Source organism: Pseudomonas sp. C8002 (assembly GCF_013385765.1).
Classification (GTDB): domain Bacteria; phylum Pseudomonadota; class Gammaproteobacteria; order Pseudomonadales; family Pseudomonadaceae; genus Aquipseudomonas.
In genome coordinates this window covers 735,983-793,653 of the sequence record NZ_JACAPJ010000005.1, presented here as the reverse complement: position 1 = coordinate 793,653, position 57,671 = coordinate 735,983, and the positions used below count along the sequence as shown (strand labels likewise).

Annotated in this window: 48 protein-coding genes, 1 tRNA gene and 1 pseudogene (2 of these 50 running past the window's edge); 30 read left to right on the top strand and 20 right to left on the bottom strand. The window is 60.1% G+C overall.

Going from position 1 to position 57,671, the window contains the following annotated elements:
- The 10 genes from trpE to HX814_RS10255 all read right to left on the bottom strand — a co-directional run.
- Positions 1–832: the 5' portion of an anthranilate synthase component I gene (gene trpE / locus HX814_RS10300; RefSeq protein ID WP_003210962.1), read on the bottom strand. The gene continues 650 nt to the left of window position 1, outside the view; 832 of the gene's 1,482 nt are visible here — the first part of the coding sequence; its start codon is at positions 830–832; its stop codon lies off the left edge, out of view.
- A gap of 68 nt (positions 833–900) precedes the next feature.
- Entirely contained in the window at positions 901–1,719 is an 819-nt protein-coding gene (locus tag HX814_RS10295) for a phosphoglycolate phosphatase (RefSeq protein WP_063026787.1), read from the bottom strand.
- The gene (gene rpe, locus HX814_RS10290; RefSeq protein ID WP_003210966.1) at positions 1,716–2,390 is read right to left on the bottom strand and encodes a ribulose-phosphate 3-epimerase; all 675 of its coding nucleotides are present in this window, start codon (positions 2,388–2,390) and stop codon (positions 1,716–1,718) included. The genes HX814_RS10295 and rpe overlap by 4 nt, the downstream gene beginning before the upstream one ends.
- A gap of 83 nt (positions 2,391–2,473) precedes the next feature.
- Complete coding sequence (locus HX814_RS10285; protein WP_003210968.1) at positions 2,474–3,622, bottom strand: iron-containing alcohol dehydrogenase; 1,149 nt, start codon at positions 3,620–3,622, stop codon at positions 2,474–2,476.
- Positions 3,623–3,824: 202 nt separating this feature from the next.
- Positions 3,825–4,649 (bottom strand): ABC transporter permease, encoded by an 825-nt coding sequence (locus HX814_RS10280; RefSeq protein ID WP_003210970.1) that lies wholly within the window; start codon positions 4,647–4,649, stop codon positions 3,825–3,827.
- 13 nt (positions 4,650–4,662) lie between these two features.
- On the bottom strand, positions 4,663–5,895 hold the full coding sequence (locus HX814_RS10275; protein WP_003210972.1) for an ABC transporter permease: 1,233 nt from the start codon (positions 5,893–5,895) through the stop codon (positions 4,663–4,665).
- Positions 5,896–6,107: 212 nt separating this feature from the next.
- Entirely contained in the window at positions 6,108–7,148 is a 1,041-nt protein-coding gene (locus tag HX814_RS10270) for an ABC transporter substrate-binding protein (protein ID WP_003210973.1), read from the bottom strand.
- 43 nt (positions 7,149–7,191) lie between these two features.
- A complete protein-coding gene (locus HX814_RS10265) occupies positions 7,192–8,304 on the bottom strand; it encodes an ABC transporter ATP-binding protein (RefSeq protein WP_003210974.1) in 1,113 nt (370 codons plus the stop codon).
- A 226-nt stretch (positions 8,305–8,530) separates the two neighbouring features.
- A complete protein-coding gene (locus tag HX814_RS10260; RefSeq protein WP_003210977.1) occupies positions 8,531–9,160 on the bottom strand; it encodes a response regulator transcription factor in 630 nt (209 codons plus the stop codon).
- A 25-nt stretch (positions 9,161–9,185) separates the two neighbouring features.
- Complete coding sequence (locus HX814_RS10255; protein WP_008434435.1) at positions 9,186–11,573, bottom strand: PAS domain S-box protein; 2,388 nt, start codon at positions 11,571–11,573, stop codon at positions 9,186–9,188.
- A gap of 77 nt (positions 11,574–11,650) precedes the next feature.
- Here HX814_RS10255 and HX814_RS10250 point away from each other — a divergent pair, with 77 nt between their 5' ends.
- Positions 11,651–12,625, top strand: coding sequence for an alpha/beta hydrolase family protein (locus HX814_RS10250; RefSeq protein ID WP_003210980.1), 975 nt, complete (start codon positions 11,651–11,653; stop codon positions 12,623–12,625).
- 165 nt (positions 12,626–12,790) lie between these two features.
- On the opposite strand, the gene HX814_RS10245 is transcribed toward HX814_RS10250, so the two are convergent.
- The 3 genes from HX814_RS10245 to HX814_RS10235 are packed head-to-tail and all read right to left on the bottom strand — an operon-like array spanning position 12,791 to position 15,250.
- Positions 12,791–13,558: a TerB family tellurite resistance protein gene (locus HX814_RS10245; RefSeq protein ID WP_102370013.1), complete on the bottom strand. Its 768-nt coding sequence runs from the start codon at positions 13,556–13,558 to the stop codon at positions 12,791–12,793.
- A gap of 1 nt (position 13,559) precedes the next feature.
- Positions 13,560–14,234 carry an N-acetylmuramate alpha-1-phosphate uridylyltransferase MurU gene (murU, locus tag HX814_RS10240; protein WP_003210984.1) on the bottom strand — a complete coding sequence of 225 codons (675 nt, stop codon included), beginning with the start codon at positions 14,232–14,234 and terminating at the stop codon, positions 13,560–13,562.
- Entirely contained in the window at positions 14,231–15,250 is a 1,020-nt protein-coding gene (locus HX814_RS10235; RefSeq protein WP_177008794.1) for an aminoglycoside phosphotransferase family protein, read from the bottom strand. Before HX814_RS10235 ends, murU begins: the two co-directional genes overlap by 4 nt.
- A gap of 130 nt (positions 15,251–15,380) precedes the next feature.
- On the opposite strand from HX814_RS10235, the gene HX814_RS10230 reads away from it, so the two are divergent.
- The 11 genes from HX814_RS10230 to HX814_RS10180 all read left to right on the top strand — a co-directional run bounded on the left by HX814_RS10230 (position 15,381) and on the right by HX814_RS10180 (position 29,487).
- The gene (locus HX814_RS10230) at positions 15,381–18,191 is read left to right on the top strand and encodes an LPS-assembly protein LptD (protein WP_177008795.1); all 2,811 of its coding nucleotides are present in this window, start codon (positions 15,381–15,383) and stop codon (positions 18,189–18,191) included.
- On the top strand, positions 18,172–19,509 hold the full coding sequence (locus HX814_RS10225) for a peptidylprolyl isomerase (protein WP_003210991.1): 1,338 nt from the start codon (positions 18,172–18,174) through the stop codon (positions 19,507–19,509). The genes HX814_RS10230 and HX814_RS10225 overlap by 20 nt, the downstream gene beginning before the upstream one ends.
- Entirely contained in the window at positions 19,506–20,495 is a 990-nt protein-coding gene (pdxA, locus tag HX814_RS10220) for a 4-hydroxythreonine-4-phosphate dehydrogenase PdxA (RefSeq protein WP_177008796.1), read from the top strand. Before HX814_RS10225 ends, pdxA begins: the two co-directional genes overlap by 4 nt.
- A complete protein-coding gene (gene rsmA, locus HX814_RS10215; protein ID WP_003210994.1) occupies positions 20,492–21,304 on the top strand; it encodes a 16S rRNA (adenine(1518)-N(6)/adenine(1519)-N(6))-dimethyltransferase RsmA in 813 nt (270 codons plus the stop codon). Before pdxA ends, rsmA begins: the two co-directional genes overlap by 4 nt.
- A 124-nt stretch (positions 21,305–21,428) precedes the next feature.
- Positions 21,429–21,809 (top strand): Co2+/Mg2+ efflux protein ApaG, encoded by a 381-nt coding sequence (gene apaG, locus HX814_RS10210; RefSeq protein WP_003210996.1) that lies wholly within the window; start codon positions 21,429–21,431, stop codon positions 21,807–21,809.
- Positions 21,809–22,660, top strand: a complete 852-nt coding sequence (locus HX814_RS10205; RefSeq protein WP_003210997.1) for a symmetrical bis(5'-nucleosyl)-tetraphosphatase — start codon at positions 21,809–21,811, stop codon at positions 22,658–22,660. The genes apaG and HX814_RS10205 overlap by 1 nt, the downstream gene beginning before the upstream one ends.
- Positions 22,661–22,693: 33 nt before the next feature.
- Positions 22,694–23,023 (top strand): thiosulfate sulfurtransferase GlpE, encoded by a 330-nt coding sequence (gene glpE, locus HX814_RS10200; RefSeq protein ID WP_008434417.1) that lies wholly within the window; start codon positions 22,694–22,696, stop codon positions 23,021–23,023.
- Between the two features lie 285 nt (positions 23,024–23,308).
- The gene (locus tag HX814_RS10195) at positions 23,309–25,231 is read left to right on the top strand and encodes a PrkA family serine protein kinase (protein ID WP_003210999.1); all 1,923 of its coding nucleotides are present in this window, start codon (positions 23,309–23,311) and stop codon (positions 25,229–25,231) included.
- A 126-nt stretch (positions 25,232–25,357) separates the two neighbouring features.
- Positions 25,358–26,629 carry a YeaH/YhbH family protein gene (locus HX814_RS10190; protein ID WP_003211000.1) on the top strand — a complete coding sequence of 424 codons (1,272 nt, stop codon included), beginning with the start codon at positions 25,358–25,360 and terminating at the stop codon, positions 26,627–26,629.
- Positions 26,626–28,188, top strand: a complete 1,563-nt coding sequence (locus tag HX814_RS10185; protein WP_177008797.1) for a SpoVR family protein — start codon at positions 26,626–26,628, stop codon at positions 28,186–28,188. Before HX814_RS10190 ends, HX814_RS10185 begins: the two co-directional genes overlap by 4 nt.
- Before the next feature lie 63 nt (positions 28,189–28,251).
- The gene (locus tag HX814_RS10180; protein ID WP_177008798.1) at positions 28,252–29,487 is read left to right on the top strand and encodes a multifunctional CCA addition/repair protein; all 1,236 of its coding nucleotides are present in this window, start codon (positions 28,252–28,254) and stop codon (positions 29,485–29,487) included.
- On the opposite strand, the gene folK is transcribed toward HX814_RS10180, so the two are convergent.
- Both folK and folB read right to left on the bottom strand, forming a co-directional pair.
- On the bottom strand, positions 29,457–29,975 hold the full coding sequence (gene folK / locus HX814_RS10175) for a 2-amino-4-hydroxy-6-hydroxymethyldihydropteridine diphosphokinase (RefSeq protein WP_003211005.1): 519 nt from the start codon (positions 29,973–29,975) through the stop codon (positions 29,457–29,459). The two genes, HX814_RS10180 and folK, sit on opposite strands and share 31 nt — an antisense overlap.
- Positions 29,966–30,319, bottom strand: coding sequence for a dihydroneopterin aldolase (folB, locus tag HX814_RS10170; protein ID WP_177008799.1), 354 nt, complete (start codon positions 30,317–30,319; stop codon positions 29,966–29,968). The genes folK and folB overlap by 10 nt, the downstream gene beginning before the upstream one ends.
- Positions 30,320–30,393: 74 nt before the next feature.
- Here folB and plsY point away from each other — a divergent pair, with 74 nt between their 5' ends.
- Positions 30,394–30,963 carry a glycerol-3-phosphate 1-O-acyltransferase PlsY gene (gene plsY / locus HX814_RS10165; protein WP_087694725.1) on the top strand — a complete coding sequence of 190 codons (570 nt, stop codon included), beginning with the start codon at positions 30,394–30,396 and terminating at the stop codon, positions 30,961–30,963.
- A 33-nt stretch (positions 30,964–30,996) separates the two neighbouring features.
- Here plsY and tsaD read toward each other — a convergent pair whose 3' ends face one another.
- Positions 30,997–32,022, bottom strand: coding sequence for a tRNA (adenosine(37)-N6)-threonylcarbamoyltransferase complex transferase subunit TsaD (gene tsaD, locus HX814_RS10160; RefSeq protein ID WP_087694726.1), 1,026 nt, complete (start codon positions 32,020–32,022; stop codon positions 30,997–30,999).
- A 203-nt stretch (positions 32,023–32,225) separates the two neighbouring features.
- Between tsaD and rpsU the strand changes: the two genes are divergently transcribed.
- From rpsU to HX814_RS10115, 10 genes and pseudogenes are all read left to right on the top strand, one after another.
- Positions 32,226–32,441 carry a 30S ribosomal protein S21 gene (gene rpsU, locus HX814_RS10155; protein ID WP_002551877.1) on the top strand — a complete coding sequence of 72 codons (216 nt, stop codon included), beginning with the start codon at positions 32,226–32,228 and terminating at the stop codon, positions 32,439–32,441.
- Positions 32,442–32,886: 445 nt separating this feature from the next.
- A complete protein-coding gene (dnaG, locus tag HX814_RS10150) occupies positions 32,887–34,848 on the top strand; it encodes a DNA primase (RefSeq protein ID WP_003211012.1) in 1,962 nt (653 codons plus the stop codon).
- A gap of 67 nt (positions 34,849–34,915) precedes the next feature.
- Positions 34,916–36,766 carry an RNA polymerase sigma factor RpoD gene (gene rpoD, locus HX814_RS10145; protein WP_003211014.1) on the top strand — a complete coding sequence of 617 codons (1,851 nt, stop codon included), beginning with the start codon at positions 34,916–34,918 and terminating at the stop codon, positions 36,764–36,766.
- 120 nt (positions 36,767–36,886) lie between these two features.
- Positions 36,887–40,630, top strand: a complete 3,744-nt coding sequence (locus HX814_RS10140) for a bifunctional diguanylate cyclase/phosphodiesterase (protein WP_177008800.1) — start codon at positions 36,887–36,889, stop codon at positions 40,628–40,630.
- A gap of 15 nt (positions 40,631–40,645) precedes the next feature.
- Positions 40,646–40,722 (top strand) — tRNA-Ile (locus tag HX814_RS10135).
- 560 nt (positions 40,723–41,282) lie between these two features.
- Complete coding sequence (locus tag HX814_RS10130; protein WP_177008801.1) at positions 41,283–41,573, top strand: DUF3077 domain-containing protein; 291 nt, start codon at positions 41,283–41,285, stop codon at positions 41,571–41,573.
- A 362-nt stretch (positions 41,574–41,935) separates the two neighbouring features.
- A pseudogene (locus HX814_RS31480) lies at positions 41,936–42,402 on the top strand (hypothetical protein).
- 47 nt (positions 42,403–42,449) lie between these two features.
- On the top strand, positions 42,450–43,370 hold the full coding sequence (locus HX814_RS10125; RefSeq protein ID WP_177008802.1) for a restriction endonuclease: 921 nt from the start codon (positions 42,450–42,452) through the stop codon (positions 43,368–43,370).
- 51 nt (positions 43,371–43,421) lie between these two features.
- Positions 43,422–45,446 (top strand): PHP domain-containing protein, encoded by a 2,025-nt coding sequence (locus HX814_RS10120; protein WP_177008803.1) that lies wholly within the window; start codon positions 43,422–43,424, stop codon positions 45,444–45,446.
- Positions 45,427–45,720: a hypothetical protein gene (locus HX814_RS10115; protein WP_177008804.1), complete on the top strand. Its 294-nt coding sequence runs from the start codon at positions 45,427–45,429 to the stop codon at positions 45,718–45,720. The genes HX814_RS10120 and HX814_RS10115 overlap by 20 nt, the downstream gene beginning before the upstream one ends.
- A 208-nt stretch (positions 45,721–45,928) precedes the next feature.
- Here the strand turns inward: HX814_RS10115 and HX814_RS10110 are convergent, their stop codons facing one another.
- The 3 genes from HX814_RS10110 to HX814_RS10100 all read right to left on the bottom strand — a co-directional run bounded on the left by HX814_RS10110 (position 45,929) and on the right by HX814_RS10100 (position 48,089).
- Positions 45,929–46,330 carry a type II toxin-antitoxin system HicB family antitoxin gene (locus HX814_RS10110; protein ID WP_177008805.1) on the bottom strand — a complete coding sequence of 134 codons (402 nt, stop codon included), beginning with the start codon at positions 46,328–46,330 and terminating at the stop codon, positions 45,929–45,931.
- A gap of 69 nt (positions 46,331–46,399) precedes the next feature.
- Positions 46,400–47,653, bottom strand: a complete 1,254-nt coding sequence (locus HX814_RS10105; protein WP_177008806.1) for an amidase — start codon at positions 47,651–47,653, stop codon at positions 46,400–46,402.
- Positions 47,654–47,663: 10 nt separating this feature from the next.
- Positions 47,664–48,089, bottom strand: a complete 426-nt coding sequence (locus tag HX814_RS10100) for a VOC family protein (RefSeq protein WP_177008807.1) — start codon at positions 48,087–48,089, stop codon at positions 47,664–47,666.
- 113 nt (positions 48,090–48,202) lie between these two features.
- Between HX814_RS10100 and HX814_RS10095 the strand changes: the two genes are divergently transcribed.
- Entirely contained in the window at positions 48,203–49,069 is an 867-nt protein-coding gene (locus HX814_RS10095) for a LysR family transcriptional regulator (protein WP_003211026.1), read from the top strand.
- Between the two features lie 42 nt (positions 49,070–49,111).
- Here the strand turns inward: HX814_RS10095 and HX814_RS10090 are convergent, their stop codons facing one another.
- Positions 49,112–51,472: a glucose/quinate/shikimate family membrane-bound PQQ-dependent dehydrogenase gene (locus HX814_RS10090; protein ID WP_177008808.1), complete on the bottom strand. Its 2,361-nt coding sequence runs from the start codon at positions 51,470–51,472 to the stop codon at positions 49,112–49,114.
- A gap of 161 nt (positions 51,473–51,633) precedes the next feature.
- On the opposite strand from HX814_RS10090, the gene HX814_RS10085 reads away from it, so the two are divergent.
- From HX814_RS10085 to pqqB, 6 genes are all read left to right on the top strand, one after another.
- Positions 51,634–52,116, top strand: a complete 483-nt coding sequence (locus HX814_RS10085) for an Lrp/AsnC family transcriptional regulator (protein ID WP_050543199.1) — start codon at positions 51,634–51,636, stop codon at positions 52,114–52,116.
- 167 nt (positions 52,117–52,283) lie between these two features.
- Positions 52,284–53,966, top strand: a complete 1,683-nt coding sequence (locus HX814_RS10080) for an NAD(P)/FAD-dependent oxidoreductase (RefSeq protein WP_032899288.1) — start codon at positions 52,284–52,286, stop codon at positions 53,964–53,966.
- Positions 53,967–53,976: 10 nt separating this feature from the next.
- A complete protein-coding gene (locus tag HX814_RS10075; RefSeq protein WP_177008809.1) occupies positions 53,977–54,771 on the top strand; it encodes a carbon-nitrogen hydrolase family protein in 795 nt (264 codons plus the stop codon).
- 50 nt (positions 54,772–54,821) lie between these two features.
- Positions 54,822–57,194 (top strand): pyrroloquinoline quinone biosynthesis protein PqqF, encoded by a 2,373-nt coding sequence (pqqF, locus tag HX814_RS10070; protein WP_177008810.1) that lies wholly within the window; start codon positions 54,822–54,824, stop codon positions 57,192–57,194.
- Positions 57,195–57,353: 159 nt separating this feature from the next.
- Complete coding sequence (gene pqqA, locus HX814_RS10065) at positions 57,354–57,428, top strand: pyrroloquinoline quinone precursor peptide PqqA (protein ID WP_003194766.1); 75 nt, start codon at positions 57,354–57,356, stop codon at positions 57,426–57,428.
- 77 nt (positions 57,429–57,505) lie between these two features.
- Positions 57,506–57,671, top strand: the 5' portion of a protein-coding gene (gene pqqB, locus HX814_RS10060) for a pyrroloquinoline quinone biosynthesis protein PqqB (protein WP_003211040.1). It continues 746 nt past the right edge of the window; 166 of the gene's 912 nt are visible here — the first part of the coding sequence; its start codon is at positions 57,506–57,508; the stop codon falls past the right edge of the window.

Below are 57,671 nucleotides of genomic sequence, written 5' to 3'. Positions count from 1 at the left end.
AGAAGTACATGTACGGCGTCGGGTTGAAACAGCGCAGCGCCCGGTACAAATCAATCGGCGCGGCCTTGAAGTCGATGGACATGCGTTGCGACGGCACCACCTGCATGCAGTCACCGGCAAGGATATATTCCTTGATGGTATCGACCGCACGCTCGTAGTCATCCTGGGTAAAGCTGGAGCGGAACACCGGGTCAGCCGCCGGTGGACGGCTGAGGTCCAGGCCGCGACGCGGGGTGATCGGCTGGCGCAGTTTTTCCAGCAGCGCTTCCAGGCTCGCCTGGCCTTGCTCGAACGCATCGGCCTGGGAAGGATCGGCCAACACGATCGCGTGCATCTTGCCCGCGAGGTTGTCGAACACCACCACCGCGTCGGAAACCATCAGCAGAATGTCCGGCACGCCCAACGGATCGGGGTTCGGGGATTTGCCCAGGCGTTTTTCCACGTAGCGCACGCAGTCGTAGCCGAAGTAACCCACCAGGCCGCCGTTGAAGCGCGGCAGGCCGGCGATGGTCGGCACGTTGTAGCGCGCCTTGAATTCCTCGACGAAGGCCAGCGGGTCTTCCACATCGTGACTTTCGATCTCGACGCCGTCCAGGGTGATGCTCACATGGTGATCATGTACCCGCAGCACCGTGCGGCACGGCAGGCCGATGATCGAATAACGGCCCCATTTCTCGCCGCCCTGCACCGACTCCAGCAGATAGGAGTTGGGCTCGTCGGCCAGTTTCAGGTAGATCGACAGCGGGGTGTCGAAGTCGGCCAGGGTTTCGCAGGCCATGGGGATACGGTTGTAGCCGGCAGCGGCCAAACGCAGGAATTCTTCGCGGATCATGAGGTGCCTCGTGGCTTGAGGGTCTAACGGTCAGGTGTGCAAACGTGCCGCAGCGCGGCGAGGATCAGTCAGGCGCGCCAACGCCAGCGGGCCAGGGCCTTGATGACTTTCATCCAGAGTTTGCGAGTGACCACCACGATGGGATTTCCAGAAGGGGATGGAACAGCGTCGGGCAACGTTATCTCAGCGCCCGTTCCCAAGCAACCGGGGATTAACAGGCGCAGGTCATCAATCACCAGCGCCGGGGATTCTTCGGCAATCGGCCGGCCATGGTTGTAGCCGTAACTCAAGGCCACGCACTTGACCCCCGCCGCTTTCGCCGCCAGCACATCACTGCGCGAATCGCCGACAAACAGCGATTGGGACGCCGGGATATTGGCCATTTTCATCACGAAGAACAGCGCGGCCGGGTCGGGCTTCTTCTGCGGCAAGGTATCGCCGCCGATGATCCAGCGGAAATACCGGCCGATCTTCATCTGGTCCAACAGCGGCGCGACGAAACGCTCCGGCTTGTTGGTGATCAGGGCCATTTCCACGCCCTGCTTGTGCAGCCACTTCAGGGTGTCGCGCACGCCGGGATAAACCACGGTCAGTTCGTGGCCGTTTTCGTAGGCCACGTTGAACAGCTCAAGCGCATGCTCGGCTTCCACCTCATCGACACCCTCGGCCTCGATGTTGTTGGCCAAGGCCCGACGCACCAGCATCTGCGCGCCATTGCCGACCCACTCGCGCACCGACTCGATACCCGCCGGCTTGCGCCCCAGCTTGAGCAGCATCTGGTCCACCGCCGCGGCCAGGTCCGGCACTGAATCGATCAACGTACCGTCCAGATCGAACATCACCAGCCGTGGCAGCTTGCCGGGGAACAGTTGCTCAAAGCCACTCATGGACGCGCCAGCGCCAGTTCTGCACGCATCTTGGCGATCACTTCCTGATAGTCCGGGGCATTGAAGATTGCCGAACCGGCCACAAAGGTGTCGGCACCGGCCGCGGCGATTTCGCGGATGTTGTTGACGTTGACGCCACCGTCGATCTCCAGGCGGATATCACGGCCCGACGCATCGATCAGCGCCCGCGCTTCACGCAGTTTGTTGAGGGTGCCGGGGATGAACTTCTGCCCGCCGAAGCCCGGGTTGACGCTCATCAGCAACACCATGTCGACTTTGTCCATCACGTACTCAAGCACGCTCAGCGGAGTGGCCGGGTTGAACACTAGGCCCGCCTTGCAACCGCCCTCGCGGATCAGTTGCAGGGTGCGGTCCACGTGCAACGTGGCTTCCGGGTGGAAGGTGATGTAGGTCGCGCCGGCTTCGATGAAGTCACCGACGATGCGGTCCACCGGGCTGACCATCAAGTGCGCATCGATAGGCGCGGTCACGCCGTATTTACGCAGGGCGGCACAGACCATCGGACCAATGGTCAGGTTCGGCACATAGTGGTTGTCCATGACATCGAAGTGAACGAAGTCGGCACCGGCGGCCAACACCTTGTCCACTTCCTCGCCCAGGCGGGCGAAGTCGGCGGAGAGAATCGATGGAGCAATGACGAAGGGCTGCATGACGCACCTTTTTGAGCTAAATCACGATGGCGCGCATTGTATACCTCATGCTTTGCCGCGCGCACCGTGACCTCGCTCAATGGTTAATAAGCTGCCCGGTAGATTTTCTCGATATCAGCGGCGCTGAGCTTGCGCGGATTGTTGCGCATCAGCCGCTCGATCCCCGCCGCTTCTACCGCCATGGCCGGGATCGCATCTTCAGGCACACCGAAGCTGCGCAGGCCGGACGGAATCTCGACTGCGGCACACAGTCGCGTCATCGCATCGACGGCCTGGTCGGCGGCATCCACCGCACTCAAACCCGTGATATTCACGCCCATGGCCTCGGCTATCTCCTGCATGCGCTCCACACACGCCAGCTTGTTCCAGTGCATCACGTAGGGCAGCAGCAAGGCGTTGCTTACGCCGTGGGCGATGTTGAAACGCCCGCCCAACGGGTAGGCCAACGCATGCACCGCGCCCACGCCGGCATTCCCGAACGCCATCCCGGCCATCAGGCTGGCGGTGGCCATGTCGTCCCGGGCCTCAAGGTTGGCGGGGTTGGCGTAGGCCTTGGGCAGCGCCTTGGCAATCAGTTTGATCGCCCCGATGGCCAGTGCATCGGTGATCGGCGAGGCATTCAGCGACAGGTAGGATTCGATGGCGTGCACCAATGCGTCCACCCCACTGGCGGCGGTGACGCTGCGCGGGCAAGTCAGGGTCATCTGCGGGCTGATCAGGGCCACATCCGGCAGCAGGTAATCACTGACGATGCCTTTTTTCAGTTGCGCGACCTTGTCCGACAGAATCGCCACGTTGGTCACCTCCGAACCGGTGCCGGCGGTGGTGGGAATCGCGATCAGCGGCGGGCCTTTGCGCGGCACCTGGTCCACGCCGAACAGGTCGGCCAGGGCGCCGTGGTAACCGGCGTAGGCCGCCACGCTCTTGGCGATGTCGATGGCACTGCCGCCGCCGACGCCGATCAGGCCGTCATGCCCGCCTTCGCGGTAGACGCGCATGCAGTCCTCGACGATGGCGATTTCCGGGTCGGGCAGCACGCGGTCGAAAATCTCGTAGGTCCGTTCGCCCAGGTGTTCCAGCGCCAGCGCCACGGTGCCGGACTTGACCAGTGCCGCATCGGTGACAATCAGCGGGTTGTCGACATCCAGCCGCGTCAGCTCGGCGGCCAGTTGCTCGATGGCGCCTGGGCCGGTGAGCAGTTTGTGGGCGATCTTGAATGAGGAAGTACTCATGTGCGCGGCCTCTTATCAGTTATGGGCTGGCACAAGATTAGCTGACTTGGGCTGGTTGTCTTGCATTCAGCTGCTGAATAGACACAAACCCAATGTGGGAGCGGGCTTGCTCGCGAAGGCGGTAGGCCAGTCGATATCTCCGTTGACTGACACACCGCCTTCGCGAGCAAGCCCGCTCCCACATTTTGATCTCTGTTTGGCTTTAGACCTGGGCCGTACGCAGTTTCTCGCTGCGCCCGCGCAGCCATTCCAGGGTCAGCAACAGCACCACCGAGAAGGCGATCAGCAAGGTCGCCGCCGCCGCAATCGTCGGGCTGAGGTTTTCACGGATGCCGCTGAACATCTGTCGGGGCAACGTTGCCTGCTCGGGCCCGGCGAGGAACAGCGTCACCACCACTTCATCGAACGAGGTGGCAAAGGCGAACAGCGCCCCGGAGATCACCCCCGGGGCAATCAATGGCAAGGTCACCCGACGAAACGCCGTCAGCGGTGACGCGCCCAGGCTGGCCGCCGCCCGCACCAGGTTATGGTTGAACCCCTGCAAGGTCGCCGACACGGTGATGATCACAAACGGCACGCCCAGCACCGCGTGCACCACGATCAGCGAGAAGAAGCTGTTGCCCAGGCCCAGCGGCGCGAAGAACAGGTAACTGGCCACACCGATAATCACCACGGGCACTACCATCGGCGAAATCACCAGGGCCATCACCAGCGCCTTGCCGGGAAAGTGCCCCCGGGTCAGGCCAATCGCCGCCAGCGTGCCGAACACCATCGCCAGCACTGTAGCCGCCGGAGCCACGATGATGCTGTTCTTCAGGGCGCGCATCCATTCCGCCGAACCGAAGAAATCCTGGTACCAGTGCAGCGAGAAACCTTGCAGCGGGTAGACCAGGAAACTTCCACTGTTGAACGACAGCGGGATGATCACCAGCACCGGCAAGATCAGGAACAACAGGATCAGGCCGCAGAGGATCCGCAAGCTGTAGAACCAGACCCGTTCCACGGGCGACATATAAGGGCTCAGCATCGCAACGGTCTCCTTAGCTCAGGCGCAGGCGGCTGGCGCCCACCAGCCAGTTGTAGATCAGGTACAGCACCACGGTGGCCAGCAGCAACAAGCCGCCCAAGGCCGTGGCCATGCCCCAGTTGATGCTGGTGTTGGTGTAGAAGGCCACGAAGTAGCTGACCATCTGGTCGTTCGGGCTGCCCAGCAAGGCCGGGGTGATGTAGTAGCCAATCGCCAAAATGAACACCAACAAGCAGCCGGCACCAACGCCTGCGTAGGTCTGCGGGAAGTACACGCGCCAGAAGCTGGCGAATGGGTGGCAGCCCAGGGAAATCGCCGCCCGCATGTAGGTGGGCGAGATGCCCTTCATCACGCTGTAGATCGGCAAGATCATGAAGGGCAGCAGAATGTGCACCATGGAGATGTAGACGCCGAGCCGGTTGAACACCAGTTCCACCGGTTTATCGATCAGGCCCATGCCCATCAGCGCGCTGTTGATCAAGCCGCCGGACTGCAGCAACACGATCCAGGCCGCCACGCGCACCAGCACCGAGGTCCAGAACGGCAGCAGCACCAGGATCATCAGCAAATTGCTTTGCCGCGCCGGCAAGTTGGCCAGCAGGTAAGCCAACGGATAGGCCAGCAGCAGGCAGCACACGGTGATGACCAGGCCCATCCAGAACGTACGGGCGAAGATATCGAGGTAGATCGCCTGGTCCGGGGTGGCCGGGGCGATTTCGCCGAGGTCGTCGATGCGGTGATCGACGGCGGCCAGCAAGTAGTATGGCGTGAGGCTGCTGGTGTTGCGCCGGATCGCCTGCCAGTACGCCGGGTCGCCCCAGCGTTCGTCGAGGTTTTCCAGCGCTTCTTTATAGGAGGCAGGCGCTTCGGTGAACGGCAGCGCCCGCGCGGTTTTTGTCAGCAGGCTGCGATAGCCCGCCAGCTCCATGTTCAAGCGTTTGGAGAGGTCGCCCAGGGTCGAGTTTTTCCGGGCTTCGCCCAGGTCCTCGCTGATGGCTTGATACACCGGCTCGCCCGGCAAGCCACGACCGTCCCAGGCCGTCACCGCCACCACCGTGCGCGGCAGGCCGCCCACCACTTCCGGGTTGCCGACGCTTTTGTAGAGCAGCGCCACAATCGGTACCAGGAACACCAGCAGCAAAAACACCACCAATGGCGCGATCAGGGCCTGGGCCTTCCAGCGGTTGAGCCGCTCGGCACGCGCCAGGCGCTGTTTCAGGGTGGGGCTGGGAATGGCGAGGGCCATGGCGAACTCCGGATCGTAAAAAAGAATGCAGACCTGTGAAGGCCCACACCTGTGGCGAGGGGGCTTGTCCCCCGTTGGGCTGCGCAGCAGCCCCAGTAAAGCCACTGTGGTTTATTAGACTGACCGCGGTGGCTGGTTTTGGGGCCGCTTCGCAGCCCAACGGGGGACAAGCCCCCTCGCCACAAAAAGCCCATCCACCCTGGGTGCGGTGGTTACTTGGCAGCCCAGGAATTGAAGCGCTGCTCCAATTGCTCACCGTTATCCGCCCAGAAGCTCACGTCGATCTGCACCTGGTTGGCGATGTTTTCCGGGGTAGTCGGCATATCCTTCAGGATGTCCTTCGCCAGCAACGGTACCGCCTGGGTATTGGCCGGGCCGTAGGCGATGTTTTCCGAATAGGTCTTCTGCTGCTGCGGCTGCACCGAGAAGGCGATGAACTTCTTCGCCGCGTCAGCACGGTCTTTCGCCAGGCCTTTTGGAATGGCCCAGGCGTCGAAATCGTAGATCCCGCCGTTCCACACCACTTTCAAATTGCTTTCTTTCTGCACGGCAGCGATCCGGCCGTTGTAGGCAGAACTCATCACCACATCGCCAGAAGCGAGGTACTGCGGCGGTTGGGCGCCCGCTTCCCACCACTGGATATACGGCTTGAGCTCATCGAGCTTCTTGAACGCACGGTCCTGGCCATCTTTGCCGGCCAGCACCTTGTACACATCCTTCGGCGCCACACCGTCAGCCATCAAGGCGAATTCCAGGGTGTACTTGGCGCCCTTGCGCAGGCCGCGTTTGCCCGGGAATTTCTTGGTGTCCCAGAAATCGGCCCAGCCGCCTGGCGGTGCTTTCAGTTTGTCGGCGTTGTAGGCCAGCACCGTGGACCACACGAAGAAACCCACGCCGCACGGCTGGATCGCGCCCTTCACGTAGTCGCCCGGGTTGCCGAACAGTTTCGGGTCCAGGGGCTCGAACATGTCTTCGTCACAGCCACGGGACAGTTCCGGCGACTCCACTTCCACCAGGTCCCAGGACACGCTCTTGGTGTCGACCATGGCCTTGACCTTGGCCATTTCACCGTTGTATTCACCGGCGACGATCTTGCCGTTGCCCGCGCTTTCCCACGGTGCATAGAAGGCCTTGACCTGCGCCGCCTTGTTCGCGCCACCAAAGGACACCACCGTCAAATCAGGGCCTGCCATGGCCTGTGTCGCGCCCATCAAGCTCAGAGCCAGGGCGGAATATTTCAGGGATCTCAACATTGTTGTTCTCTCCACGTGCGAGGTTGGTGAAGCAAGGGGGCGATCAATTCGCCTCTAGAAGTGGGTCGAGTGCGCGAACGTGCTCGACTTGCCAGCCAATCGGTACCACGTCGCCGACCGCCAGGGCTGTATCCAGCTCGGCGATCGGTTGTTTCACAAAAAAATCGGTCTTGCCGCAGACTTCCAGGCGCACCCGCACGTGGTCGCCCAGGTAGATGAACTCGGCCACGCGCCCGGAGAATCGGTTGACGCAGCTTTCACTGGAGCCATTCAGGCTGACGCGCTCGGGGCGCACCGACAGGGTCACCGGGCCGCCGACCTGGCCGACGTTCACCGCCAGCGCCTCGACCTTTTCGCCGCGCGCCAGTTCGACCACGCAGCGGTCGCCGGTGTGGCTGTGCAGGCGGCCATTGAGGCGGTTGTTCTCGCCGATGAAGTTGGCGACGAAGGTGTTTTTCGGTTCTTCGTACAAGGTGCGCGGGGCAGCGATCTGCTGGATCTCGCCCTGATGGAACACCGCCACCCGGTCGGACATGGTCAGTGCTTCGCCCTGGTCGTGGGTCACGTACACCACCGTCACGCCGAGGCGCTGGTGCAGGTGCTTGATCTCCATCTGCATGTGTTCGCGCAGTTGCTTGTCGAGGGCGCCGAGGGGTTCGTCCATCAGCACCAGCTGTGGCTCGAACACCAGCGCCCGGGCCAGGGCCACCCGCTGCTGCTGGCCACCGGAGAGTTGCGCCGGGTAGCGCTGGGCGAAGGCATCGAGCTGGACCATGCTCAGTACACGCTTGACCCGCTCGCTGATGTCGGTCTTGCTCAGGCCGCGTACAGAGAGCGGAAACGCCAGGTTCTCGGAGACGGTCATGTGCGGGAACAGCGCGTAGTTCTGGAACACCATGCCGATGTCGCGCTTGTGGGGCGGCACGTTGTTGATGGAGCGGCCGGCCAGCTGGATCTCGCCGGCGGTGGGGGTTTCGAAACCGGCGAGCATCATCAGGCTGGTGGTCTTGCCAGACCCGGACGGCCCGAGCAGGGTCAGGAACTCGCCCTTGCGAATCTCCAGGTTGAGGTCTTTGACGATCAGGTTCTCGCCGTCGTAGCTCTTCTGCACGCCACGAAAGCTGACCAGCACATCATTTGAATCCACCTCGCTCATACCCGCACCTTTTTGTTTTGGACTGCCGTGGAACAAGCGTAGTCCCAGGGCAAGGCCGCGCAAATCGGGGGCCCGGAGAGATTGGCATCAGCAGGATGGAAGGTTTGGGGTAGGGATTGCCCTACACGGATGGCGGGGATAGAACAGAGCAGTTACAAACCCCACGCTACGAGCAGCAAGACCGGGCTGCGCGACGCTCGGCAGGTAGTCGCAAACAGGTATGCCGCTATAGGAGTTTGTGCTCCATGGCGTACTTCACCAGTTCCGCCAGGGAGGTGATATTGAGCTTTTGCATCAGGCGCGCCTTGTGGGTACTGATGGTTTTGCTGCTCAACGCCAACTGCTGGGCGATGTCGTTGACGTTGGCGCCCTGGGCCAGGCGCTCGAATACCGAGAACTCGCGCTCCGACAACAACGAGTGCAATGGGCGGGAATCGGTGAGGCCGACTTCGAAGACCATGCGGTCGGCCAGGTCCGGGTCGATGTACCGCCCGCCCGCCGCGACCTTGCGGATCGCGGTCAGCAGCAGCGCCGGGTCACTGTCCTTGGTGGCATAGCCGGCGGCACCGACCTTCAGCGCACGGGCGGCCATTTGCGCTTCGTCGTGCATCGACAGCACCAGGATCGCCGGGGGATTGTTCAGCGCACGGATCCGCGGGATGGCTTCCAGGCCGTTGACGCCAGGCATCGAGATGTCCAGCAACACCACCTCGCAGGGCACGTGGCGCAGGGTCTCCAGCAACTGCTCGCCATTGCTCGCCTCGCCCACCACCAGCAGGTCCTTGGCCAGGCCGATCAGTTGCTTGATGCCTTCGCGAACGATGGTGTGGTCTTCAGCTACCAGTACACGGATCACTGTGGATGTCCTCTTCTTTTGGTTATCAATCCAGCGGCACCGTCACACTCAGGGTGGTGCCTTCGCCCAATGCGCTGTCCAGGCTCAACTGCCCGCCCATGATCAGCACCCGCTCGCGCATGCCCACCAGGCCAAACGATACCGGGCGCCCGGGAGCCTGGACGAAACCTGCACCGTCGTCGCTGATGGTCAGGCGCAAGTGCGCGCCCTCCACCACCAGCGTCAGCTCGACAGTATGCGCCTGGGCATGGCGCATCACATTGGTCAGTGCCTCTTGCAGGATGCGGAACAGGCCGATGGCCTTGGCGTCGCTCAGCGCCGGCAGATTATCCGGCACCTGCACCAGGCACGGAATCTGCGTGCGGGCCTCGAAACGCCGGGCCTGCCATTCGATTGCCGAGGCAATCCCGGCGTCGAGAATCGGCGGGCGCAGGGCAGTAGCCACGTCGCGCACCAGTTGGAACAGTTGGGCGATCAGGCGCTTCATGCTGTTCAGCCGCTCGTGCAGGCCAGGATCCAGTTGGGCGTAGGTCAGCTCGCACATCGAGGTTTCCAGCTTGAGCACGGTGAGCATCTGTCCCAACTCGTCGTGCACTTCCCGGGCGATGCGGGCCTTCTCTTCCTCGCGCACGGTTTCCAGGTGGGCCGACAATTCCCGCAATTGCGCGCGGGAGGCGTCCAGCTCCAGCTCGATGCGTTTGCTCTCGCTGATGTCCCAGACAATTCCGTCCCAGACCACGGCGCCGTCTTCCAGGCGTCGGGTCACGGCCTTGATATCGGCCCAGCGCTGCTCGCCCAGGCGAGTCAGGATGCGGCCCTGCCAGGCCCAGTTGCTCTCGGTCTCGATGGCCTGGTCCTGGGTGCGGTGATAACTGGCGCGGTCGTCGGGATGCACCAGGCTGCGAATGCCCATGGCCGGATGGCTGAGCACTTCCGGCGCGTAACCCACCAGGCCCTCGCTGCCCTGGCTGATGTAGGCGAACTCGATCGCCTCGCTGCGCGGCAAGCGCTCCAGGCGAAACACCAGCCCCGGCACATTGGCGGCGATCCCTTGCAGCCGCGCCTCACTTTCCTGCAAGGCCGCGAGGGCCCGGCGACGCTCGGTGACATCGTTGAGGTAGACCACCAGGTATTCGCCGTCGGCAAAGCGCAGGAAACTCAGGGACACATCGGCTGGCAATACGCTGCCATCGGCGCGCAGGCAATTGGTGGCAAAACTCTGTGGCCCGTCTTCGCTGGCCCGGGCGCGCTTCCACAGGTTGAGCCAGCGGTCCATGGTCAGCGTCGGGTCGAATTCGATCAGCGGGCGTTCGATCAGGGCGCCGGGGGCGTAGCCGAGCATGGTTTCCGCCGCCTGATTGGCGTAGCGCACATGGCTGTCCCAATTGACCCAGAGGATACCGACGGTGCTTTGGTCGATGGAGAACTGGGTCAGGCGCAAGGCTTCGGCACCGGCGGCGCGGGCGGCGCTTTCTTCGCGGGCGGCCAGCAGATTATGCTCCAGGCCGCGTTGCTGGCGGCGCTGCCAGAACACCACGGCCAGGCTGGCGAGCAATAGCAGGCCCAGCAGCAACGTGAGGTTTTGCCAGAAGCCGGGGGACTCGGTCACCCGTGGGTATTTGGGCTGCAGCCAGCGGCTGTGCAATTGGTCCAGATCACGAGCGGGAATCGCGCGCAAGCCGCTTTGCATGATATCGGCCAGCTCGGGCCAGTCGCGCCGCGTGGCCACCCGCAGCAATTGCGGCAGGCCGATATCGCCGACCACGGCAAGGCCGGCGAACTCGGTTTCGCCCGACAACCGGCTCAATTGCGCCTCATCCACCACCGCATACCGCGCCTGCTGGCTCACCAGCAATTGCAGGGCCTGGCGCTCCATGGGCACGCCTTGCAGGTTGAGGCTCGGGTAGGTGCTGCGCAGGTAATCCGCCACTGCGCTGGGCATGCGCACGGCGACGCGGGATTGGTCGTCGAGTTTCTCCAGGTCGACTGCGGTGCTGCCATCACGAACCCCGACAATGTGCTGGGGCACCCGCATATACGGATCGGAGAACAACCACAGGCGCAGGCCGGCCGGGGTTTGCAGCAGGCCGGGGGCAAGGTCGACCTCGCCGTCACGCACCGCCGCCTCCAGTTGCTCCTGATTGGGAAAGTTGCGCCAGGTCAGTTCGATATTCAGCGCCTTGGCCAGCCACTGCATCAATTCGACGTTGGCCCCGGACAGCCGCTGCAAGCGCCGATCGTATTGGGCATAAGGCGCCTGTAACACCAGCCCGACCCGCAGGTCGGGATGCTGTTCGAGCCATTCGCGCTGGCCGGCATCGAGCTGCGCCTGGTGAGTGGCAGGCGCAGGCACGGCGCCCGCAATCAAGGGAAAGCATATACAGCCGATAACCAGCAGGTAGCGAAAACCCATGATCCACGTCTCATATCACTGACAAATACTGACCAACCCATTAGGCTGCCGGAATCACTTCTGGCCGGAAATCAACCATGCCACTTTCCCACCGCTCGGCACTGCCAGCATTGTGCCTGTCGCTGCTGTTTACCAGCGCCTTTTGTGTCGAGGCCGCCGACACTCCCGCTCCCGCCCCGGAAAAACCGGTGGTGCGCCAGCCCTTGCCGGAGCGCAGCCAGGAAGAAGCCAACGCCCTGGAACGACAAATCCCGCAGCAGGAACAACAACAGTTGCAGGCGGGCAGCGATTCTTTCCTGGCTTTGTGGAAGCCGGCCAACAGCGGTGAGCCTGAAGGCGTGGTGATTATCGTCCCGGGCAACGGCGAAAGTGCTGACTGGCCTCAAGCAATCGCGCCGTTGCGCAAGAAATTGCCGGACGCTTCCTGGGGCACCCTGAGCTTGTCGCTGCCGGACCTGACCCTGGACACCTTGCCACCCCGCGTCATCGAATCGCCCAAGGCGACCGTGGAGACCAGCAGCAAAGACGCCAGCACCGTCGCCAAACCCGTGGAGCAAGCCGCCAGCGCCGAAGCGGAAGGCACTGACCCGGCCGTGGTTCCCGGCACCGATGAACAAGACAAGACCGACGCCACGCGAATCTTCGCGCGCATTGACGCCGCCCTCGCCTTCGCCCAGACCCAGAATGCCCGCAGCGTCGTATTGCTCGGCCACGGCACCGGCGCCTGGTGGGCCGCGCGTTACCTGAGTGAAAAACAACCGGCGCAGGTGCAGAAATTTGTCATGGTGGCCGCGCAGACCCCGGCGGGCCGTGCCCCGGACCTGCAACAGCTGGCACCGAAACTGAAGCTGGCCACGGCAGACTTTTTCTACCAGGACAACGCCCAGGCACGCAAAGCGGCCCAGGAACGTTCCCAGGCCAGCAAGCGTTTGAAGAATGACAGCTACAAGCAGGTGTCGTTGAAGGCCTTCCCCGATAACAGCCAGGCCGGACAAGAGCAGCTGTACCGGCGGATTCGCGGGTGGCTGAGCCCGCAAAATCCCGGAGACTGATCGTAAATCTCAAAAACACTGGAGAACAAAATGTGGGAGCGGGCTTGCTCGCGAATGCGGTGAGTCAGTCACTGCATCTGTTACTGATCCACCGCATTCGCGAGCAAGTCCGCTCCCACAATTGATCCGGTTTACACCATAAAAAAGCAGCGCCTGATGATTCTGTTAGCGAAAGTCTCGTCTTTCGCGAATCAGCGCGTAGGCGTTGTGCAGCTCGCGGGTGCGCTCGGTCGCCTCGCGCACTTGTGCGGGGCTGGCGCCACTGCCGGCAATCTTGTCCGGGTGGTGCCGGCTCAGCAGGCGCCGGTAAGCGCGCTTGATCACCGAAGGTTCGGTGGTCGACGTCACCCCCAGAATCCGCAACGCCTCCTGATAAGCCCCGCCACGATTGGCCAACGGCTTGCGCTCCGGCTCATAGTCAGCCGCCAGCGCCTGGATCTGCTGGACCGTCCAACCCAGCCATTTGCCCCATTGTTCAATCAACTCGCGCTCGGCCGTACTGGCCTTGCCGTCCGCCCAGGCCATGCGCCAACAGGCACGCAGCACACCTTCCGCCGCATGGGGCTGGGCCTTGAGCACGCCCAGGTAACTGCGTACCCGGTCCGAGCCGGACTTGCCGCGATTGAACGCGGCAATCGCACGGCGCTGGGCCGGCTCGGCCATGTCCAGCGAGCGCATTTCCTGGCGCGCCTGCTGGATATGCCCGTCCACTACCCGGCCGTTGCTCTTGGCCAGGCGGCCGAGCAACACGAACAGCAACTCGTCATTGCGCAGCGCCGGCCGCCCGCCAAGGCGCTCGCGTAACTGGGCCCAGCTTTGCAGTTCCAGGCGCCGGTCCAGCGCCTGGCCCAGCAGTGCGCCCAACATGGCCCCCGGAATGCTGGCAATGGCAAAGCCCGCCCCGGCTCCAATCAGAGTCCCTGGCCACAACATCCTAGTGCCCCGCTGTCAGCAGGGTTTCGACTTGCGCCAGGCGCTCCAGCGTCCCGACATCGATCCAGCGTCCGTTCATGTGTTCCCCCGTCACCAACCCTTTCGCCATGGCGTCACGCAACAGCGGCGCCAGCTTGAAGGCACCCGCACTGCAACCCGCGAACAGCTGGGGGTGGAGTACGGAAATGCCACTGAAGGTCAGGTTATCGGCACCGGCGGCGGCATCATGAAGCGCGCCGTCCTTCAGGTAGAAATCACCACCGGACGGATGGTGCGGCGGGTTGTCGACCATCACCAGGTGGGCCAGCCCATCCAGCGGCTGGTGGAGGCTGGCGAAGTCGTAGTCGGTCCAGATGTCGCCATTGACCACCAGGAACGGTTCGTCCCCCAGCAGCGGCAAGGCCTTGAAGATCCCGCCGCCGGTTTCCAGCGGCTCGCCTTCGGCCGAGTACTGGATGCGTACGCCGTACTGCGAGCCATCGCCCAGATAGCCTTCGATCTGCTGGCCGAGCCACGCATGGTTGATGACGATATCGGTAAAGCCCGCTTTCGCCAGCGCCTCAAGGTGGTACTCGATCAGACGCTTGCCGCCGGCCTGGATCAGCGGCTTGGGCGTGTGCAAGGTCAGCGGGCGCATCCGCTCACCTTTGCCGGCGGCCAGGATCATGGCCTTCATACCCCCGCCTCGACGCGCAGGCTCGCCAACAGTTCACCCAGTTCGCTCAACTCTGGCCGGTCCGCGAGCACCGCCTCTATATAAGCAAAGAAGCGCGGCACGTCCGCGAGGTAGCGCGGCTTGCCATCGCGGTGGCAGATGCGCGCAAAGATGCCGATCACCTTGAGGTGACGCTGCACGCCCATCAGGTCGCTGGCCCGCAGGAACTCCTCGAAGTCCGCCTGCACCGGGATACCCAGCGCGCCGGCGCGCTGCCAGTAACCGCGCTGCCATTCCCGCACGCGGGCCTGCGGCCAACTGAGAAAGGCGTCCTTGAACAGGCACGTGATGTCGTAGGTCACCGGGCCGTAGACTGCGTCCTGGAAGTCCAGCACGCCGGGATTCGGCTCGCTGATCATCAGGTTGCGCGGCATATAGTCGCGATGCACCAGGACCTTGGGCTGGGCCAGGGCGCTGTCGATCAGGTGTTCGCTGACGCGTTGCCACAGGCCAAGCTGCCGGGCGTCGAACTCGATGCCCAGCTCCCGGCGAACGTACCATTCAGGAAACAATTCCAGCTCCCGACGCAACAGCGCGACGTCATAACTGGGCAACGGGGCTTCCATCGGCAATTGCTGGAAAGCCAGCAATGCGTCGATGGCATCGGCGAACAATTGATCGGCATTTTCAGCCGTAATCACGTCCAGATAAGTTTTTTTCCCCAGGTCGTTCAGCAAAAGAAAGCCGCGAAGCAGATCTTGCGCATAAATTTTCGGAACATTTATTCCCGATTGACCGAGTAAATGAGCGATATCGACGAAAGGTTTGCAGTTTTCCTGGGGGGGTGGAGCGTCCATCACGACAAAACTGCGACCTCCTCCCTCCCACCGGAAGTAACGCCTGAAACTCGCGTCACTGCTGGCCGCAGTCAACGTGGCCGGGGGTACGACACCCCAGCCCTGGGTGGTAAAGAGGCCTGGCAATTGCTCATCAAGCCAGACTTTCAGCTGTTGCAAACGTAGATCTTGGTCGGGCATTACAAGGGTCTCCGACGGCGCTAGCCGTCAAGCGGGTCATGCTTTATTATCACGCATCTTTTTCAGACCATCGAGAGGCGTGCGGCCCACACCGCGGGCAGATGGCACGCAGGAAGCCCGGACTAATAAGATGGCATTGAAATCCCCCGCGTTTCGTAGAAAATTTCCGTTGCTGGTAACCGGCAGTCTGCTGGCCATGCAACCTTTCGCCACCTCATTCGTGGTCGCCGCGGAACAGTATGACTGCTCAGTCTCTGCTTCGGGTGCCTGGGATTGCGCGCCGAAAACGGCCGCAGCCCCGCTGCCACCGCGCCCGGTGCATGACGGCAGTGCCGTCAGCTCTGCCAGTGGCACGCCGCAAGGCGAGTCTGGGGGCACCGCCGAGGCCGTGCCGCAGACTGCTCTGGTCACCGAAGCCAAGGGCCGCGGCCTGCGTTCGCGCAGCGCCGACTACAGCCACCTGGACTGGGTCCCTCGCGAGAAGCTCACCGCCGCACAACTGGCCGAAACCGGCCCGTACTGCTCCGGCGCGTACATCGAGCCGATCCGTCCTGGCATGAACGACAAGACGAACAAGAGCGACGCGCCGACCTTCATCGGCGCCAAGGTTTCTCGTTACGAGCAGGAACAACAAGTTGCTTCCCTGGCCGGTGACGTCGTCATGCGCCAGGGCAGCATGCAGGTCGAGGCCGACGAGGCCAACCTGTACCAGGCCGAGAACCGTGGCGAGCTGAACGGCAACGTCCGTCTGCGCGACAACGGTGCCCTGCTGGTGGGCGACCACGCTGAAGTCCAGCTGGACACCGGCGCCGCCAAGGTCGACAACGCCGAATACGTGATGCACAAATCGCGCATCCGCGGTAACGCCCTGTACGCCAAGCGTGCCGAAAACGCGATCATCCGTCTCAAGGACGGTACGTACACCACCTGCGAGCCGAACAGCAACGCCTGGCAGCTCAAGGGCAACAACATCACGCTCAACCCGGCCACCGGTTTCGGTACCGCGACCAACGTGACGTTGCGGGTCAAGGACATTCCGATCCTTTACACCCCGTATATCTATTTCCCGATCGACAACCGTCGTCAATCCGGCTTCCTGCCGCCGAGCTTCAGCACCGGTGGCGAGACTGGCTTCACGCTGGTTACGCCGTACTACTTCAACCTGGCGCCAAACTACGACGCCACGTTGTACCCGCAATACATGACCAAGCGCGGCCTGTTGATGGAAGGCGAATTCCGCTACCTCACCAAGTCCAGCGAAGGCCAGTTCGGCGGCGCGTACCTGAACGACGACAGCAGCGAGCGTAAAGGCCAGACCGACTACGAAAAAGATCGCTACATGATCAACTGGCAGCACAAGGGCGGGCTGGACTCGCGTGTACTGACCCAGGTCGACTACACCAACATCAGCGACCCTTATTACTTCCAGGATCTGAAGTCCTATCAGGAAGGGATCAAGAGCCAGGACTACGTGAACCAGCAAGGTTCGGTGACCTATCGCGGTGATACCTTCCAGGCGAAGCTGAACCTGCAGGCGTACCAGCTGGCAACGATCTCCCAGATCACGCCGTATGACCGCTTGCCACAGATCACCTTCAACGGCACGCTGCCGTACCATCCAGGCGGGGTGAACTTCACCTACGAGACCGAAGCCGTACGCTTTGATCGGGACTTGGAGAACGGAAGCTTCACGGATGAAAACGGGCTCGTATCGCCGCGGCTCGACACCTACGTAACCGGCCTGACCCGTGCAAACGGTACTCGCCTGAACGTTGCGCCGGCAGTCGACTACCCGATGAACTGGACCTACGGTTTTATTACGCCAAAGTTGAAGTACGTCTATACCAAGTACGATCTTGATTTGGACAGCATCGGCAAGAACCAGATTATCGCAGCGCAAGCCGCGTCAACTGCAGCCAACCCTTATGCCGGTGGCACCTTCAAAAGCTCGCAAGACCGTGCAATTCCGATTGCCAGCATCGACAGCGGCCTGTACTTCGACCGCAACACCAACTTGTTCGGCAAAGACTACCGCCAAACTCTGGAGCCTCGTGCGTACTACCTGTATGTACCGAACAAGGACCAGGGCGATATCCCGGTATTCGACAGCGGTGAGTACTCGTTCAGCTACGCGTCGCTGTTCCGTGACAACCGCTTCAGCGGTACTGACCGCATCGGCGACGAGAACAAACTGTCCCTGGGCGTGACAAGCCGCTGGATCGAAGAAAACGGCTTCGAACGCCAACGCGTCAGCATCGGCGAGGCCGTGTACTTCAAGAACCGCGAAGTTCAACTGCCGGGCATCCTGGCCTCGGACCGTGCGGACGCACAGTCTGATGTTTCGCCAATCGCCCTGGACTACGAGTTCCGCTTCAACCGTGACTGGCGCGCCACTGCCGATTACAACTGGGACCCGGAAAGCCACAGCCCACGCTCCGGCAGCGCGATGTTCCACTATCAGCCGGAAGACAACCCGAACAAGGTTATCAACGTCGGCTACCGCTATCGCAACGACCAGGTGGTGTACAACCAGCTGACCGGCAAATGGCAGTTTGGTGGCGACTACGGGCAGCCAGGCGACCCGAACTTCGTGAAGGATTACTACAAAATCCAGCAACACGACTTCTCGATGATGTGGCCGATCGTTCCGCAGTGGAACCTGATCACCCGCTGGCAGTATGACTATGCCCGCAACCGTACCCTGGAGGCCTTCGGTGGTTTCGAGTACGACAACTGCTGCTGGAAACTGCGCGTCATCAACCGTTACTGGGTTTCCAACGACGAATACAGCCAGATCGCCCCGCTGAACGAAAAGGGTGACCACGGGCTCTTCTTCCAAGTTGTCCTCAAAGGACTCGGCGGCCTGACCGGCGCCAAGGTAGAGAGCTTCCTCGACAAAGGCATTGAAGGTTATCGTGAACGTGAAGACCAAGCTTTCTGATTGTCTGCGCCCGCTGATGCTGGGCGCGCTGTTCCTGGGTACCGCCGCAGCTCACGCTGCGGTTCAACCGCTGGACAAGGTAGTGGCCATCGTCGATAACGACGTGATCATGCAGAGCCAACTGGACCAACGGGTCAAGGAAGTTCAGCAAACCATCGCCAAGCGTGGCGGCGGCGTACCGCCGACCAGCGTGCTGGACCAGCAGGTGCTCGAGCGCCTGATCGTTGAAAACCTGCAACTGCAGATCGGCGATCGCTCCGGTATCCGTATCAGCGACGAAGAATTGAACCAGGCTGTCGGCACCATCGCCCAGCGCAACAACATGAGTGTTGATCAGTTCCGCGCAGCCCTGGCTCACGACGGCCTGTCCTATGAGGACGCCCGTGACCAGATTCGCCGGGAAATGATCATCAGCCGTGTACGTCAGCGTCGCGTGGCCGAACGGATTCAGGTGTCCGAGCAGGAAGTGAAGAACTTCCTCGCCTCCGACCTTGGCAAGATGCAGCTTTCCGAAGAACTGCACCTGGCCAACATCCTGGTGCCTACGCCAGACAGCGCCAACGCTGAACAGCTCAATGCTGCCGCAGCGAAAACCCAGGCTATCTATGACCGTCTCAAGCAAGGTGCCGACTTTGCCCAGATGGCCATTGCCCAGTCCGGCAGCGACAACGCCCTCGAAGGCGGTGACATGGGCTGGCGTAAAGCCGCGCAACTGCCACCACCGTTCGACCGCGAGCTGAGTGCCATGGAAGTCGGTGGCATCACCCAGCCTGCCCGTACGCCTGGCGGTTTCATCATCCTCAAGTTGCTCGGCAAGCGCGGTGGCGAAGAAGCGCAGATGAAGGACGAAGTTCACGTTCGTCACATCCTGGTCAAGCCAAGCGAGATCCGTACCGAAGCCCAAACCAAGGAACTGGCCCAGAAGCTCTATGACCGCATCGAAGCGGGCGAAGACTTCGGCGAATTGGCGAAGAGCTATTCCGAAGACCCGGGTTCGGCGCTTAACGGCGGCGATCTGAACTGGATCGATCCGAAGGCACTGGTTCCAGAGTTCCAGGACGTCATGGCCAAGACCCCGCAAGGCGTTCTGTCCAAGCCGTTCAAGACCCAATACGGCTGGCATGTGCTGGAAGTCCTTGGCCGTCGCGCCACTGACAACACCACTCAGGCCCGCGAGCAGCAAGCCCTGACCGTACTGCGTAACCGCAAATACGACGAAGAGCTGCAAACCTGGTTGCGTCAGATCCGTGACGAAGCCTACGTAGAGAACAAGCTTCCTGGTGCCGACCAAACAGGCACCGACCAGGCAGCCCAGTGACACCCAAGCGTTTCGCACTGACACCCGGCGAGCCGGCCGGCATTGGTCCTGACCTGTGCCTGCTGCTCGCCTCGCCCCCCCAGCCACACCCCCTGATTGCCATTACCAGCCGCGACCTGCTCATTGAGCGGGCCGCGCAGCTGGGTGTGGTTGTCGATCTGCTGCCGGTGGGCCCGGGCAACTGGCCTGATCTGCCGGCACCGGCCAACAGCCTGTACGTATGGGATACCCCGCTGGCGACCAAGGTCGTGGCCGGGCAACTGGACAAGGCCAACGCTGCCTTCGTCCTGGAAACCCTGACCCGTGCCGGCCAGGGCTGCATCGACGGGGATTTTGCCGGGATGATCACCGCCCCGGTACACAAGGGTGTGATCAACGAATCAGGCATCGCCTTTTCCGGTCATACCGAATTCCTCGCTGAGCTGACCCATACCGAACAAGTGGTGATGATGCTGGCAACGGGCGACCTGCGGGTGGCGCTGGTGACCACTCACCTGCCCCTGCGCGAGATTGCCGACGCCATTACCCCCGAGCGACTGGAGCGTGTGACACGCATCCTGCACGCCGACCTGCAACAGAAGTTCGGCATCGCCCAACCACGCATCCTGGTCTGTGGGCTCAACCCCCACGCCGGTGAAGGTGGCCACCTGGGCCATGAAGAAATCGACATCATCGAACCAACCCTGGAGCGTCTGCGCCTTGAAGGCATGGACCTGCGCGGCCCATTGCCTGCCGACACTCTGTTTACCCCCAAATATCTGGAGCACTGCGACGCAGTGCTGGCGATGTACCATGACCAGGGCCTGCCCGTGCTGAAGTACAAAGGCTTCGGCGCCGCGGTCAACGTGACACTGGGCCTGCCGATCATCCGCACCTCCGTCGACCATGGCACCGCCCTGGACCTCGCAGGCAGCGGCAAGATCGATACCGGCAGCCTGCACGTGGCCCTGGAAACCGCCTATCAGATGGCCGAGACCCGTATATGACCGAGCATTACCAACACCGGGCGCGCAAGCGTTTCGGGCAAAACTTCCTGCACGACGCTGGCGTGATCGATCGCATCCTGCGTTCCATCCATGCCAAGCCCGAAGACCGCCTGCTGGAAATCGGCCCGGGCCAGGGCGCCCTGACCCAAGGCCTGCTGAAAAGCGGCGGCCAGCTGGACGTGGTTGAGTTGGACAAGGACCTGATCCCGATCCTCAACCAGCAGTTCGCCGGCATGCCCAATTTCAACCTGCACCAGGGTGATGCGCTGAAGTTCGACTTCACCAGCCTCAATGCAGCGCCCAACAGCCTGCGGGTGGTCGGCAACCTGCCATACAACATCTCCACCCCGCTGATTTTTCACCTGCTGAACAACGCCGGCATCATCCGCGACATGCACTTCATGCTGCAAAAGGAAGTGGTCGAGCGCCTGGCAGCGGGTCCTGGAGGCGGTGACTGGGGTCGCCTGTCGATCATGGTTCAGTACCATTGCCGCGTAGAGCACCTGTTCAACGTCGGACCTGGCGCGTTCAACCCCCCGCCGAAAGTCGACTCCGCCATCGTGCGCCTGGTGCCTCACGCGGTGTTGCCACACCCGGCCAAAGATCACAAGTTGCTGGAGCGCGTGGTGCGCGAAGCCTTCAACCAGCGCCGCAAGACCTTGCGCAATACGCTGAAGGCTTTGCTCAGCAACGCTGAAATCGAGGCCGCCGGCGTCGACGGCAGCCTGCGCCCCGAGCAGTTGGACCTGGCCGCCTTCGTGCGCCTGGCTGACCAGCTCGCCATTCAGCCTGCGCCAGTGGCTGAATAAATAGTAGGAGCCGGCTTGCCGGCGATGGCGCACTCACGATCGCCATCGCTGGCAAGCCAGCGCCTACGGGCCTAGACTGACCGGCATCCGCTGTTCCCCCGCTTTTGCTTTTAAGGCCTCTTGCATGTCCGATCCTCGTTATCAGATCGACGTCAGCGTCGTCACCCGCTTTCTGGCGGAACAATCGCAACCCGAGCAGAACCGCTTTGCGTTCGCCTACACCATTACCGTACAAAACAACGGCGAGCTGCCTGCCAAGCTGCTGTCGCGCCACTGGGTCATCACCGACGGTGACGGCCAGGTCGAGGAAGTCCGCGGCGCCGGCGTGGTCGGCCAACAACCGCTGATCGCCCCAGGCAAGAGCCACACCTACAGCAGCGGCACTGTCATGACCTCCCGCGTCGGCAACATGCAAGGCAGCTACCAGATGCTCGCCGACGACGGCAAACACTTCGACGCCATCATCGCCCCGTTCCGCCTCGCGGTGCCTGGAGCCCTGCACTGATGGCGACGTATGCCGTCGGCGACCTGCAAGGCTGCCTGGAACCGCTCAAGTGCCTGCTCGAGCGTGTGGCTTTCGACCCGGCCAAGGATCGCCTGTGGCTGGTGGGCGACCTGGTCAACCGTGGCCCGCAATCCCTGGAAACCCTGCGCTTCCTTTATGGCATGCGCGACTCCCTGGTGTGCGTACTGGGCAACCATGACCTGCACTTGCTGGCCGCCGGCAATAACATCGAGCGCCTGAAAAAGGGCGATACCCTGCGGGAAATCCTCGAAGCGCCGGATCGCACCGAGCTGCTTGACTGGCTGCGCCGGCAAAAACTCATGCACTACGACGAGAGCCGCGACACCGCCTTGGTGCATGCCGGCATTCCACCCCAGTGGACACTGAAGAAAGCCCTCAAGTGCGCGAGTGAAGTCGAAGCAGCCCTGGCCGATGACAACCTGTACACCGCTTACCTGGATGGCATGTACGGTAACGAACCCGTTAAGTGGGACAACGAACTGACCGGCGTCGCGCGCCTGCGGGTGATCACCAACTACTTCACCCGCATGCGTTTCTGCACCGCCGAAGGCAAGCTGGACCTCAAGAGCAAGGAAGGCGCCGACACCGCCCTCCCCGGCTACAAGCCCTGGTTCGCCCACAAGGAGCGCAAGACCCGTGAAACGAAGATCATCTTCGGCCACTGGGCAGCCCTGGAAGGCAAGTGTGATGAACCTGGCGTGTTCGCCCTCGACACAGGCTGCGTATGGGGCGGCGCCATGACCCTGATGAACATCGACACCGGCGAGCGCTCGAGCTGCCAGTGCGACTCCCCCGTTCCCGAACAACTGCAGGCCGCGGCAAAGCGCTGAGCCGCGCTTTCATACAGGCCAAAGGAGCCCGCCATGACTGAATTCAAACGTATCCCTCCCGAGCAAGCCCAGGCCCTGCGCGAGCAAGGCGCGGTGGTTGTCGACATCCGCGACCAGCCGACGTACAACGCTGCCCACATCAGTGGCGCCCAGCACCTGGACAACCACAACATCGCCGACTTCATCCGCGCCGCCGACCTCGACGCGCCGGTCATCGTCGCGTGCTACCACGGCAACTCCAGCCAAAGCGCCGCCGCCTACCTGGTGAGCCAGGGTTTCTCCGACGTCTATAGCCTCGACGGTGGCTTTGAGCTATGGCGTGCGACCTATCCTGCAGAAATTGCCGCAGGCGACGCGCAATAATTTTTTTCAAACCCCGCTACCCCGCGTGACGCTTGGCCTCGCGCCGTTTCTGACGAACGGCGCGGCCAAACTAATTTCGTATCGCGCCTTGACCTCCCCGATTCCGAACTATCCTTAAGCGCAGGCCATCCAAAACAGGGGAGAGCCGGTACACCGGCGTGCGGGTCATCGGTAGCGTTTCAGGGTGTTCTGGGGGGAAAACGGCCATTGGTGTCCACCAATGGCTGCCAGCATCGACTGATTGATCCGGCGTCGGCTCCACGTATCGAGCGAGGTGACGACGTCATGAGTATTTTTAGCCACTTCCAACAACGCTTCGAGTCCACCCGCCAGGAAGAGCTCTCGCTTCAGGAGTATCTCGAACTGTGCAAAAAGGACCGCAGCGCCTACGCGTCTGCCGCTGAACGCCTGCTGTTGGCGATCGGCGAGCCGGAGCTGGTGGACACCGCAGCCAATTCGCGCTTGTCGCGGATTTTCTCGAACAAGGTGATCCGTCGCTACCCGGCCTTTGAAGACTTCCACGGTATGGAAGAATGCATTGACCAGATCGTCTCGTATTTCCGCCATGCCGCCCAAGGCCTGGAAGAGAAGAAACAGATCCTCTACCTGCTCGGCCCCGTCGGCGGCGGTAAGTCGTCCCTGGCCGAGAAGCTCAAACAACTGATCGAGAAGGTGCCGTTCTACGCCATCAAAGGCTCACCGGTGTTCGAGTCGCCCCTGGGGCTGTTCAATGCCACGGAAGATGGCGCGATCCTCGAAGAAGACTTCGGCATTCCACGGCGCTATCTCAATACCATCATGTCGCCGTGGGCGACCAAGCGCCTGGCCGAGTTCGGCGGCGACATCAGCCAGTTCCGGGTGGTGAAGCTCTATCCCTCGATCCTCAACCAGATCGCCGTGGCCAAGACCGAACCGGGTGACGAGAACAACCAGGACATCTCGGCACTGGTGGGCAAGGTCGATATCCGCAAACTCGAAGAGTTCCCGCAGAACGACGCCGATGCCTACAGCTACTCGGGCGCACTGTGCCGGGCCAACCAGGGCCTGATGGAGTTCGTGGAGATGTTCAAGGCACCGATCAAGGTGCTGCACCCACTGCTTACCGCCACCCAGGAAGGTAACTACAACAGCACCGAAGGCCTGGGGGCGATTCCATTCACCGGGATCCTGCTGGCCCACTCCAACGAATCGGAATGGCACACCTTCCGCAACAACAAGAACAACGAAGCCTTCATCGACCGGATCTACATCGTCAAGGTGCCGTACTGCCTGCGGGTCAGCGATGAAATCAAGATTTACGACAAGCTGCTGTTCAACAGCTCCCTGGCCAAGGCCCATTGCGCGCCTGACACCCTGAAGATGCTGGCCCAGTTCACCGTGTTGTCGCGCCTCAAGGAGCCGGAAAACTCCAACATCTACTCGAAGATGCGGGTGTATGACGGCGAAAACCTCAAGGACACCGATCCGAAGGCCAAGTCGATCCAGGAATACCGCGACACCGCCGGCGTGGATGAGGGCATGAACGGCCTGTCGACACGTTTTGCGTTCAAGATCCTGTCCAAGGTCTTCAACTTCGACCCGCACGAAATCGCCGCCAACCCGGTGCACCTGCTCTACGTGCTGGAACAGCAGATCGAACAGGAACAATTCCAGGCTGAAACCCGCGAGCGCTATCTGCGCTTCCTCAAGGAATACCTGGCACCGCGCTACATCGAGTTCATCGGCAAGGAAATCCAGACCGCGTACCTTGAGTCCTACAGCGAATACGGCCAGAACATCTTCGACCGCTATGTGCTGTACGCAGACTTCTGGATCCAGGACCAGGAATACCGCGACCCGGAAACCGGCGAGATTCTCAACCGCGTAGCCCTCAACGAGGAACTGGAAAAGATCGAAAAACCCGCCGGCATCAGCAATCCGAAGGATTTCCGCAACGAAATCGTCAACTTCGTGCTGCGCGCCCGGGCCAACAACAACGGCAAGAACCCTACCTGGCTCAGCTACGAGAAGCTGCGGGTGGTCATCGAGAAGAAAATGTTCTCCAACACCGAGGATCTGCTGCCGGTCATCAGCTTCAACGCCAAGGCCAGCAAGGAGGATCAGCAAAAACACAACGACTTCGTCACTCGCATGGTCGAGCGTGGCTACACCGACAAACAGGTACGACTGCTCTCCGAGTGGTACTTGCGGGTCCGCAAATCGCAGTAAGGCAGCGACAAGCGTGTAATGCCAGGCTCCCGGTACGCCGGACAGCCTGGCAATCGACCGCTTGTCTTTAAGCTTCCAGCTTGCCGCTTGAAGCTTGTAACTTGAAGCTGCCCGGAGGGCTCCTACATGAGCTATGTGATCGACCGACGTCTCAATGGCAAGAACAAGAGCACGGTAAACCGCCAGCGGTTCCTGCGGCGTTACCGTGACCACATCAAAAAGGCCGTCGAAGAGGCCGTCAGCCGCCGTTCCATCACCGATATGGAGCATGGCGAACAGATCAGCATCCCCGGACGCGACATCGATGAACCGGTGCTGCACCACGGCCGGGGCGGCAAACAGACCGTCGTGCATCCCGGCAACAAGGAATTCACCAGCGGCGAACATATCCAGCGGCCCCAGGGCGGCGCGGGCGGCAAAGGCCCGGGCAAGGCCGGTAACTCCGGCGAAGGCATGGATGAGTTCGTGTTCCAGATCACCCAGGAAGAGTTCCTGGAGTTCATGTTCGAAGACCTGGAACTGCCCAACCTGGTCAAACGCAATCTGACCGGTACCGACACCTTCAAGACCGTGCGTGCCGGGATCAGCAACGAAGGCAACCCGTCACGGATCAACATCATCCGCACCCTGCGCTCGGCCCATGCGCGACGTATCGCCTTGTCTGGCAGCAGCCGGGCAAAACTGCGGGACGCCAAGGCGGAACTGGAACGCCTGAAACGCGAAGAGCCGGACAACTTCGGCGATATCCAGGAAATTGAAGCCGAAATCGCCAAACTCAGCGCGCGAATCCATCGCGTGCCGTTTCTCGACACCTTCGACCTGAAGTACAACCTGCTGGTCAAGCAACCCAACCCCAGTTCCAAGGCGGTGATGTTCTGCCTGATGGACGTGTCCGGCTCCATGACCCAGGCGACCAAGGACATCGCTAAGCGCTTCTTCATCCTGCTGTACCTGTTTCTCAAGCGTAACTACGACAAGATCGATGTGGTGTTCATCCGCCATCACACCAGCGCCAGGGAAGTCGACGAGGAGGAATTCTTCTACTCGCGGGAAACCGGCGGCACCATCGTCTCCAGCGCCTTGAAGCTGATGCAGGAAATCATGGCCGAACGCTATCCGGCCAACGAGTGGAACATCTACGCCGCCCAGGCTTCCGACGGCGACAACTGGAACGACGACTCGCCGATCTGCCGCGACATCCTGATCAACCAGATCATGCCGTTCGTGCAGTACTACACCTACGTCGAAATCACCCCGCGCGAGCATCAGGCCCTGTGGTTCGAATACGAGCGCATCAGCGAAGCCTTCGCTGACACCTTCGCCCAGCAACAATTGGTCTCGGCCGGCGATATCTATCCGGTCTTCCGTGAACTCTTCCAGCGCAGGTTAGTGACATGACCGCCAAAGAGCATAAGCGCCAACCCATATCCACGGGGTCCGAATGGACCTTCGAACTGATCCAGGCCTATGACCGGGAAATCAGCCGCATCGCGGCGGGTTATGCCCTGGATACCTACCCCAACCAGATCGAAGTGATCACCGCCGAACAGATGATGGATGCCTATGCGTCCGTGGGCATGCCCCTGGGCTATCACCACTGGTCCTACGGCAAACACTTCCTCAGCACTGAAAAGTCCTACACCCGCGGCCAGATGGGCCTGGCCTACGAAATCGTCATCAACTCCGACCCGTGCATCGCCTACCTGATGGAAGAAAACACCATCTGCATGCAGGCGCTGGTGGTGGCCCACGCGTGCTACGGGCATAACAGCTTCTTCAAGGGTAACTACCTGTTCCGCACCTGGACCGATGCCAGCTCGATCATCGATTACCTGGTATTCGCCAAGCAGTACATCATGCAGTGCGAGGAGCGCCACGGCATCGACGCGGTGGAAGACCTGCTGGACTCCTGCCATGCCCTGATGAACTACGGCGTCGACCGCTACAAACGCCCGTATCCGATTTCCGCCGAAGAAGAACGGCTGCGCCAGAAGGACCGTGAAGAGCATCTGCAAAAGCAGATCAACGACCTGTGGCGCACCATTCCCAAACGCGCCGGCAAGAACAACGACAAGGACAATGCGCGCTTCCCCGCCGAACCTCAGGAAAACATCCTGTATTTCATCGAAAAGCACGCGCCATTGCTGGAGCCCTGGCAGCGGGAAATCGTGCGGATCGTGCGCAAGATCGCCCAGTATTTCTACCCACAACGCCAGACCCAGGTGATGAACGAAGGCTGGGCCACGTTCTGGCACTACACCCTGATGAACGACCTGTATGACGAAGGCCTGGTCACCGACGGTTTCATGATGGAGTTCCTGACGTCCCACACCAGCGTGGTCTTCCAGCCGGGCTTCGACAGCCCCTACTACAGCGGTATCAACCCGTATGCATTGGGCTTTGCGATGTACCGCGATATCCGGCGCATGTGCGAGCACCCCACCGAAGAAGACCGCCGCTGGTTCCCGGAGATTGCCGGCAGCGATTGGTTGTCGACCATCAAGTTCGCCATGAGCAGCTTCAAGGATGAGAGCTTCATCCTGCAGTACCTCTCCCCCCAGGTGATTCGAGACCTCAAGCTGTTCAGCATCATGGACGACGACCTCAAGGACGATCTGCTGGTGCCCGCCATTCATGACGAGCCGGGCTATCGCACCATCCGCGAAACCCTCGCGGCGCAGTACAACCTGGGCAACCGCGAACCCAATGTGCAGATCTACAGCATCGACGTACGCGGCGACCGCTCGCTGACCCTGCGCCACCAGCAGCACGACCGCAAACCGCTGGGAGAGTCCACTGAGGAGGTTCTCAAGCACCTGCACCGGCTGTGGGGGTTCGATATCCACCTGGAGACGCTGCAAGGCGACCAGGTCATGAAAACCCACCACGTTCCGCCCCGCAACGATCACGGCGATAACGATTACGGCCGCCTGGACCTGGCAGTCGTGCATCTGTGAAACGGCAAAGCCTCCATTGGCGGGCCGCAGGCGTTATCCTGTGCCGCTAATGGAGGCTTTTTCATGCAAATCTACAAAGTCGGTGGTGCGGTACGTGATCGCCTGCTGGGCATCCCCGTTACCGATATCGACCGTGTCGTAGTCGGCGCTACCACTGAAGAAATGCTCGCCCTGGGCTACAAGCCTGTGGGTTCGGACTTCCCGGTATTTCTTGACCCGAAAAATGGTGACGAGTACGCCCTCGCCCGCACGGAGCGCAAGAGCGGCCGGGGTTATGGCGGCTTTGTGTTTCACGCCAGCCCCGACGTTACCCTGGAAGAAGACCTGATCCGCCGCGACCTGACCATCAACGCCATGGCCGAGGATGACGCGGGCCACCTGACCGACCCTTATCACGGCCAGCAGGATCTGGACGCACGCATTCTGCGTCACGTTTCCCCGGCGTTTGCCGAAGATCCGCTGCGTGTCCTGCGCGTTGCCCGCTTTGCCGCGCGCTATGCCGGCCTCGGCTTTACGGTAGCGCCCGAAACCCTGGAACTGATGCGCGAACTCAGCGCGTCGGGCGAACTGGAAGCCTTGACGCCCGAACGCAGCTGGAAGGAGATTTCCCGCGCATTGATGGAAAACCAGCCACAGGTGTTTATCCAGGTGCTGCGCGATTGCGGCGCCCTGAAAACCCTGATGCCGGAAATCGACGCACTGTTTGGCGTGCCGCAACCCGAGGCCCATCACCCCGAAATCGATACCGGCGTGCACACATTGAGCGTGCTGGAACAGGCGGCCATCCATGCCCAACCGTTGACCGTCCGCTGGGCCTGCCTGCTGCACGATCTGGGCAAGGGGCTCACGCCTGTGGATAAGTTGCCGCAGCACATCGCTCATGAGCAACGCGGCGTGAAGCTGATCAAGGCGATGAACGAACGCTTCAAGGTGCCAAGGGATTGCCAGGAGTTGGCGTTGCTGGTGGGCGAATATCACACCCATGGCCACCGCGCACTGGAGCTGAGGCCCTCGACATTGCTGGAGTTGCTGCAAAGCTTCGACGTTTACCGTCGCCCGCAACGCTTTGAAGAGTTTGTGGTGGCATGCGAGATGGACGCCCGCGGGCGCAAGGGCCTTGAGCAGAGAAGTTATCCACAAGCCGATTATTTGCGCGGTGCGGCGCTGGCGGCCAGAGGTGTGGCCGTCGCGCCGCTACTGGAACAAGGCTACAAAGGTCCCGAACTGGGCGAAGCGCTGAAACGCGAACGGCTCAAGGCGCTAAAAGCCTACAAGAGCGAGTCAGGCGTCAACGGCTGATCCCGCCATTCGAACGCGACCGGCGCCAGTACCTGGTCAATGTGTGCATCCTGCCACAGCGCGGCAAATGACTTGCCCACCTCAGGATGCACACGCTGCGGCGCCATCAACGACAGCGGCCACAGCACAAACGCGTTCTTCAGGATTTCGGCCCGGGGCAGGATCAGGCCATCGAAGTTACCCACCAGCTCGCCATACAGCAGCACGTCGATGTCCAGCGGCAAGCCCTTGCGATCCGGGGCGTAGCGGCCATTGTCGGCCTCGATGAATTTCAGCCGGCGGTCCAGTTCCATCAACGGCAGGTCGGTATACGCCGACACCACCAGATTGAAGAATGGCCCGCTCTTTATGCCCACAGGCTGGCTTTCAAACACCGGCGAACAGCGCATCTGCGTCAGGAAACCCGCCAGCGCATCAAGGCCAGCGTGCAAATGGGCCTCACGCTCGATATTACTGCCAAGACCAAGGTAAACCTGAGTTAGCGACATCCGCGCTCGATCTCCACGCCCACACCCTTGGCGGCCGGTACGGCGCCGGGCTTGGTCAGTTTGAGGTGCAGCCAGGGAATCTGGAACTCACTCATCAACACTTCAGCAAGGCGCTCGGCGAAGGTTTCCACCAGCTGGAACTGCGTCTGCTCGGCAAAGGCCTGGATCCGCGCGGACACGCTGGCGTAATCCAGCGCCAAAGTCAGGTCATCACCGGCAGCGGCCGGGCGGTTATCCCAGGCGAAGCTCAGGTCCAGACGCAGGCATTGCCGGATACCGCGCTCCCAGTCGTAGGCCCCGATCACGGTGTCGACTTCCAGACCTTCGATAAACACTCTGTCCAAGCACTCTTCTCCGCTGCACGACAAGGGCGCGATGCCCCGTTAGAATCAGGGCGTCCTCGCCCGGAATAGTTAGCATGTTTTGGTTACTGGCGACTTTCGCCTACCTGCTCGGCTCGCTGTCCTTCGCCATTTTGCTCAGCCGCCTGACGGGAAATCCCGACCCGCGAATGAGTGGCTCAGGCAATGCCGGCGCCACCAATATGTTGCGCCTGGCCGGCAAGAAACTCGCCGTACTCACGCTGTTCGGCGACGTCTGCAAGGGCCTGCTGCCGGTGCTGATCGCCGATCTCGCCGGGCTCTCGCTGCAACAGCAAGCCTGGATCGGCGTCTGCGCGGTGCTCGGCCACCTGTTCCCGCTGTACTTTCGCTTTCGCGGCGGCAAAGGCGTTGCGACGGCGGCCGGCATGCTGCTGGGGATCTACCCACCGGCGGCGCTGCTGGCCATCCTGGCCTGGCTGCTGACGTTCTACCTGACACGCACCAGCTCGCTGGCCGCCCTCATCGCCACGCCCCTGACCCTGCCGTTGCTGGCGTGGCAGGAACCGGAGGCGCTGGTGCCGATGAGCGTGCTCACGCTGCTGATCGTCTGGCGCCACCGGGGCAATTTACGCGACCTGTTTGCCGGGCGCGAACGGCATTTTTAAATACGCCCGGTGAACCCGGCTCACGTTCGCCCGTTACAGCGGCGGCAACTGCTCCATCGGCCAGCGCGCCTGCACGCTGATTGCCAGGCTTTCATGCTGCCCGGCCTGCAAACGCTGGCAACCGGCATAGGCGATCATCGCACCGTTGTCGGTGCAGAATTCGGGACGCGCATAAAACACGTCGCCCTTCATGTCGCCGAGCATTTTCTCCAGGGAGCTGCGCAGCGCCTTGTTCGCGCTGACGCCGCCCGCGATCACCAGGCGCTTCATGCCCGCCTGCTTCAGGGCCCGCTTGCACTTGATGGTCAAAGTCTCCACCACGGCCTGCTGGAACGCCAGCGAGATGTCGCAACGGGCTTGCTCACTGTCGTCTCCGGCGCTGACGCTCTGCTGCCAGGTGTTCAGGGCAGAGGTTTTCAGGCCGCTGAAGCTGAACATCAGGCCAGGGCGATCGCACATCGGGCGCGGGAAGGTATAGCGCCCCGGAACGCCTTTTTCTGCCAAGCGGGCGATTTCCGGGCCGCCCGGATAATTAAGGCCCATCATCTTCGCAGTCTTGTCGAAAGCTTCACCGGCAGCGTCGTCCAGGCTTTCGCCCAGCAGCGTGTATTGACCGATTCCGTCGACCTGAACCAGCTGCGTATGGCCGCCTGAAACCAACAAAGCGACGAACGGGAACGCTGGCGGGTTTTCTTCCAGCATCGGTGCCAGTAAATGGCCTTCCATGTGGTGCACGCCAAGGGCCGGAATGCCCCAGGCAAATGCCAGCGCCTGGGCGCAAGAGGCCCCAACCAGCAGGGCTCCGACCAATCCGGGGCCTGCGGTATAGGCAATGGCGTCGATCTCGGTCGGCACGCAGCCGGCCTCGTCCAGCACCTGGCGAATCAATGGCAGCATGCGTTTCACATGATCACGGCTGGCCAGCTCCGGCACCACGCCGCCATAGGCGCGATGCAGGTCGATCTGACTGAACAGTGCGTCGGCCAAAAGCCCGCGTTCACTGTCGTAAAGTGCGACACCGGTTTCGTCGCACGAGGTTTCTAATCCCAGAACTAGCATGGGTTTGCGCCTTGTAGAGGCTGAATTCGAAGGCGCGCATAATAGTCGCCACTCCCCCTCCCGACTAGCGGTTTTCGATCAGAGGCTTTGCATTCCGGGCAATGAGGGGTTAACATCCGCAACCCTTAAAAACCGACGACCTCAGCCGCGAATTTTTTGCGACGAGAACGTTGATTCCCGGTAATGAAAGAAGGTAGCTCTGGATGCCAGCCGTCAAAGTAAAAGAGAACGAACCCTTCGACGTAGCTCTGCGTCGTTTCAAGCGCTCCTGCGAAAAAGCCGGTGTTCTGGCTGAAGTTCGTAGCCGCGAATTTTACGAGAAGCCAACTTCTGAGCGTAAGCGTAAAGCAGCAGCCGCTGTTAAGCGTCACGCCAAGAAAGTTCAGCGCGAGCAGCGCCGCGCCGTTCGTCTGTACTAATACACAGACGTTCGTAGCAAGCTTCTGCCAAGCCCGGCCCTCAGCCGGGCTGTTGGCATTTGCGGATATCGCTTGATGCTTCACCGTTGACGCCGCACACGCGACTGAAACGAACTGCTTCACACGTCAGGACTGGCTCTTTTGCCAGCGGTGCACGTCTCTTCTGACGAGCCTAACAAGGCTACTGACGAGCACACTTATTTTTTAACAGACGATCAACAGGTCGGCTGCGCCCACCGATGAGCTTCCGAGGCCCCCACATGGCCAAGACCGGACTCCCGGGCAACATTTCTACGCCGGGCACTGATCGGAACTAACGTCAGTGAATGTTCGGCAGATACACTTCCTGACAGACCAAGCAGACGACAGTAGATCGAGCCGCACAACACGCGCGCCTTGAGCACTTTGCGGGCCCTCTTTTACACGCAGTGATGACGAGAACGCCATGGCCGGGCTAATTCCCCAGAGCTTTATTGACGACCTTCTGAACCGCACCGACATCGTCGATGTTGTCAGCTCGCGCCTGCAGATGAAAAAGGCCGGCAAGAACTACACCGCCTGCTGCCCGTTCCACAAGGAAAAGACTCCGTCGTTCAGCGTCAGCCCCGACAAGCAGTTCTACTACTGCTTCGGCTGCGGCGCTGGCGGCAACGCCCTCGGCTTCATCATGGACCACGACAACCTGGACTTCCCCCAGGCCGTCGAGGAACTGGCGAAAGCCGCCGGCATGGAAATCCCCCGCGAAGAAAGTGGCCGCCCGCACAAACCGCGGCAACCCACCGATTCGCCGCTGTACCCGCTGCTTACCGCTGCTGCCGACTTTTACCGCCAGGCACTGAAAAGCCACCCGCAGCGCAAAGCCGCCGTCGATTACCTCAAGGGCCGCGGCCTGACCGGTGAAATCGCCCGCGACTTCGGCCTCGGCTTCGCCCCGCCGGGCTGGGACAACCTGTACAAGCACCTGAGCAGCGACACACTGCAGCAAAAAGCCATGATCGACGCCGGCCTGTTGGTGGAAAACGCCGAGACCGGCAAGCGTTATGACCGCTTCCGCGACCGCGTGATGTTCCCGATCCGCGACAGCCGCGGCCGCATCATCGCGTTTGGCGGCCGGGTGCTGGGGGACGACAAGCCCAAATACCTGAACTCACCGGAAACCCCGGTGTTTCATAAAGGCCAGGAACTCTACGGCCTGTTTGAGGCGCGCAAGAACAACCGCAACCTCGACGAAATCATCGTGGTTGAAGGCTATATGGACGTGATTGCCCTGGCCCAGCAAGGTTTGCGCAACGCCGTGGCGACCTTGGGCACCGCTACCAGCGAAGAGCACTTGAAGCGCCTGTTTCGCGTGGTGCCCAACGTACTGTTTTGCTTCGACGGCGACCAGGCCGGCCGCAACGCAGCGTGGCGTGCCCTTGAGTCGACCCTGTCGAGCCTGCAGGACGGGCGGCGCGCACGCTTCCTGTTCCTGCCCGAAGGTGAAGACCCGGACACCCTGGTCCGCTCCGAAGGCACCGACGCGTTCCGCGCGCGCATCAACCAACACGCACAACCGCTGGCCGATTACTTTTTCCAGCAACTGACCGAAGAGTCCGACCCGCGCTCCCTCGAAGGCAAGGCCCACATGGTCACCCTCGCGGCCCCGCTGATCGACAAGGTTCCGGGCGCCAACCTGCGCACCCTGATGCGCCAGCGCCTGCTGGAAATCACCGGCTTGAGTGGCGAGGCCGTCAGCCAGCTGGCCCGCAGCGCGCCGCAAGAGGCGCCGCCGGCCTACGACCCGGGCATGGATTACGACGCCATGCCGGACTATTCCGACTTCCACCAACCGCAGGAGGCCTACACGCCCCAGCAGGAGTGGACACCGAAGAAACCCGGCGCCGGCGGCAAGAAATGGGACAAGAAACCCTGGGACAAAAACGGCAAACGTGGCGGTGACCGTGACGAACCGCGCGGCCCACGCGTCCCAGCAGCAGTAGAGCCGCCCACCATGGCAGCCCTGCGTACACTTTTGCACCACCCGCAACTGGCACAAAAAGTCGAGGATGCGGGGCACTTTGCGGCCGAAGACCACACCAATACGCAACTGTTGGTGGCCCTGCTCGAAGCCGTACAGAAGAATCCTAAGCTAAACTCATTCCAGCTGATTGCACGCTGGCACGGCACCGAACAGGGCCGTTTGCTGAAGGCATTGGCAGAAAAGGAATGGCTGATTGATGGCGATAACCTTGAACAACAGTTTTTCGACACCATTACTAGCTTGGTAGCTCGTCAACGCGAGCGAAACCTGGAACAACTTCTTCGAAAAGCGCGTCAGAGTGAATTGACCGCCGAAGAGAAAAATCAACTGCGCGACCTTTTAAGTCGCAATGTTTCCGCATCAAACCCGACCTCAGCTGGCGTGTGAGGTCATAGCTCGGGTATAATCCTCGGCTTGTTTTTTGCCCGCCAAGACCTTCAGTGGATAGGGTGTTATGTCCGGAAAAGCGCAACAGCAGTCTCGTATCAAAGAGTTGATCACCCTTGGTCGTGAGCAGAAGTATCTGACTTACGCAGAGGTCAACGACCACCTGCCTGAGGATATTTCAGATCCAGAGCAGGTGGAAGACATCATCCGCATGATTAATGACATGGGGATCCCCGTACACGAGAGTGCTCCGGATGCGGACGCCCTTATGTTGGCCGACGCCGATACCGACGAGGCAGCCGCTGAAGAAGCAGCCGCCGCGTTGGCAGCGGTCGAGACCGACATCGGTCGCACGACTGACCCTGTGCGCATGTATATGCGCGAAATGGGTACGGTAGAGCTGCTGACACGTGAAGGCGAAATCGAAATCGCCAAGCGTATCGAAGAGGGCATCCGTGAAGTGATGGGCGCAATCGCGCACTTCCCAGGCACGGTTGACCACATTCTCTCCGAGTACACTCGCGTCACCACCGAAGGTGGCCGCCTGTCCGACGTCCTGAGCGGTTATATCGACCCGGACGACGGCATTGCGCCACCTGCGGCTGAAATTCCGCCACCGATCGATGCCAAGGCTGCGAAAGCAGACGACGACACCGACGACGACGAAGCTGAAGCCAGCACTGATGACGAAGAAGAAGTCGAAAGCGGTCCGGATCCGATCATCGCAGCGCAGCGCTTTGGCGCGGTCTCCGATCAGATGGAACTGGCTCGCAAGGCCCTGAAGAAGCACGGTCGCGGCAGCAAGCAGGCAACTGCTGAATTGCTGGCCCTGGCTGAACTCTTCATGCCGATCAAACTGGTACCGAAGCAATTCGAAGGCCTGGTTGAGCGGGTTCGTAGCGCCCTTGAGCGTCTGCGTGCACAAGAGCGTGCGATCATGCAGCTCTGTGTCCGTGATGCGCGCATGCCGCGTGCCGACTTCCTGCGCCAGTTCCCGGGCAACGAAGTCGACGAAAGCTGGACCGACGCACTGGCCAAAGGCAAAAGCAAATACGCTGAAGCCATTGGTCGCTTCCAGGCCGACATCGTTCGTTGCCAGCAGAAGCTGACTGCATTGCAGACCGAAACCGGTCTGACGATTGCCGAGATCAAGGACATCAACCGTCGCATGTCGATCGGTGAGGCCAAGGCCCGCCGCGCGAAGAAAGAGATGGTTGAAGCGAACTTGCGTCTGGTGATCTCCATCGCCAAGAAGTACACCAACCGTGGCCTGCAATTCCTCGATCTGATCCAGGAAGGCAACATCGGCTTGATGAAAGCGGTGGACAAGTTCGAATACCGTCGCGGCTACAAGTTCTCGACTTATGCCACCTGGTGGATCCGTCAGGCGATCACTCGCTCGATCGCCGACCAGGCCCGCACCATCCGTATTCCGGTGCACATGATCGAGACGATCAACAAGCTCAACCGTATTTCCCGGCAGATGTTGCAGGAAATGGGTCGCGAACCGACCCCGGAAGAGTTGGGCGAACGCATGGAAATGCCTGAGGATAAAATCCGCAAGGTATTGAAGATCGCTAAAGAGCCGATCTCCATGGAAACCCCGATCGGTGATGACGAAGACTCCCATCTGGGTGACTTCATCGAAGACTCGACCATGCAGTCGCCAATCGATGTTGCTACCGTTGAGAGCCTGAAAGAAGCGACTCGCGACGTACTGTCCGGCCTCACTGCCCGTGAAGCCAAGGTACTGCGCATGCGCTTCGGCATCGACATGAATACCGACCACACCCTTGAGGAGGTTGGTAAGCAGTTCGACGTTACCCGTGAGCGGATTCGTCAGATCGAAGCCAAGGCGCTGCGCAAGCTGCGCCACCCGACGAGAAGCGAGCATTTGCGCTCCTTCCTCGACGAGTGATCACAAAAACCCCGGCCCAGGCCGGGGTTTTTGCTTCTACAGATTAAATCCTCGCTGACTCCCCTCCCCCGCAATGCCCGTCTACACTCGAAACATTCCCCGTGCCATAACGAGACCGTTATGCCCAGATTGCCGACCGTGTTACTGCTGTCGCTGCTGACCTGGACCGCAACGGCTGGCGCGTTGACTCTCACCGATGAAGAGCGTGGCTGGCTGGCGGACCACCAAGAGTTGCGCCTGGGCGTCGACGCCTCTTGGCCACCCTTTGAATACCGCGATGAAGATGGTCGCTACCAGGGCCTGGCCGCTGATTATGTGCGGCTGATGCAGGATCGCCTTGGCGTCAGGATAAAACTGATCGAGCCGGTGAACTGGAGCGCCGTGCTGGAACAGGCCCGCAACAACCAGCTCGACCTGCTGCCGGGCATCATGTCCACACCGGAACGCCAGGGTTTCCTGTCGTTTACCCGGCCTTATCTCGACTTCCCCATCGTCATCCTCGCCCACGAAGGCGGCCCGCAACCACGCAGCCTCAAAGACCTGTACGGGTTGAAGGTGGCCGTGGTGGAAAACTACGCGCCCCATGAACTGCTGCGCACTCACCACCCGGACCTCAACCTGGTGGCCATGCCCAATGTCAGCGCTACGCTGCAGGCCCTGGCCACCGACAAGGTCGACGCCGTAGTGGGCGATCTGGCGTCCAGCGTGTGGAGCCTGCGTCAACTCAAGCTGGAAGGCCTGTACATCAGCGGCGAAACGCCTTACCGCTATCAGTTGGCCATGGGCGTACCCAAGGACGACAAGATGCTGGTGGGCATCCTCGATAAAGTCCTGGCCGACATCAGCCCGTCTGAGACCGAGGCCATCCAGCAGCGCTGGGTCGGCAACGTCATCGACCACCGCACGCTCTGGACGGATGTGCTGCTCTACGGGTTGCCTGCCGTGCTGTTGCTGAGCATCGTGCTGGCCGTGGTTATCCGGATCAATCGTCGGCTCAGCTCGGAAATTTCCCGCCGGGTCGCCCTCGAACAGGAACTGCGCAGCAGCGAATACCACTATCGCGGCCTGGTGGAGAGCCTTTCCGCGATCGCCTGGGAAGCCAGCATCAGCGATTTCACCTACAGCTACGTGTCGCCCCACGCCGAGGAACTGCTGGGTTACCCCCGTGCCCACTGGCTGATCCCGGGCTTCTGGCGCAACATCATCCACCCCGCGGACCTGACCCGCACCGAATCCTATTGCTACGCCGAAACCCGGGCCAACCGCGACCACAGTGTCGACTACCGGGTGATCACCGCCGATGGACGCTGCCTGTGGGTGCGGGACATCGTCAGCCTGATCGAACACGGCCACGAGCCCGTGCTGCGCGGCCTGATGATCGACATCAGCGAAGCCAAGCGCACCGAGGAAGCGTTGCAGCTTTCGGAACAGAAATTCGCCTCTGTGTTCCAGCAATGCCCGGACATCCTGGTCATCGCCCGGCTGTCGGACGGATGCCTGATGGAGGTCAATAAGGCATTCGAAGACCAGATCGGCCTGAGCGCCGAAGCAGTCGTAGGAAAAACCGCCACTGAACTGAATATCTGGGGCATCCAGGGCGTAGGCCCCGGCCTGCTGCAACGGGTACAGACCACCAGCATCCGCAACCTGGAAATGCCCTTCCTGCGCAGCAACGGCCAGGCCTTCACCGGACTGATCTCCGCCGAACCCTTTCAACTGGATACCACCGAAGCCCTGGTCGTGGTGGTGCGTGACATCACCCAGCTGAAAGAAACCCAGCAGCGGCTGCAAACCTCCGAAGAGAAATTCGCCAAGGCCTTCCATGCCTCTCCCGACGGCCTGCTGTTGTCCCGCCAAAGCGACGGTTTGCTGATTGAGGTCAACGAAGGATTCAGCCGTATTACCGGCTTCAACAGCGTGATGTCGCTGGACCAGTCAACCCTGGACCTCGGGATCTGGGTCGACCTGAACGAACGCAAAGATATGTTGGAGCGACTGCAACGGGATGGATTTGTCCGCGACTTTGTCTGCCACATCCGCCGCAGCGACGGCGAAATTCGCCTGTGTGAAGTCTCCAGCCGCCCGCTGCCCATCGGCGACGACGACTGCATGCTGACCATCGCCCGGGACATCACCGAACGCCAACTGATGCAGGAAAAACTGCAACAGGCCGCCACCGTGTTCGAGAGCACGGCCGAAGGCGTACTGATCACCGACACCCGGCAAAATATCAGCGCCGTGAACCGCGCCTTCAGCGAGATCACCGGCTACAGCGAAGCCGAGGCCCTCGGCCAAACCCCGCGCCTGCTTGCCTCGGGCCTGCACGACAGCGCCTTCTACGCGGCCATGTGGCACCAACTGACGGCCAACGGCCACTGGCAAGGCGAGATCTCCAACCGGCGCAAGAACGGCGAGCTGTACCCCAGCTGGCTGACCATCAGCGCCGTGCGCAACCGCGAGGAGTCGATCACCCACTTCGTCGCCGTGTTTGCCGACATCTCCAGCCTCAAGCACGCCCAGGCGCGCCTCGATTACCAGGCCCACCACGACCCGCTGACCGGCCTGCCCAACCGCACCCTGTTTGAAAGCCGCCTGCAAGCCGCCCTCAACAACCAACAGGAAACCGGCAGCCAGGGCGCCGTGCTGTTCCTCGACCTCGACCGTTTCAAACACATCAACGACAGCCTCGGCCACCCGATTGGCGACCTGCTGCTCAAGGACATCGCCGTTCGCCTCAAGGACCAACTGCGAGACGTCGACACCGTCGCGCGCCTGGGTGGCGACGAATTCATCATCCTGCTGCCCGGCCTGCAACAAGCCAGCGACGCCGAACACCTGGCCAATAAGCTGCTGGCCTGCTTCACCCCACCGTTCCAGGCGGGCGAGCATGAGTTCTTCATCAGCGCCAGCATCGGCACCAGCCTGTACCCACGGGACGGCAACGACGTCGCCACCCTGGTCAAAAACGCTGACGCCGCCATGTACCGCTCCAAGGCCAAAGGCCGCAACCGCGTCGAAAGCTACACCCAGGACCTCACTGCGCAAGCCAACGAGCGCGTGGCCCTGGAACACGAACTGCGCCGAGCGATCGAGCGCGACGAATTGTCTCTCTATTACCAGCCGAAACTCAGCCTCGACACCCAACAACTGATCGGCGCCGAAGCCCTGATTCGCTGGCGCCACCCCACCTTCGGCGAAGTGCCGCCCGAGCACTTCATTGCCCTGGCCGAAGAGAACGGCATGATCCTGCAGATTGGCGACTGGGTACTGGAGCAGGCCTGCCGACAGATGCACGACTGGCGAGAAATTTTTGATGACTTCGGCCCGCTGTCCGTCAACCTCGCCGGCGCGCAACTGCGCCACCCCAACCTGCTGGCGCGCATCGAGCAACTGCTGCGGGACAACCGCCTGGAGCCTGGCTGCCTGCAACTGGAGATCACCGAAAACTTCATCATGAGCCAGGCCGAAGAGGCGCTGGAGGTGCTGCACCAGCTCAAGCATCTGGGCGTGCAACTGGCCATTGATGACTTCGGCACCGGCTATTCGTCCCTCAGCTACCTGAAACGCCTGCCGCTGGACTTCCTGAAGATCGACCAATCCTTCGTCCGTGGCCTGCCCGACGACCCACACGATGCGGCGATCGTGCGCGCCATCATCGCCCTTGGGCACAGCATGCAATTCACCATCATTGCCGAGGGCGTAGAAACGCCGGCCCAGCAAGCGTTTCTGGCGGCTGAAGGTTGTGAGCAGATGCAGGGCTACATCGTCAGCCTGCCGCTGCCGCCGGACCTTTTCGCCGCTACGTTCCTTCGTATGAGCGTTTCGGACTTTTCGGATGGCACAGCGAAGAAACCATCGCTATAATCCGCGGCCTACTGAGGGCCTATAGCTCAGTTGGTTAGAGCAGGGGACTCATAATCCCTTGGTCGTAGGTTCGAGTCCTACTGGGCCCACCATACTCAAAGCCGCGCACTGCGCGGCTTTCGTGTTTTTGGGCCGCTCGTCCTTCGGCTTGTTTCTCGTTTGAAAAAGCAAAAGTGTCCACAAAGTGTCCACTTTCATTTTGGATTGGACGACGAGCTGCTTCTTTGAGCCTATGGTCAGCGCTGAAATTCGTGAACGTTTGAGCCATGCCCAGCGCCACATGTGCTGACAATTTTGGTAGTTTTCGTTGATTGTCGCCTACGGCGCATAACGTTAGTCTCTTCGCGTCGCTGCTCATCAGCGACCGGGCCTGGAAACCCGATAAGAAGACGCTACAGCGTCGTCAAACAATCAGCGGGCGCTTTTTTAGGCCCGCCGTTTGTGCTTTATGGCGGCTGTGCGTGGGAGACACTTGTGTCTGCCGAGTCGCTTCTTCTCGGTTTCCAGCCTGCGTACAGCTGCCACCTTTCGCCTGGAAACGTCAGTGGCAGCTATTTGGGTTGTACCAAAGGAGCAAGCTAATACCACACGAAAAAACCTCAATTCCCACGAGCCAACACTTCCATTGCTCTCCAGTATCAGGAGATGCGCAATGAGTGCCACATCCTCAGTAGCAACCATCGGCGTAGTGACCTTCGCGGACTGCGGAGAGAAAAAACACGAAATGAAAGTGCTGCGCGTTAATGCCGGCGTCCCGCTCCGGGAAGCGCTGGAACACGCCTCTCATCTGCTCTACTACGCAAAAGTTCTTTCACTTGAAGCCGCCATGGATACCGGGGGAGAGCACTACGCTTTTGCCTCGCATTATCTGGGCGAGATGGGCAAGGCGATCGTTGATGACATCTCCCAAGCCTTGCTGCCAGATGGGCCTGACTCACAGTAAACAATAGAGCCTTCCAGGCGCCCGATAGCGCATTTCGAGCGCCTGTTCTATGGGCTTTTTTATCCGTCTCACTGAAAAGTAGACCAATCATTTCTATGCTCACGCGCTTACAGACTAAATATTGCTTAGCTATTGCGGGCAAAGCGACCGTCACTCGACAACTGAGCGACCTTGTAGCGAAAGGTTGCATAACCCAACTGCAGAGGGGGGCGCAGTACTCGCTACCAGGTAAATCGCGCAGGCAATGCCCCCACCTAAAATCCACGACAGCGCAGCAAGTGCTTAACTGCTGCAATACTATCGTGCCATTACGTCAAATTTCGGTAAGATCCGGTTAACTCAGGATTACTGAAGGTTGGGAAATGGACTTCACTCCCGTCATTGCGCAGGTCTGGGGCATGTTGATCTGGTTTATTCCAGCAGCAATGCTGCTCTGCCTGCTCAAGTCACCCTGGCCCAAAGGTCACATTGGCGCAAATCCGGATCACCTGCACTCGGTCATCAACTTCGTGGATGGCAGCACCTTCATAACCGAAGTGTCGCCTAACGTGCTCCCACGCATTGACCTTATCGCCATATCAAGTCATTCCAGCAGCCGCTATTCAGCAAGCCTGAAGTCGACGCCATACTGCAAACCGGCCGCTACGCACCGCCCCTCGCCACAGACCGTGAGCCCTTACAAAACCTCAAGCGCCGTAGCGATCCGACTGCCGAGCGGCAATGCGCTAAATGCAGTAGCGCCCTGGTTATTCGCACTCGTAAAACAGGGACCAATGTCGGCCAGCAATTCTGGGGCAGCTCAACCCCTCCCAAATGCAAAATCATGTAGAGCCTTTAGCACGCAGCCCTAACATCAATCCTGCGCTTGGAGTCGCGATGTCCGTTCCTACCTACGACCAGCTTATTGAGCCGATCTTGCGCTATCTGGCCGCCACGCCCGAAGGCGCGAGAGCACGTGACGCTCATGACGCCGCTGCGGATGCGCTGAACCTGTCCGAAGCTCAGCGCCATGAGCTGATTGCCAGCGGCCAGGCTACCTACAAAAACCGTGCAGGCTGGGCCCATGACCGACTCAAGCGCGCCGGCCTGTCCAGCAGCGCCAAGCGTGGGTACTGGAAGCTGACTGACGCTGGCGTTACCTATGCCGCGCAGCACCCTTACCCTCTGAGTGCGGATAAAGTCGAACAGCTCGCTATCGGCTTTATGAATGTAAAACTCAAGACCCCGGCTGATGCTGTACCACTCGATGGGCAAGATCAGCCTACCCCTGCGGCCAACTCAGCTACAGCTAGTCCTGACGACCGCCTTGAGCAAGCTTTACGTGAGCTACGCGACGCAACGGCTGCAGACCTGCTGGATAGCCTTCTGCTAGTCAGCCCTAATCGCTTTGAAGTCATAGTGCTGGATGTACTGCATAGCCTTGGCTATGGCACCAGCCGCAACGATCTGCAGCGCGTTGGCGGTAGCGGCGATGGCGGGATCGACGGCGTGATCTCACTCGACAAGCTAGGCCTGGAAAAAGTCTACGTCCAGGCCAAACGCTGGCAAGGCACGGTTGGGCGGCCAGAGCTGCAAGCCTTCTATGGTGCCCTCGCCGGGCAAAAAGCCAAGCGAGGCGTATTTATCACAACCTCAGGCTTTACAGCCCAGGCAATCGACTTTGCTCGCTCTGTAGAAGGCATGGTGCTGGTTGATGGGAGAAGGCTGGTCAACTTGATGATGGATCACGAAGTTGGCGTAACTTCACGTCTGCTTAAGCTGCCGAAGCTGGATAGCGACTACTTCGATGAAGAATGAATGGAAAGGAAATAAATCTGTCCCTTTTTCGAACTACTGCTGGAGAGAACAATGAAGAAAATTGACCTTCATATGCATACCATACCTACGATCAGCGATGCGCACTTCATATTCTCACTAGAGAAACTAATTGAGTATGTAAATTCAGCAAAACTAGATGCCATAGCCATAACAAATCATGACATGTTCGACCTAAGCCAATTCAACGAAATCGCTAAACGGCTGGGCTGTGTGACTTTCCCAGGAATTGAAATCAACCTAGACAAAGGTCATATTCTTGTTATCTCAGAAAATGAAAATCTAGATGATTTTCAAATAAAAACCCGGGCCATATCAGAAAAAATACAAGCTATAGGGGATTCAATAAGTGTTGACGAACTGATTGATATTTTTGGAGATCTAAATCAATACCTTATTATACCTCATTATGAAAAGAGGCCATCTATCTCGGGAGACACGCTTGAGAAAATTCGTGGATTCGTTTCTGCAGGCGAGGTTGATAGTCCCAAAAAGTTTATTCGCATGGCAAAAGATGAAACTGAAATAACACCAGTTATTTTTAGTGACATACGAATTAGCGAAGGCATGAAAAAATTCCCAACCAGGCAAACATATATTGACTGCGGCGAATTATCTATAAGATCACTGAAGTTTAGCCTTCGCGACAGAAGTAAAGTTTCTCTATCCAGATCAGAAGGAAATTCTTTATTTCAGGTTTTTGATGATGGCCAAAAACTATCCACAGGATTGAACATTCTGTTTGGTGCAAGATCCTCAGGAAAAACCGCAACTTTAAATCAGATCAGCAAAGACTGTGAAAATGTAAAATACATCTCTCAATTCTCTCTTGTCCAAAAAGATGACGCAAACTATGAAAAAGAGTTTAATGCAGATGTCGCTCGTAAGAAGAGTACGTTTGCTGACAAACATTTAAGCCCTTTCAAGGCTGTTTTGGACGATGTGTTGAACGTTGACCTTGGAGTGAATCAGAGGAAAGTAGACGATTACCTCGACACGCTTCTGAAACTAGCTGAAGAAGCAGAAAAGCTTGATGCATTTTCTAGAGTAGCTCTATTTAATGAAACGCAATTTGAAGTTGACGCAGACAGAGCGCTTAACGACCTTATCGGCTCTGTGCGCCAACTAATAGAGAACATTGAGTACAGAGAGATCATTGACAAGCATATTGACACAGGCAACTTAAAAGCACTTGCATGTGAGCTAATAGAGCTTTTATGGTCTAAAGCCCTCGAAAGAAAGAAGATGGTTTTAGTGAATGACATTGTACGAGATGTTAAAAACAAACTTCAACTGAGGACATCAGCGACTCAAGTTAAAGATGTTGACCTTTACAAGCTAATGATCGAACACAAAAAAATCTCTAAATTTAAAGAAATTGCAAAGCTACTTCAAGCCGAAAAGACTATATATGAGGAAAACTTCCAAGGCTTTAAAGTCATTTGTAAGCAACGGGCCTTTGAAGGTGCTGGTGAAATAAAAAGCGTAAGTGGTCAAAAAGTAGCTTTTAGTGAAGCATATAGAGATTATCCCAACCCGTACAAGTACTTAACCGCATTAAAAACAAATGAACAACTGACTCCATCCGAGCTATACAAGTACTTCACATGCATTGAGTACGAAATACTAAACAAAGACGGATTTAAAGTTTCAGGCGGCGAAAGATCTGAATTCAGGCTATTACAAGAAATCAAAGACGTTCAAAACTTTGACTATCTATTGATAGATGAACCGGAATCTTCATTTGACAACCTCTTTTTGAAAGGTGAGGTTAACCAGATGCTAAAGGAAATATCCATAAACATGCCTGTGGTTGTTGTCACGCACAACAGCACAGTTGGGGCATCAATCAATTCGGACTATATAGTATATACATCCAAAGAAATTGAAGATGGGAAAATTGTTTATAGAAGATATTCAGGACACCCATCCGACAAGGAACTATGCTCAGTCGATGGCAAAAAAATAAATAACTTCCAAGTAACCATGGACTCATTGGAAGCCGGCGAAACCGCTTATATAGAGAGAAGAGGCGGATATGAAAGCATTAAAAATTGAAAACCATCAAGGTTACTTTGTGACAGATGAAGGAACTTATGAAACAGTCGATAAAATAGACAAAGCAATTCTGGCTAGGCTGGTTAACTTGGCACTAAAAGACGATTTTGAAATCGATGAGTACGACGAAGCAGAGCTAAAAAACCAAGCTCACCAAATTATCTACAAAAGCATCGGAGGAAAGCTTATGGAGCTACATAAAAAGCGAAATCAGTTCCGCGATGAATCTGAGCGCTTATACTTGGACGCATACGAAAAATATAAAACCCTATAACCATCGGAGGGGAGGGGCGGAATGATTTATTTTTAATCAGCTTTGGGCCGCTTGCGCGGTCGGAAATACAGAAGCCAACTCGATGCCGAGGCTGTATTTGTAGCAATTAACTATATAAATCTCGCTGATCACACCGCCTCAGAACAAGAAAGGCTTACGCTTTGCGCGCGTAAGCATTTTTTGTACTGTGCGTTCTCTCAGCCCATTATCAAACGGAAAGTTCGCGCAAAGCCGCCGTCGCCAGGAACCCCGAGCGCGAGGCATAGCGATGGTCTTTTTGCACTCGCTCATCAATACAATTCAACAGTTGCTCAGGCAGTGAGGCGTTGAACCTAACTGACTTGCCCAGGTAAGGAGTGAGATCAAAATCGATGACCGCCCACACTCCACCAGCAAAGTCGCGATTCTCTAAATGGAAGTCGACCTCTCTTGCCTGTGGGAGCCGCTCGTCATCGGCAACCAATCCCTCCAGATGCAGCGCCAAGGCTTCGCGCACGTTATCCAGAGCTTCCGAAAACGTAGTGCCGGCCGAGAAGCAACCTGGCACGTCCGGGACTGTCACGCTGTAATCTGAGTCAGCGTCTTTATGCATCACCACAGGGAATTTCATTTTTCATCCTCTGAATGAGCCGCCTGGGCTCACTCAACAGATCAGAGACGTGTTCCCCCATAGTGCCTTTCAGCTCACCAACGCATCAACAATGACCTGCGCCGCGCTCAGCAACGGCGCATCCCCTCTGAACGCCCCAATCACCTGCAACCCCACCGGCAACTCCTTTTCCCCACGCGCCACCGGCACATTCACCTGCGGCAATCCAAACGCACCCCAGAACTTGATGAAGTCCGACGGGCCCGTGGTCGCCAACCCCACCGGCGCCAGCATCCCGCAGGAAACACTCAACATCGCATCAAACGGCTGGCAGATTTGCGCAAGCTGCGGGGCCAGTTGTACCAAGCGGGCCTTGGCTGCCGACTCCTGCTCCCAACTCGTCGTCTGGGCGCGCTCGATCATGGCCAACGTCGAGTCGCTGAGTAGTTCGGGATGAGACTGAAACTCCTTGGCCAATGACCGGGCACCTTCGCAATCGTTGATCAACTGGTGATCGTCGAATACTCCGTCGAACGCCTCGGGCAACACGACTTCACTGACAAGAGGCCCCAACCTGGCTATCGCTAGCTCAATCGCCTGGGCCACCACCGGCTGCACATCCGACCAGCGAGAAGTACGGCAGAAACCAAGCCGCAAAGGCCGACGACCGACCTCAACAGCCGGAAACCCTCGAATCAACACCTGCGCCACCCGCTCAAGATCACGCACCGAGCGCCCATACCAACCCACCGTATCGAAGCTCGGCGCCAGGGGTTTCACGCCTTCCAGCGAGACCAGTCCAAACGACGGTTTGAAGGCAAACAACCCGCAATAAGCCGCAGGCTTGAGCAACGACCCCGCCGTTTGGGTACCCAACGCCAACGGGAAAAACCCGGCCGCCATCCCCGCAGCAGAACCCGCGCTGGAGCTACCCGGAGTGCAGGACAAATCCAGCGGATTACGCGTCGGCCCCGTGTTCATGTAGGCAAATTCGGTGGTGTGGGTCTTGCCCATGATGATCGCGCCCGCCTGTCGTAGCAGCGTCACCACATGGGCATCCCGCGATGGACGATTACCCAGGTAAATCGGCGAATAGAATTCCGTTGGGTAGTCGGCGGTATCAAAGATGTCCTTGACCCCCACGGGCAAGCCCGCCAGCGGACCGGAACAGCCTTCAAGCTGCAACGCCTGCTCGCGCACCGCCTCAGCGTCGAAGGATACAAACGCCTGGATATCTGGTTCGTCGACACCTATGCGCGCAAGAAAGTGTTCAGCAACCAAGGCCGGCGTAATCGCCCCCGAACCCACCGCCTCGGCGATGCCCGTTGCATCCAGGCCATTCATCAAAGCGCCCTCACTTGGCAAACAACTGCCCAATGTCCTTGAACGCCTTGAACTCCAACGCGTTGCCGCACGGGTCAAACAGGAACAACGTCGCCTGCTCGCCCACCTGGCCTTTGAAACGAATGTGAGGCTCCAGCACAAATCGGGTATTGCGCGCCTGCAAACGCTCCGCCAACGCATGCCAATCATCCCAACTCAACACCACGCCAAAATGCGGCACCGGCACGTCGTGACCGTCTACCGCATTGGTGCGCGCCGCCTCTTGAGAAGCGGTTTTCGGATGCTCATGAATCACCAATTGATGCCCGAAGAAGTCGAAGTCGACCCAGTGATCACTGGCACGTCCCTCCTCCAACCCAAACACCTCACCATAAAACTGCCGCGCAGCCGCCAGGTCGAATACCGGAATTGCCAGGTGAAAAGGAGCCAGTGCCATCAGGTTTAACCTCTATGGGTATTAAGTCCTTGCGAGTCTAGCCTTGCCGTAACCGATGGAAAGACGATAGTTTTCGCAGCGAGCTCAAATTATTTTGATCAATCGAGACGCCCATGCTGCGGGAACTGAAAACCTTTATCGCCGTTACCCGCCATGGCACGTTCGCCGCAGCGGGCATGCATATCGGGCTGACGCAATCGGCGGTGAGTGCGCAGATCCGTCAGTTGGAGCAGGTGCTCGGCGTGCAGTTGTTCGACCGAACCGGGCGCCAGGCCACGCTGAACGCGGCGGGGATCCGCGCGCTGCCGCTGGCCAGGGAGATTCTCGAGACGTTCAACCGCATGGCTGTGCCGGTGGATGCCAATGAGTACAGGGGCGAGTTGAAGGTCGGCGCCATCACCACCGCCCAGACCGGCCTGCTGCCCCAGGCCCTGGTGCGTTTGCGCCAGGCGGCGCCGACGGTGGAGTGCAAGTTGGTGCCGGGAGTTTCCCTGGAGCTGCTCAGCCAGGTGGATGCAGGCGAACTCGACTCGGCGATCATCATTCGCCCACCCTTTGACTTGCCCAAGGAACTGCACGTGCAACTGCTGCGCAGGGAGCCGTTTGTGTTGATCGCGCCGCTGACGGTCGAGGGGGATGACCCGCTGCAACTGCTCGCCGCTCATCCTCACGTGCGCTACGACCGGGCTTCGTTTGGCGGGCGGCTGGTCAGTCGCTTCCTGCGGGATCAGCGGCTGGACGTGCAAGTGGCGCTGGAACTGGACGAGATTGAGGCGCTGGTCAAAATGGTCGAATGCGGCCTGGGCGTTTCACTGGTTCCCCACGCCGGACTATGGCTGGACCGATCCCCGCAGGTGCGTGTCATCCCGCTGGGCGAGCTGACCTTTAACCGGGAAATCATCTTGCTGAGCCGCTACAGCCAGCGCAACCTTCCGGTGCCACAACTCTTTGCCCGATGCCTGCTGGCAGACACGATCTAAGACGCAAAAAAAAGCCGCACATCCGTGCGGCTTTTTCACGCCCTATTTCTTGGGCAACGCGTAGGCAATCACATAATCCCCACGGTCCGGCGACTGTCGCGCGCCGCCAGCGGTGAGCACGATGTACTGCGTGCCGGTCTTGGGCGACACGTAGGTCATCGGCCCCGACTGGCTACCCACCGGCAGCCGTGATTTCCAGATCTCGTTGCCGTTGCCGGTGTCGAAAGCGCGCAGGTAGAAGTCCTGGGTGCCGGCGAAGAACAACAGACCAGACTGGGTCGCCAGCGATGCGCCAAGGGTCGGCATGCCAATCGGAATCGGCATGTGCATGCGGATACCCAGCGGCCCGGTGTCTTCAACCGTGCCCACCGGCACTTGCCACATCAGCTTGTGGGTTTTCAGATCGATGGCCGACATAGTGCCAAACGGCGGTTTCTGACACGGAATGCCCGCCGCCGAGAGGAAGCGCTCGCGCATCGCGCCGAATGGCGTACCGTCTTGCGGCACTACGCCCATTTCGATGCCACTGGCACCGGCGGCGATCTTGTCGCGCGGGATCATGTAGTTGGCCAAACCCAGGCGCATGTCGTTGACGAACATGTAGTGGGTGTTCGGGTCCACCGACACACTGCCCCAGTTCATACCCCCCAGCGAACCCGGGAATTGCAGCGCGCGGTCCAGGCCTGGCGGCGTATAGACGCCCTGGTGGCGCATGCCCTTGAACTGGATGCGGCACATCAACTGGTCAAACGGCGTGGCGCCCCACATGTCGGATTCGGTCAGTTGCTGATTGCCGATCGAAGGCATGTCCACCGAGAACGGCTGGGTCGGCGAATAACGTTCGCCGGGCACATTGCCCTGGGGCACCGGACGCTCTTCGACCCGGGCGATGGGCACGCCGGTTGCGCGGTTGAGCAGGAAGATTTCACCTTGCTTGGTGACTTGGGCCAGTGCCGGTTGCACGCCGCCGTTGCCATCCGGAATGTCATAGAGCAGCGGCTGTGCCGGCAGGTCAAAGTCCCAAAGGTCGTGGTGAGTGGTCTGGAAGTGCCAGCGCACTTGGCCGGTCTTCACGTCGAGGGCGACGATGGAGGAACTCCATTTGTCGTCATAGGCGGTACGTTCACCGGCGAAGAAATCCGGAGTGGCGTTACCGGTAGGCAGGTAGACAAGGCCGAGCTTGGCGTCGTAGGACATGGCCGACCACACGTTCGGCGTGCCACGGGTATAGGTCTCGCCCGCTGGCGGGCGTTTGGTGGTGTTCGGGTTACCCGGGTCCCAGGCCCACACCAGTTCGCCACTGTGCACGTCGAAGGCGCGCACCACGCCTGGCGGTTCGCCGGTGGAGAAGTTATCCGCCACGCGTCCGCCAACGATCACCACATTGCCCGCCACCAGTGGCGTCGAGGTTTGCTGGTAATAACCGGGCTTCACTTCGCCCATGTCGGTCTTCAGGTCGACGGTGCCATGGTCGCCGAAGTCTTCGCAGGGCGCGCCGGTTTCAGCATTGATCGCAATCAACCGGGCATCGCCGGTCGGCAGAAACAGACGTTTCACACAGGCTTTGGCGCCGGCGGGTTGCTCGCTGGCACTGCTGTCGAAATAACCCAGGCCACGGCAACGCTGCCAGTTGGGGCCGCTGCCCTGGGGGTCGAATTTCCAGCGTTGGGCACCGGTATCGGCGTCCAGGGAAAACACTTTGCCGTAGGCGGTGCACACGTAAACGCTGTCACCGATCTGCAGCGGGGTGTTCTGGTCTTCGGCACCGGCGCCATTGCTCTCGGGGATGTCGCCGGTGTGGAAGGTCCAGGCCACCTGCAACTTGTCGATGTTGCCTTTGTTGATCTGGTCCAGCGCGGCAAACCGATTGCCGGCGGTGGTGTTGCCCCAGTGGGCCCAGTCTTTTTGCTCGGTGCCCGGCGTTACCGCAGTCACCGCAGGCTCACTGCTGGCCTTGACCACGTGGGTCGGTACAAACATGTACGCCAGGGTGGCGACCACGCCCAGGCCCAGCAGCCCGGCAACGCCATAGGCGCCGCGCCCGGGTGTCGATCCCGAGGCGCGGGCGAGCTGTGGATAAATCAGCGCGACCACCAGGCCGATGACGGCAAAGGTCAGGACTCGTGAAACAAGCGGCCAGTATTCCAGCCCGGTGTCCCACACCGCCCAGATCGCGGTCAGCACCAACGCCACGGCGTACAGCCAGGCGCCTTGAGGCCGACGCTTGGCGATCAGCACACCAGAGACCAGCATCGCCAGGCCCATCAGCAGGAAATACCAACTGCCGCCCAGCACTACGAGGTAACCGCCACCGCCTGCCAAACCCAGGCCAATCAAGGCGATCAGCAGGCCCAGCCCAACCAGCAACCATCTGCTGCCGGTGGCAGCCCCAAAGTTATTCATCGCGCAAACGTCCTTCCTGTATACCTAACGCAAAATAATGTACCAAACAGTTACTTTTCACAATCTGGCACAAAATAATGTGTTCGATCAGCGGCGAAAATAAATTCCCGGCCGGGCGGGCAGTATCGCCAGGACCGAGCCTGTAACATGCTCGCCCATTGATGCCCGCGCCGGAGAACACCTTGCCCGCCTCTCACCCTCCCGTCCTCGATGAAATCGATCGCCAGTTGATCGCCGCCTTGCAGATCAACGCGCGTGAAAGCGTGGCCATGCTTGCCCGGCAACTGGGCATCGCGCGCACCACCGTCACCTCACGCCTGGCGCGCCTGGAAAAAACCCAGGTGATTACCGGCTATGGCGTGCGCCTCAGCCAGCGGGTGGTGGACGGTGGTTTGCAGGCCTACGTGGGGATCACCGTGCAACCGCGCTCCGGCAAGGAAGTGCTGCGCCGGATCAGTGCCATGGCGCAGGTTCAGCAGTTATGTGCGGTAAGCGGCGAGTTCGATTACGTGGCCTGGCTGCGCACCGATTCGCCGGAACAGCTGGATCAACTGCTGGACCAGATCGGCAGCGTCGATGGCGTGGAGAAGACCACCACCTCGATCATCCTCAGTAACAAACTGGATCGCGGCCAACCAATCTGACCAGCAAGCTCGTCACTCTGACTAAAAACAATTCAATCCGACGACACATTGCGTCTTATTAACGAACGCTACGCTCCCTAGAATGGCTGCCATCTTTTCCTATACTCAGCGGGTCGCGCCCCGCCGAGCCGCCAGCAAGGTCAGCCATGAGCATTCCTTCCAGCACCATCAGCAAGACCAATCGCCACCCCGCCACCGGTAAAAAGCCGATCACCATCTTTGGCCCGGACTTCCCGTTTGCCTTTGATGACTGGATCGAGCATCCGGCGGGCCTGGGCAGCATTCCGGCGGCCAACCACGGCGCCGAAGTGGCGATCGTCGGCGCCGGGATTGCCGGGCTGGTAGCCGCCTATGAGCTGATGAAGCTGGGCCTTAAACCCGTGGTGTATGAAGCCTCGAAAATGGGTGGCCGCCTGCGCTCCCAGGCGTTTGAAGGCGCCGAAGGCATCATCGCGGAACTGGGTGGCATGCGCTTCCCGGTGTCCTCCACCGCGTTCTACCACTATGTGGACAAGCTCGGGCTGGAGACCAAACCCTTCCCCAACCCGCTGACGCCGGCTTCCGGCAGCACGGTCATCGACCTCGAAGGCCAGACGCACTACGCACAGAAACTCGCTGACCTTCCTGCACTGTTCCAGGAAGTGGCTGACGCCTGGGCCGACGCCCTGGAAGCCGGCTCGCAGTTCGCCGATATCCAGCAAGCCATCCGCGACCGTGACGTACCGCGCCTGAAAGAGCTGTGGAATACGCTGGTTCCGTTGTGGGACGACCGCACCTTCTACGACTTCGTGGCGACCTCCAAAGCGTTCGCCAAGTTGTCCTTTCATCACCGCGAAGTGTTCGGCCAGGTCGGTTTCGGCACCGGCGGCTGGGACTCGGACTTCCCCAACTCGATGCTGGAAATCTTCCGCGTGGTGATGACCAACTGCGACGATCACCAGCATCTGGTGGTCGGCGGCGTCGCCCAAGTGCCCATGGGCATCTGGCGCCATGTGCCGGAGCGTTGCGCCCACTGGCCCGAAGGCACCAGCCTCAGTTCCCTGCACAACGGTGCGCCACGGGCCGGGGTCAAGCGCATTGCCCACGCGCCGGACGGCCGTTTCGCCGTCACCGACAACTACGGTGACACCCGCGAATACGCCGCCGTGCTGACCACCTGCCAGAGCTGGCTGCTGACCACCCAGATCGAGTGCGACGAAACCCTGTTCTCGCAAAAGATGTGGATGGCCCTGGACCGCACCCGCTACATGCAGTCGTCGAAGACCTTCGTGATGGTCGACCGGCCATTCTGGAAGGACAAGGATCCGGAAACCGGCCGCGACCTGATGAGCATGACGCTGACGGATCGCCTGACCCGCGGCACCTATCTGTTCGACAACGGCGACGACAAGCCGGGGGTGATCTGCCTGTCCTACTCCTGGATGAGCGATGCGCTGAAAATGCTTCCGCAACCCATCGAGAAACGCGTGAAACTGGCTCTGGATGCGCTGAAGAAGATCTACCCGAAAGTCGACATCGCCGCGCGGATCATCGGCGACCCGATCACCGTGTCATGGGAAGCCGACCCGCATTTCCTCGGCGCTTTCAAAGGCGCACTTCCCGGCCACTATCGCTACAACCAGCGGATGTACGCGCACTTCATGCAGAAGGACATGCCGGCTGAGCAACGCGGTATTTTCATCGCCGGTGACGACGTGTCCTGGACGCCTGCGTGGGTCGAAGGTGCCGTGCAAACCTCGCTGAACGCGGTGTGGGGCATCATGACTCACTTCGGTGGCAGCACTCACCCGCAGAACCCGGGGCCGGGGGATGTATTCGATGAGATCGGGCCAATCGCGCTGCCCGAGTAAGGAGTTGCCCATGCGTGTCGCCCTGTATCAATGCCCGCCTCTGCCGCTGGACGTGGCCGGCAATCTCAAGCGCCTGCATCAGTTGGCGCAGGAGACCACCGACGCCGACTTGCTGGTACTGCCGGAGATGTTTCTCACCGGCTATAACATCGGCGTGGAAGCGGTCGGCGCCCTGGCTGAAACCCAGGACGGCCCCGCTGCCCAGTCCATCGCCGCGCTGGCGAAAAACTCGGGCGTGGCGATTCTGTATGGCTATCCGGAGCGCGGTGCAGACGGGCAGATCTACAACGCCGTGCAGTTGATAGACGCCAACGGCCAACGCCTGTGCAACTACCGCAAGACCCACCTGTTTGGCGACCTCGACAACTCGATGTTCAGCGCCGGGGACGATGATTTTCCGCTGGTGGAATTGAACGGCTGGAAGCTGGGTTTCCTGATTTGCTATGACCTGGAATTCCCGGAGAACACCCGGCGCCTGGCGCTGGCCGGGGCGGAGTTGATCCTGGTGCCGACGGCCAATATGGTGCCCTTCGATTTCGTCGCCGATGTGACCGTGCGGGCGCGGGCGTTTGAAAACCAGTGTTATGTGGCCTACGCCAATTACTGCGGGCAGGAAGGCGAGATCCAGTATTGCGGGCAAAGCAGCATCGCCGCGCCGGATGGCCAGCGGATTGCCCAGGCAGGTCTGGATGAAGCGCTGATCGTGGGCACACTCGATCGGCAGTTGATGGTCGACTCACGCGCGGCCAATCGCTACCTGCTGGACCGGCGTCCCGAGCTTTATGGGGCGTTGCACAAGCACTGATCCCGCAGGTTTGCGCTAGCATAGGCACTTCCTACGTTTCGGAAGTGCTCATGCCTGCGCCGGCCCACCCTCATCACCTTCAATTGACCCTGGCCAGCGGCCTGCGGGTTTCCTTGCATCATGCGCCGCGCTTGAAGCGCGCCGCGGCTGCCTTGCGCGTTGCAGCGGGCAGCCACGATGTGCCCCTGGCGTGGCCGGGGCTGGCGCATTTTCTTGAGCATTTATTGTTCCTGGGCACCGGACGTTTTCCTGCAAGCGACGGGCTGATGGCCTACGTCCAGCGCCAGGGTGGACAGGTGAATGCCAGCACCCGCGAGCGCACTACCGACTTTTTCTTTGAGGTGCCTGTTACGGCATTTGAAGCCGCACTGGAGCGCCTGGGGGACATGCTCGCCCATCCGCGCCTGGCCCTGGAAGACCAGTTGCGTGAGCGCGAAGTATTGCAGGCGGAGTTTATTGCCTGGTCGCAAGATGCCACGGCGCAACAGCAACAAGCGTTGCTGGAAGGTGTTGCGGCGGATCATCCGTTGCGCGCGTTTCATGCGGGCAACCGGGATAGCTTGGCGGTAGAGCGTGAGGATTTTCAGCAGGCATTGCGGGATTTTTATGAAGGTTTCTATCATTCCGGGCAGATGACCTTGAGCCTTGCGGGCCCTCAGTCGCTGGTGGAGCTGGAGGCATTGGCGCATCAGTTTGGCGCTGCGCTGAAGACTGCACCTCTGCGGCGACAGACGTCGGCGCCAGCGTTGCTGGCCGGCAATCAACGTACTTATCAACACACCGATGAACACCACTGGCATCAGGTGGTGGTAAGCGAGGCTTCCCCTGAGGCGCTGGATTTCCTCTGCCTGTGGCTGAACACTTCGGCGCCCGGCGGGTTGCTCGCCGAGTTGCAGTCGCGGCAGTTAGTCAGCGCCATTAACGCAACGGCGCTGTATCAATTTGCCGGACAGGCGTTGTTGGATATCAAGTTCACCCTGGACACTCAGGGTGCGCAGCAGACGACACTGATCGAAGAACTGCTGCACGACTGGCTGAGCTTTTTCGCACACAGTGACTGGGCGCCCCTGCGGGAAGAGTACGCCTTGCTGCTTGCTCGCAAACAACAGGTCAGTGGTGCCCTGGCATTGGCCCGGCAGGCCAACGAACTGGTCCTGTCCGAGCAAAGCGCCAGCTCCCTCAAGACCCTGCTGGACTCGCTGCAATTGCCGCCGTCCCGGCACGCCTGGCAACTGCCGCCCACCAATCCGTTCCTGCAGCCGGCAGCCAGGGAAGAGCGCCCGGGGCTGATTCGCGGGCAAACCAGCGCCCATCGCGGCCTGCGCACGTTCGCCCAGGATCGCTCCCGTGGGCGAAAGGACTTTTCGGCGCTGACCTTCAGCCAGGCCTTGCCAGGCGACACAGATGAAGGCGCGCTCTACCTGCGCTGGCATCTGGATTCGCCGCTGGATGCAGAGCTTTTCCCACGGCTGCGTGAGAACGCCAGCCAGGCTGGCGTCCAGTTGTCTTTCGAGACAATCGGCGGTCACTGGCAGCTGAAGATGCTAGGGCTGCACGAACCCATGCCCGCGATATTGGAGGAAGTGGCCCGTGAGCTGACCCGGCTCGACGAAAATGCCGGAGCGTCATCCTCCCCCGCGCCGGCAATGGCGATCCGGCAGTTACTCAAGGCATTGCCCGGGTATTGCGCCGACATCCCAGCTGCACAGCAGGTTGCCGGGCAAGACCGATGGTCAACCGCTCGCTGGCAAGGGCTTGCCATGGGGCTGCCCGCCGCCTGCGAGACGGCGATAAAAAGTGCAGCCGGGAAACTGCCCGGCCAACCGCAAGCGGCTATCAGTGAACTGCCATCAATCAGCGGCCAGCATCGTTGGCACGAAGTCAGGACCGATTCCAGCGACGCCGCGTTGCTGCTGTTCTGCCCGACAGCCACACGCTCCCTGGCGGACGAAGCTTGCTGGCGCCTCCTCGCACATCTGGTGCAAGCGCCGTTCTACCAGCAACTGCGTGTTGAGCTTCAATTGGGCTACGCGGTGTTCAGCGGCATCCGACAGTACAGCGGGCAAACCGGCCTGCTGTTTGGGGTGCAATCCCCAAGCGCGTCTCTTGCGCAAATACTTGATCACCTGCAGGCGTTCCTGAAGCAACTGCCCGCGCAGATCAACGCCAGCGAACTGCCGAACGATCTGGCCCGGCAATTTTCCCTCGACGCCCTACCCACTTCCCAAGCCGCTGAACTGCTCTGGCACGCGCACTTGGCAGGCCACCCGTCGGATTACATCCAGCAGCTGCAAGATTTCATCCAGACCCGCACCCGCGAGGATTTAATGGTAGCTGCACAGCAACTCGATGCTGCTGCAGGCGGATGGCGCTGTGTGGCCAATGGCGCTTGTGCCGCCGGCTCCTGGCAACGATCTGGCTGATCATTGCCGCTTCGGTAAAAGGCTTTTTCCCGCAGGACAGCGCTATCTTCAAAAGAAGTACGTAACATTCACATGCACACATCTGAACATCTCCGCTTGGAGGTGGACTATATGTATTACTTGGTAGTAAACGTCCCTTCCCTTCGTAGGAGTAAGAACATGACTTGGTCCAAACCTGCTTACACTGATCTGCGTATCGGCTTTGAAGTCACCATGTACTTTGCCAGCCGCTGATTGGCTTTGTATCGCAATGCAACGCCTCGGCTCGCCCGGGGCGTTTTTATTTTTGAGTTGTGTGTAATGGAGCGGCCATGTTTGTCCAGATTCTAGGTTCCGCCGCGGGCGGTGGTTTCCCGCAATGGAACTGCAACTGCGTGAACTGTGCAGGTTTTCGCGACGGCAGCCTGCGGGCCGAGGCGCGTACCCAGTCGTCCATCGCGATCTCCGATGACGGCGTGAACTGGGTGCTGTGCAACG

What these genes read in the sequence shown, in the direction of transcription:
- HX814_RS10295 (WP_063026787.1), bottom strand. Translation starts at nt 1,719, where the DNA reads ATGAGTGGCTTTGAGCAACTGTTCCCCGGCAAGCTGCCACGGCTGGTG.
- rpe (WP_003210966.1), bottom strand. Translation starts at nt 2,390, where the DNA reads ATGCAGCCCTTCGTCATTGCTCCATCGATTCTCTCCGCCGACTTCGCC.
- HX814_RS10285 (WP_003210968.1), bottom strand. Translation starts at nt 3,622, where the DNA reads ATGAGTACTTCCTCATTCAAGATCGCCCACAAACTGCTCACCGGCCCA.
- HX814_RS10280 (WP_003210970.1), bottom strand. Translation starts at nt 4,649, where the DNA reads ATGCTGAGCCCTTATATGTCGCCCGTGGAACGGGTCTGGTTCTACAGC.
- HX814_RS10275 (WP_003210972.1), bottom strand. Translation starts at nt 5,895, where the DNA reads ATGGCCCTCGCCATTCCCAGCCCCACCCTGAAACAGCGCCTGGCGCGT.
- HX814_RS10270 (WP_003210973.1), bottom strand. Translation starts at nt 7,148, where the DNA reads ATGTTGAGATCCCTGAAATATTCCGCCCTGGCTCTGAGCTTGATGGGC.
- HX814_RS10265 (WP_003210974.1), bottom strand. Translation starts at nt 8,304, where the DNA reads ATGAGCGAGGTGGATTCAAATGATGTGCTGGTCAGCTTTCGTGGCGTG.
- HX814_RS10255 (WP_008434435.1), bottom strand. Translation starts at nt 11,573, where the DNA reads ATGGGTTTTCGCTACCTGCTGGTTATCGGCTGTATATGCTTTCCCTTG.
- HX814_RS10250 (WP_003210980.1), top strand. Translation starts at nt 11,651, where the DNA reads ATGCCACTTTCCCACCGCTCGGCACTGCCAGCATTGTGCCTGTCGCTG.
- HX814_RS10245 (WP_102370013.1), bottom strand. Translation starts at nt 13,558, where the DNA reads ATGTTGTGGCCAGGGACTCTGATTGGAGCCGGGGCGGGCTTTGCCATT.
- murU (WP_003210984.1), bottom strand. Translation starts at nt 14,234, where the DNA reads ATGAAGGCCATGATCCTGGCCGCCGGCAAAGGTGAGCGGATGCGCCCG.
- HX814_RS10235 (WP_177008794.1), bottom strand. Translation starts at nt 15,250, where the DNA reads ATGCCCGACCAAGATCTACGTTTGCAACAGCTGAAAGTCTGGCTTGAT.
- HX814_RS10230 (WP_177008795.1), top strand. Translation starts at nt 15,381, where the DNA reads ATGGCATTGAAATCCCCCGCGTTTCGTAGAAAATTTCCGTTGCTGGTA.
- rsmA (WP_003210994.1), top strand. Translation starts at nt 20,492, where the DNA reads ATGACCGAGCATTACCAACACCGGGCGCGCAAGCGTTTCGGGCAAAAC.
- apaG (WP_003210996.1), top strand. Translation starts at nt 21,429, where the DNA reads ATGTCCGATCCTCGTTATCAGATCGACGTCAGCGTCGTCACCCGCTTT.
- HX814_RS10205 (WP_003210997.1), top strand. Translation starts at nt 21,809, where the DNA reads ATGGCGACGTATGCCGTCGGCGACCTGCAAGGCTGCCTGGAACCGCTC.
- glpE (WP_008434417.1), top strand. Translation starts at nt 22,694, where the DNA reads ATGACTGAATTCAAACGTATCCCTCCCGAGCAAGCCCAGGCCCTGCGC.
- HX814_RS10195 (WP_003210999.1), top strand. Translation starts at nt 23,309, where the DNA reads ATGAGTATTTTTAGCCACTTCCAACAACGCTTCGAGTCCACCCGCCAG.
- HX814_RS10190 (WP_003211000.1), top strand. Translation starts at nt 25,358, where the DNA reads ATGAGCTATGTGATCGACCGACGTCTCAATGGCAAGAACAAGAGCACG.
- HX814_RS10185 (WP_177008797.1), top strand. Translation starts at nt 26,626, where the DNA reads ATGACCGCCAAAGAGCATAAGCGCCAACCCATATCCACGGGGTCCGAA.
- HX814_RS10180 (WP_177008798.1), top strand. Translation starts at nt 28,252, where the DNA reads ATGCAAATCTACAAAGTCGGTGGTGCGGTACGTGATCGCCTGCTGGGC.
- folK (WP_003211005.1), bottom strand. Translation starts at nt 29,975, where the DNA reads ATGTCGCTAACTCAGGTTTACCTTGGTCTTGGCAGTAATATCGAGCGT.
- plsY (WP_087694725.1), top strand. Translation starts at nt 30,394, where the DNA reads ATGTTTTGGTTACTGGCGACTTTCGCCTACCTGCTCGGCTCGCTGTCC.
- tsaD (WP_087694726.1), bottom strand. Translation starts at nt 32,022, where the DNA reads ATGCTAGTTCTGGGATTAGAAACCTCGTGCGACGAAACCGGTGTCGCA.
- rpsU (WP_002551877.1), top strand. Translation starts at nt 32,226, where the DNA reads ATGCCAGCCGTCAAAGTAAAAGAGAACGAACCCTTCGACGTAGCTCTG.
- dnaG (WP_003211012.1), top strand. Translation starts at nt 32,887, where the DNA reads ATGGCCGGGCTAATTCCCCAGAGCTTTATTGACGACCTTCTGAACCGC.
- rpoD (WP_003211014.1), top strand. Translation starts at nt 34,916, where the DNA reads ATGTCCGGAAAAGCGCAACAGCAGTCTCGTATCAAAGAGTTGATCACC.
- HX814_RS10140 (WP_177008800.1), top strand. Translation starts at nt 36,887, where the DNA reads ATGCCCAGATTGCCGACCGTGTTACTGCTGTCGCTGCTGACCTGGACC.
- HX814_RS10130 (WP_177008801.1), top strand. Translation starts at nt 41,283, where the DNA reads ATGAGTGCCACATCCTCAGTAGCAACCATCGGCGTAGTGACCTTCGCG.
- HX814_RS10125 (WP_177008802.1), top strand. Translation starts at nt 42,450, where the DNA reads ATGTCCGTTCCTACCTACGACCAGCTTATTGAGCCGATCTTGCGCTAT.
- HX814_RS10120 (WP_177008803.1), top strand. Translation starts at nt 43,422, where the DNA reads ATGAAGAAAATTGACCTTCATATGCATACCATACCTACGATCAGCGAT.
- HX814_RS10115 (WP_177008804.1), top strand. Translation starts at nt 45,427, where the DNA reads ATGAAAGCATTAAAAATTGAAAACCATCAAGGTTACTTTGTGACAGAT.
- HX814_RS10110 (WP_177008805.1), bottom strand. Translation starts at nt 46,330, where the DNA reads ATGAAATTCCCTGTGGTGATGCATAAAGACGCTGACTCAGATTACAGC.
- HX814_RS10105 (WP_177008806.1), bottom strand. Translation starts at nt 47,653, where the DNA reads ATGAATGGCCTGGATGCAACGGGCATCGCCGAGGCGGTGGGTTCGGGG.
- HX814_RS10100 (WP_177008807.1), bottom strand. Translation starts at nt 48,089, where the DNA reads ATGGCACTGGCTCCTTTTCACCTGGCAATTCCGGTATTCGACCTGGCG.
- HX814_RS10095 (WP_003211026.1), top strand. Translation starts at nt 48,203, where the DNA reads ATGCTGCGGGAACTGAAAACCTTTATCGCCGTTACCCGCCATGGCACG.
- HX814_RS10090 (WP_177008808.1), bottom strand. Translation starts at nt 51,472, where the DNA reads ATGAATAACTTTGGGGCTGCCACCGGCAGCAGATGGTTGCTGGTTGGG.
- HX814_RS10085 (WP_050543199.1), top strand. Translation starts at nt 51,634, where the DNA reads ATGCCCGCGCCGGAGAACACCTTGCCCGCCTCTCACCCTCCCGTCCTC.
- HX814_RS10075 (WP_177008809.1), top strand. Translation starts at nt 53,977, where the DNA reads ATGCGTGTCGCCCTGTATCAATGCCCGCCTCTGCCGCTGGACGTGGCC.
- pqqF (WP_177008810.1), top strand. Translation starts at nt 54,822, where the DNA reads ATGCCTGCGCCGGCCCACCCTCATCACCTTCAATTGACCCTGGCCAGC.